Annotated in this window: 50 protein-coding genes and 1 tRNA gene (2 of these 51 running past the window's edge); 23 read left to right on the plus strand and 28 right to left on the minus strand. The window is 74.0% G+C overall.

Annotated elements, in window-relative coordinates:
* Nucleotides 1–266 carry the 5' portion of a GlcG/HbpS family heme-binding protein gene (locus O2W16_RS13870; RefSeq protein ID WP_269159400.1) on the minus strand. Its footprint begins 139 nt before the window's first position, so 266 of the gene's 405 nt are visible here — the first part of the coding sequence; its start codon is at nt 264–266; the stop codon falls past the left edge of the window.
* A gap of 117 nt (nt 267–383) precedes the next feature.
* Between O2W16_RS13870 and O2W16_RS13875 the strand changes: the two genes are divergently transcribed.
* The 5 genes from O2W16_RS13875 to O2W16_RS13895 are packed head-to-tail and all read left to right on the plus strand — an operon-like array spanning nt 384 to nt 5370.
* On the plus strand, nt 384–842 hold the full coding sequence (locus O2W16_RS13875) for a diol dehydratase small subunit (protein ID WP_269159401.1): 459 nt from the start codon (nt 384–386) through the stop codon (nt 840–842).
* Nucleotides 839–2551, plus strand: coding sequence for a propanediol/glycerol family dehydratase large subunit (locus tag O2W16_RS13880; protein WP_269159402.1), 1713 nt, complete (start codon nt 839–841; stop codon nt 2549–2551). The genes O2W16_RS13875 and O2W16_RS13880 overlap by 4 nt, the downstream gene beginning before the upstream one ends.
* A gap of 2 nt (nt 2552–2553) precedes the next feature.
* Entirely contained in the window at nt 2554–3138 is a 585-nt protein-coding gene (locus O2W16_RS13885) for a propanediol/glycerol family dehydratase medium subunit (protein WP_269159403.1), read from the plus strand.
* Between the two features lies 1 nt (nt 3139).
* Nucleotides 3140–5023 (plus strand): diol dehydratase reactivase subunit alpha, encoded by a 1884-nt coding sequence (locus O2W16_RS13890; protein WP_269159404.1) that lies wholly within the window; start codon nt 3140–3142, stop codon nt 5021–5023.
* The gene (locus O2W16_RS13895) at nt 5020–5370 is read left to right on the plus strand and encodes a glycerol dehydratase reactivase beta/small subunit family protein (RefSeq protein WP_269159405.1); all 351 of its coding nucleotides are present in this window, start codon (nt 5020–5022) and stop codon (nt 5368–5370) included. Before O2W16_RS13890 ends, O2W16_RS13895 begins: the two co-directional genes overlap by 4 nt.
* A gap of 6 nt (nt 5371–5376) precedes the next feature.
* On the opposite strand, the gene O2W16_RS13900 is transcribed toward O2W16_RS13895, so the two are convergent.
* Nucleotides 5377–5907, minus strand: a complete 531-nt coding sequence (locus tag O2W16_RS13900) for a bacterial proteasome activator family protein (protein ID WP_269159406.1) — start codon at nt 5905–5907, stop codon at nt 5377–5379.
* An 86-nt stretch (nt 5908–5993) separates the two neighbouring features.
* Between O2W16_RS13900 and O2W16_RS13905 the strand changes: the two genes are divergently transcribed.
* Nucleotides 5994–7211: a cysteine desulfurase-like protein gene (locus O2W16_RS13905; RefSeq protein WP_269159407.1), complete on the plus strand. Its 1218-nt coding sequence runs from the start codon at nt 5994–5996 to the stop codon at nt 7209–7211.
* Between the two features lie 3 nt (nt 7212–7214).
* Here O2W16_RS13905 and O2W16_RS13910 read toward each other — a convergent pair whose 3' ends face one another.
* From O2W16_RS13910 to O2W16_RS13920, 3 genes are all read right to left on the minus strand, one after another.
* Nucleotides 7215–8204 carry an NAD(P)H-quinone oxidoreductase gene (locus tag O2W16_RS13910; protein WP_269159408.1) on the minus strand — a complete coding sequence of 330 codons (990 nt, stop codon included), beginning with the start codon at nt 8202–8204 and terminating at the stop codon, nt 7215–7217.
* A gap of 158 nt (nt 8205–8362) precedes the next feature.
* Nucleotides 8363–9349: an ROK family protein gene (locus O2W16_RS13915; protein ID WP_269159409.1), complete on the minus strand. Its 987-nt coding sequence runs from the start codon at nt 9347–9349 to the stop codon at nt 8363–8365.
* Nucleotides 9346–9567, minus strand: a complete 222-nt coding sequence (locus O2W16_RS13920) for a hypothetical protein (RefSeq protein ID WP_269159410.1) — start codon at nt 9565–9567, stop codon at nt 9346–9348. Before O2W16_RS13920 ends, O2W16_RS13915 begins: the two co-directional genes overlap by 4 nt.
* Nucleotides 9568–9688: 121 nt before the next feature.
* On the opposite strand from O2W16_RS13920, the gene O2W16_RS13925 reads away from it, so the two are divergent.
* The 5 genes from O2W16_RS13925 to O2W16_RS13945 all read left to right on the plus strand — a co-directional run bounded on the left by O2W16_RS13925 (nt 9689) and on the right by O2W16_RS13945 (nt 15004).
* Nucleotides 9689–11011, plus strand: a complete 1323-nt coding sequence (locus O2W16_RS13925; RefSeq protein WP_269159411.1) for an extracellular solute-binding protein — start codon at nt 9689–9691, stop codon at nt 11009–11011.
* A gap of 94 nt (nt 11012–11105) precedes the next feature.
* Nucleotides 11106–12056, plus strand: a complete 951-nt coding sequence (locus tag O2W16_RS13930; protein ID WP_269159412.1) for a carbohydrate ABC transporter permease — start codon at nt 11106–11108, stop codon at nt 12054–12056.
* The gene (locus O2W16_RS13935; RefSeq protein WP_269159413.1) at nt 12053–12925 is read left to right on the plus strand and encodes a carbohydrate ABC transporter permease; all 873 of its coding nucleotides are present in this window, start codon (nt 12053–12055) and stop codon (nt 12923–12925) included. Before O2W16_RS13930 ends, O2W16_RS13935 begins: the two co-directional genes overlap by 4 nt.
* 4 nt (nt 12926–12929) lie before the next feature.
* Nucleotides 12930–13898 (plus strand): hypothetical protein, encoded by a 969-nt coding sequence (locus tag O2W16_RS13940; RefSeq protein ID WP_269159414.1) that lies wholly within the window; start codon nt 12930–12932, stop codon nt 13896–13898.
* A gap of 56 nt (nt 13899–13954) precedes the next feature.
* A complete protein-coding gene (locus O2W16_RS13945; RefSeq protein ID WP_269159415.1) occupies nt 13955–15004 on the plus strand; it encodes a LacI family DNA-binding transcriptional regulator in 1050 nt (349 codons plus the stop codon).
* A 127-nt stretch (nt 15005–15131) separates the two neighbouring features.
* Here the strand turns inward: O2W16_RS13945 and O2W16_RS13950 are convergent, their stop codons facing one another.
* The 4 genes from O2W16_RS13950 to folP all read right to left on the minus strand — a co-directional run bounded on the left by O2W16_RS13950 (nt 15132) and on the right by folP (nt 19149).
* Nucleotides 15132–16082, minus strand: coding sequence for an alpha/beta hydrolase (locus O2W16_RS13950; protein WP_269159416.1), 951 nt, complete (start codon nt 16080–16082; stop codon nt 15132–15134).
* Nucleotides 16083–16119: 37 nt separating this feature from the next.
* The gene (locus O2W16_RS13955) at nt 16120–17715 is read right to left on the minus strand and encodes a 4-coumarate--CoA ligase family protein (protein WP_269159417.1); all 1596 of its coding nucleotides are present in this window, start codon (nt 17713–17715) and stop codon (nt 16120–16122) included.
* Between the two features lie 92 nt (nt 17716–17807).
* On the minus strand, nt 17808–18233 hold the full coding sequence (locus tag O2W16_RS13960; RefSeq protein WP_036339350.1) for a PaaI family thioesterase: 426 nt from the start codon (nt 18231–18233) through the stop codon (nt 17808–17810).
* 34 nt (nt 18234–18267) lie between these two features.
* Nucleotides 18268–19149, minus strand: a complete 882-nt coding sequence (folP, locus tag O2W16_RS13965) for a dihydropteroate synthase (protein ID WP_269159418.1) — start codon at nt 19147–19149, stop codon at nt 18268–18270.
* Nucleotides 19150–19160: 11 nt separating this feature from the next.
* Between folP and O2W16_RS13970 the strand changes: the two genes are divergently transcribed.
* A complete protein-coding gene (locus O2W16_RS13970; RefSeq protein WP_269159419.1) occupies nt 19161–19706 on the plus strand; it encodes a DinB family protein in 546 nt (181 codons plus the stop codon).
* 53 nt (nt 19707–19759) lie between these two features.
* On the opposite strand, the gene O2W16_RS13975 is transcribed toward O2W16_RS13970, so the two are convergent.
* The 3 genes from O2W16_RS13975 to O2W16_RS13985 all read right to left on the minus strand — a co-directional run bounded on the left by O2W16_RS13975 (nt 19760) and on the right by O2W16_RS13985 (nt 22426).
* The gene (locus tag O2W16_RS13975) at nt 19760–20713 is read right to left on the minus strand and encodes an acetamidase/formamidase family protein (RefSeq protein WP_269159420.1); all 954 of its coding nucleotides are present in this window, start codon (nt 20711–20713) and stop codon (nt 19760–19762) included.
* 47 nt (nt 20714–20760) lie between these two features.
* Complete coding sequence (locus tag O2W16_RS13980; RefSeq protein WP_269159421.1) at nt 20761–22008, minus strand: serine hydrolase domain-containing protein; 1248 nt, start codon at nt 22006–22008, stop codon at nt 20761–20763.
* A gap of 130 nt (nt 22009–22138) precedes the next feature.
* Nucleotides 22139–22426 (minus strand): HU family DNA-binding protein, encoded by a 288-nt coding sequence (locus tag O2W16_RS13985; protein WP_269159422.1) that lies wholly within the window; start codon nt 22424–22426, stop codon nt 22139–22141.
* A 349-nt stretch (nt 22427–22775) separates the two neighbouring features.
* Between O2W16_RS13985 and O2W16_RS13990 the strand changes: the two genes are divergently transcribed.
* Nucleotides 22776–23699, plus strand: coding sequence for an aldo/keto reductase (locus O2W16_RS13990; protein WP_269159423.1), 924 nt, complete (start codon nt 22776–22778; stop codon nt 23697–23699).
* 99 nt (nt 23700–23798) lie between these two features.
* Here the strand turns inward: O2W16_RS13990 and O2W16_RS13995 are convergent, their stop codons facing one another.
* Entirely contained in the window at nt 23799–24890 is a 1092-nt protein-coding gene (locus tag O2W16_RS13995; protein ID WP_269159424.1) for an EAL domain-containing protein, read from the minus strand.
* 189 nt (nt 24891–25079) lie between these two features.
* Between O2W16_RS13995 and O2W16_RS14000 the strand changes: the two genes are divergently transcribed.
* A complete protein-coding gene (locus O2W16_RS14000; RefSeq protein WP_269159425.1) occupies nt 25080–27908 on the plus strand; it encodes a SpoIIE family protein phosphatase in 2829 nt (942 codons plus the stop codon).
* Between the two features lie 39 nt (nt 27909–27947).
* Here the strand turns inward: O2W16_RS14000 and O2W16_RS14005 are convergent, their stop codons facing one another.
* Both O2W16_RS14005 and O2W16_RS14010 read right to left on the minus strand, forming a co-directional pair.
* Nucleotides 27948–30005, minus strand: coding sequence for an acyl-CoA dehydrogenase family protein (locus O2W16_RS14005; protein WP_269159426.1), 2058 nt, complete (start codon nt 30003–30005; stop codon nt 27948–27950).
* A complete protein-coding gene (locus O2W16_RS14010; RefSeq protein ID WP_269159553.1) occupies nt 30002–30676 on the minus strand; it encodes a TetR family transcriptional regulator in 675 nt (224 codons plus the stop codon). The genes O2W16_RS14005 and O2W16_RS14010 overlap by 4 nt, the downstream gene beginning before the upstream one ends.
* A 116-nt stretch (nt 30677–30792) precedes the next feature.
* Here O2W16_RS14010 and O2W16_RS14015 point away from each other — a divergent pair, with 116 nt between their 5' ends.
* The 5 genes from O2W16_RS14015 (at nt 30793) to O2W16_RS14035 (ending at nt 35645) form a co-directional block, all read left to right on the plus strand.
* Entirely contained in the window at nt 30793–32076 is a 1284-nt protein-coding gene (locus O2W16_RS14015) for an acetyl-CoA C-acetyltransferase (protein WP_269159427.1), read from the plus strand.
* A 40-nt stretch (nt 32077–32116) separates the two neighbouring features.
* The gene (locus O2W16_RS14020; protein WP_269159428.1) at nt 32117–33472 is read left to right on the plus strand and encodes a 3-oxoacyl-ACP reductase; all 1356 of its coding nucleotides are present in this window, start codon (nt 32117–32119) and stop codon (nt 33470–33472) included.
* 1 nt (nt 33473) lies between these two features.
* Entirely contained in the window at nt 33474–34328 is an 855-nt protein-coding gene (locus O2W16_RS14025; protein WP_269159429.1) for a MaoC family dehydratase, read from the plus strand.
* Between the two features lie 145 nt (nt 34329–34473).
* A complete protein-coding gene (locus O2W16_RS14030) occupies nt 34474–35487 on the plus strand; it encodes a class E sortase (RefSeq protein ID WP_269159430.1) in 1014 nt (337 codons plus the stop codon).
* Entirely contained in the window at nt 35487–35645 is a 159-nt protein-coding gene (locus tag O2W16_RS14035) for a hypothetical protein (protein ID WP_269159431.1), read from the plus strand. The genes O2W16_RS14030 and O2W16_RS14035 overlap by 1 nt, the downstream gene beginning before the upstream one ends.
* A 36-nt stretch (nt 35646–35681) precedes the next feature.
* Here the strand turns inward: O2W16_RS14035 and O2W16_RS14040 are convergent, their stop codons facing one another.
* Both O2W16_RS14040 and O2W16_RS14045 read right to left on the minus strand, forming a co-directional pair.
* On the minus strand, nt 35682–36761 hold the full coding sequence (locus O2W16_RS14040; RefSeq protein WP_269159432.1) for a DUF1611 domain-containing protein: 1080 nt from the start codon (nt 36759–36761) through the stop codon (nt 35682–35684).
* Nucleotides 36758–37792 carry a dipeptide epimerase gene (locus O2W16_RS14045; protein WP_269159433.1) on the minus strand — a complete coding sequence of 345 codons (1035 nt, stop codon included), beginning with the start codon at nt 37790–37792 and terminating at the stop codon, nt 36758–36760. The genes O2W16_RS14040 and O2W16_RS14045 overlap by 4 nt, the downstream gene beginning before the upstream one ends.
* Before the next feature lie 165 nt (nt 37793–37957).
* Here O2W16_RS14045 and O2W16_RS14050 point away from each other — a divergent pair, with 165 nt between their 5' ends.
* Entirely contained in the window at nt 37958–39148 is a 1191-nt protein-coding gene (locus O2W16_RS14050) for a YkvI family membrane protein (protein ID WP_269159434.1), read from the plus strand.
* Nucleotides 39149–39154: 6 nt separating this feature from the next.
* On the opposite strand, the gene O2W16_RS14055 is transcribed toward O2W16_RS14050, so the two are convergent.
* Nucleotides 39155–41806 (minus strand): phosphatase domain-containing protein, encoded by a 2652-nt coding sequence (locus tag O2W16_RS14055; protein WP_269159435.1) that lies wholly within the window; start codon nt 41804–41806, stop codon nt 39155–39157.
* A gap of 249 nt (nt 41807–42055) precedes the next feature.
* Between O2W16_RS14055 and O2W16_RS14060 the strand changes: the two genes are divergently transcribed.
* Nucleotides 42056–43465 carry a hemolysin family protein gene (locus O2W16_RS14060; protein WP_269159436.1) on the plus strand — a complete coding sequence of 470 codons (1410 nt, stop codon included), beginning with the start codon at nt 42056–42058 and terminating at the stop codon, nt 43463–43465.
* Complete coding sequence (locus tag O2W16_RS14065; RefSeq protein ID WP_269159437.1) at nt 43462–44520, plus strand: hemolysin family protein; 1059 nt, start codon at nt 43462–43464, stop codon at nt 44518–44520. Before O2W16_RS14060 ends, O2W16_RS14065 begins: the two co-directional genes overlap by 4 nt.
* A gap of 15 nt (nt 44521–44535) precedes the next feature.
* Here the strand turns inward: O2W16_RS14065 and O2W16_RS14070 are convergent, their stop codons facing one another.
* On the minus strand, nt 44536–46362 hold the full coding sequence (locus O2W16_RS14070; RefSeq protein WP_269159438.1) for a helicase-related protein: 1827 nt from the start codon (nt 46360–46362) through the stop codon (nt 44536–44538).
* A 237-nt stretch (nt 46363–46599) separates the two neighbouring features.
* Between O2W16_RS14070 and O2W16_RS14075 the strand changes: the two genes are divergently transcribed.
* Nucleotides 46600–46687, plus strand: a tRNA-Ser gene (locus O2W16_RS14075).
* A gap of 405 nt (nt 46688–47092) precedes the next feature.
* Here O2W16_RS14075 and O2W16_RS14080 read toward each other — a convergent pair.
* The 9 genes in view from O2W16_RS14080 to O2W16_RS14120 are tightly spaced (at most 29 nt apart) and all read right to left on the minus strand, a layout consistent with a single transcriptional unit that may run on beyond the window.
* Nucleotides 47093–47713 carry a vWA domain-containing protein gene (locus O2W16_RS14080; protein ID WP_269159439.1) on the minus strand — a complete coding sequence of 207 codons (621 nt, stop codon included), beginning with the start codon at nt 47711–47713 and terminating at the stop codon, nt 47093–47095.
* A gap of 5 nt (nt 47714–47718) precedes the next feature.
* Nucleotides 47719–49290 carry an Hsp70 family protein gene (locus O2W16_RS14085; RefSeq protein ID WP_269159440.1) on the minus strand — a complete coding sequence of 524 codons (1572 nt, stop codon included), beginning with the start codon at nt 49288–49290 and terminating at the stop codon, nt 47719–47721.
* Nucleotides 49291–49319: 29 nt separating this feature from the next.
* The gene (locus tag O2W16_RS14090) at nt 49320–52091 is read right to left on the minus strand and encodes an ATP-binding protein (protein WP_269159441.1); all 2772 of its coding nucleotides are present in this window, start codon (nt 52089–52091) and stop codon (nt 49320–49322) included.
* 11 nt (nt 52092–52102) lie between these two features.
* Nucleotides 52103–52342: a hypothetical protein gene (locus tag O2W16_RS14095; RefSeq protein ID WP_269159442.1), complete on the minus strand. Its 240-nt coding sequence runs from the start codon at nt 52340–52342 to the stop codon at nt 52103–52105.
* A complete protein-coding gene (locus O2W16_RS14100) occupies nt 52342–53046 on the minus strand; it encodes a toxin glutamine deamidase domain-containing protein (RefSeq protein ID WP_269159443.1) in 705 nt (234 codons plus the stop codon). Before O2W16_RS14100 ends, O2W16_RS14095 begins: the two co-directional genes overlap by 1 nt.
* A 13-nt stretch (nt 53047–53059) precedes the next feature.
* Nucleotides 53060–53941 (minus strand): hypothetical protein, encoded by an 882-nt coding sequence (locus O2W16_RS14105; protein WP_269159444.1) that lies wholly within the window; start codon nt 53939–53941, stop codon nt 53060–53062.
* Nucleotides 53938–54156, minus strand: coding sequence for a hypothetical protein (locus O2W16_RS14110; protein ID WP_269159445.1), 219 nt, complete (start codon nt 54154–54156; stop codon nt 53938–53940). Before O2W16_RS14110 ends, O2W16_RS14105 begins: the two co-directional genes overlap by 4 nt.
* Nucleotides 54153–55889, minus strand: a complete 1737-nt coding sequence (locus O2W16_RS14115; RefSeq protein WP_269159446.1) for a TRAFAC clade GTPase domain-containing protein — start codon at nt 55887–55889, stop codon at nt 54153–54155. Before O2W16_RS14115 ends, O2W16_RS14110 begins: the two co-directional genes overlap by 4 nt.
* A protein-coding gene (locus O2W16_RS14120) for a GAP1-N2 domain-containing protein (protein WP_269159447.1) crosses the window boundary here: on the minus strand, nt 55889–56822 show its final stretch. 1490 nt of this gene lie beyond the right edge of the window; the window shows 934 of its 2424 coding nt (coding positions 1491–2424); its start codon lies off the right edge, out of view — the gene reads right to left on this strand; it ends in the stop codon at nt 55889–55891. Before O2W16_RS14120 ends, O2W16_RS14115 begins: the two co-directional genes overlap by 1 nt.

The raw sequence follows: 56822 nt of genomic DNA on the forward strand, positions 1-56822 counted from the left end.
GTCTGCTCCAGGCCGTAGAGCTCGGCTCCGGGCTGGACCAGGTCGGTCAGGGCCGCCGTGGGCGCGGCCATCAGCACCGAGGTGACGGCCTTGCGGGTGGAGATGTCGATGCTCGCCTTGATGGCGCCGTCCATCCGCCCGAACGCGAGCAGGTGGCCACCGTCGTCGACGACGGCGACGTTCATCGGCTGGCCGATCTCCTCGGCCCGGGCGAGGCCCGCGTCCAGGACCCGGCGGGCATCGGCGTGGGAGAGCGATGTGGTCATCGTCACAGCCAAGCAGTCCTGCGGCCTCCCGGTACAGCCCCGCCGTGGAGGCAACGAAGAGGCAACGTGTGCTGTGTCACAGTCCCGGTGCACGGACCGACTGGGAGGGATGCCCCGATGAGCGCCTCGTTGGACACCGGACTGACCCGCGGGGACTACCCGCTGTCGGTCAACCGGCCTGAGCTGCTGCGGACCCCGACGGGGAAGCCGATCACCGCGCTGACGATGGACGCGGTGGTGTCGGGTGAGCTGTCGGCCGAGGACCTGCGGATCGCCCCGGAGACCCTGGAGCTGCAGGCCCAGCTGGCCGACGCCAGCAACCGCCCGCAGCTGGCGATGAACTTCCGGCGGGCGGCGGAGATGTGCGCGATCCCCGACGCCGAGGTGCTCGGCATGTACAACGCGCTGCGGCCGCGGGCCTCCACCGCCGCCGGGCTCGCCGCGCTGGCCGACCGGCTGGAGACGACGTGGTCGGCGCCGGTGTGCGCGGGCCTCGTCCGTGAGGCAGCCGAGGTGTACGCGCGCCGCGACCTGCTGGCCCGGGCCGGCGCCGAGGACGGAGAGGACACCCCATGACCACCGCCCAGCCGCGGCCCGCGGGCCAGCCCCGGCACTCGCTGCGCACCGACATCTTGGAGGCCCGCCCGGTCAACCTCGACGGGTTCGTCGAGGAGTGGCCCGAGAAGGGCCTCGTCGCGATGGAGAGCGAGTTCGACCCGGCCCCCAGCGTGCGGGTCGAGGACGGCCGCATCGTCGAGCTGGACGGCCGGCAGCGCGCCGACTTCGACTTCATGGACTCCTTCATCGCCGACCACGCCATCGACGTGGCGTCGGCCGAGGAGTCCAACGCCCTCCCCTCGGCCGAGATCGCCCGGATGCTGATCGACCCCCGGGCCTCCCGGGACGACGTGCTCGCGGTGACCCGCGGCCTCACCCCGGCCAAGGTGCTCGACGTCCTCAAGCTGATGAACGTCGTCGAGATCATGCAGGGGATGCAGAAGATGCGGGCCCGGCGCACGCCGGCCAACCAGGCGCACTCCACCAGCGCCCGCGACAACCCGGTGCAGGTGGCCGCCGACGCCGCCGAGGGCGCGCTGCGCGGCTTCGCCGAGCTGGAGACCACCCTCGGCGTGCTGCGCTACGCGCCCCTGGTGGCCATCGCCCTGCAGGTGGGCGCCCAGGTCGGCCGCGGCGGCGTGCTCACCCAGTGCGCGCTGGAGGAGGCGACCGAGCTGGAGCTCGGGATGCGCGGCATCACCGCCTACGCCGAGACGATCTCGATCTACGGCACGGAGTCGGTGTTCATCGACGGGGACGACACCCCGTGGTCCAAGGCGTTCCTCGCCTCGGCCTACGCCTCCCGCGGGATCAAGATGCGCTTCACCTCCGGCACCGGCTCGGAGGTGCAGATGGGCAACGCCGAGGGCAAGTCGATGCTCTACCTGGAGATCCGCTGCATCCTGATGGCGAAGGGGGCCGGGGTGCAGGGGCTGCAGAACGGCTCGATCAGCTGCATCGGGGTGCCCGGCGCCGTCCCCGGCGGGCTGCGCGCGGTGGCCGCGGAGAACCTGGTGGCCAGCATGATGGACCTGGAGTGCGCCTCCGGGAACGACCAGTCGTTCTCCCACTCGGCGATGCGCCGGACCGCCCGGATGATGCCGCAGCTCCTGCCCGGCACCGACTTCGTCTGCTCGGGCTACTCGGCGGTGCCGAACGCGGACAACATGTTCGCCGGGTCCAACTTCGACACCGAGGACTACGACGACTGGAACACCATCCAGCGCGACTTCCAGGTCGACGGCGGGCTGCGGCACGTGCGGGAGGACGAGATCCTGCTCGCCCGGAGCAAGGCCGCCCGCGCCCTGCAGGCGCTGTTCGCCTACCTCGACCTGCCGGCGGTCACCGACGACGAGGTGGAGGCGGCCACCTACGCCAACTCCTCCGCCGACTACCCCTTCCGGGACGTGCTGGCCGACCTCAAGGGCGCCCAGGCGGTCATGGACCGCGGCATCACCGGCCTGGACATCGTCAAGGGCCTGGAGTCCGCCGGCTTCCACGACGTCGCCGAGAACCTGCTGACCGTGCTGCGCCAGCGGGTCTCCGGTGACCTGCTGCAGACCTCGGCGGTGCTCACCGCCGACTTCACCCCGCTGTCGGCGATCAACGACCCGAACGACTACGCCGGCCCCGGCACCGGCTACCGGCTGGAGGGCGAACGCTGGGCCGAGCTGAAGAAGCTGCGGCACGTCACGTCGGCGACCGACCCCGAGAGCGAGGTGGGCTGACCATGACCACCGCCACGCCCGACCGCACGGTCAGCCTCCGCGAGCTGGGCCCGGCGACCCGCGGCACCCGGCCCGACGAGGTGGTGATCGCCGTGTCCCCGGCCTTCGCCGGCCACTTCAGCAAGACGATCGTCGAGGTCCCGCACGCCGAGGTGCTGCGCCAGTTGATGGCCGGCATCGAGGAGCAGGGCGTGGGCGCCCGGCTCGTCCGGGTCCGGGACACCGCGGACCTGGCGGCCATCGCGCACATCGGGGCCAAGCTGTCCGGCTCCGGCATCTCCGTCGGGATCCTGTCCCGCGGGACGACGATGATCCACCAGAAGGACCTCGCCCGGCTGAGCAACCTCGAGCTGTTCCCGCAGTCCCCACTGCTGGACCCGGCGGTGTTCCGCATGATCGGCTCGAACGCCGCGCAGTACGCGAAGGGCGAGTCGCCCCAGCCGGTGCCCACCCGCAACGACCAGATGGCGCGACCGCGCTGGCAGGCGAAGGCCGCGCTCCTGCACCTCAAGGAGTTCGAGTGCATCGAGGCCGGGCGTGGCCCGGTGGAGGTCGAGGCCGTCTTCGAACTGACCGACGCGGGCTGAGGTGGGGGCGCCCCACCGCGACCCGTCGTCGGCCCGGCTGGTCGTCGGCGTCGACATCGGCAACTCCACGACCGAGGCGTGCCTGGCCGACCTGGCCCCGGACGGGTCGGTGGCGTACCTGGGCGCGGGCTTGACCCGGACCACCGGGGTCAAGGGCACCCCGGACAACACCGCCGGGGCGCTCCGGGTGATCCGGGACGTCCTCGCCCAGGCCGGACGGCGGCCCGACGAGGTGCACACCGTGCTGCTCAACGAGGCCACGCCGGTGATCAGCGGCCTGGCGATGGAGACCATCACCGAGACGATCATCACCGAGTCCACGATGATCGGGCACAACCCGACGACGCCCGGCGGGCAGGGGCTCGCGGTGGGCACCACCGTGTCGATCGCCGACCTGGCGGGGCAGTCCCCGGGCGACCCGGTGGTCTGCGTGGTGCCGGTCGAGTGGGACTTCGACGACGTCGCGCGGGTGGTGAACGCCGCCGTCGCCCGCGGGGTGGCGGTGGTGGCCGCCGTCCTCGCCGGGGACGACGCGGTGCTGGTCACCAACCGGCTGGACCGCCCGGTGCCCGTCGTGGACGAGGTGCGCGCGGTCGAGAAGGTGCCGCTGGGCATGCTGGCCGCGGTGGAGGTGGCCGCACCGGGGCGGACGATCCGCACCCTGTCGGACTCCTACGGGCTGGCCTCGGTGTTCGGCCTGAACCCCGAGCAGACCCGGGCGGTCTCCCCGGTCGCCCGCGCGCTCACCGGGAACCGCTCCGCGGTGGTGGTGCGGACCCCGTCCGGGGACGTCACCGACCGGCGGATCCCGGTCGGTGAGCTGGTGCTGCGCGGGGCGGGGAAGGAGCTGCGGATCGACGTCGACGCCGGGGCCGAGGCGATCATGGCCACCATCGCCCGGCTGCAGCCGCTCGACGACGTGCACGGGGAACCCGGCACCCACGTCGGCGGGATGCTCGCCCAGGTCCGCGACACCATGGCCGACGTGCTGCACGACGCCGACGGGTCGGCGCAACCGCCGGCGGAGATCGCCATCCGCGACGTCCTGGCGGTCGACACCTTCGTGCCGGCCGAGGTGCGCGGTGGGCTGGCCGGCGAGGTGGCGCTGGAGAACGCCGTGGCGCTCGCGGCGATGGTGCGGACCAGCCGCAGCCGGATGCAGCTGGTCGCCGACCAGGTGTCCACCCAGCTCGGGGCCTGGGCGGAGATCGGTGGCGTCGAGGGGGAGATGGCCGTGGGCGGGGCGCTGACCACCCCGGGCGTCGACCGGCCGGTCGCCGTCCTGGACCTGGGCGGGGGCTCGACCGACGCGGCGTTGCTGACCCGGGACGGGGTGTGCACCGCCGTCCACGTGGCCGGGGCCGGGGAGCTGGTGACCAAGCTGATCGACTCCGAGCTGGCCCTGGGCGACCGGGAGGTCGCCGAGGGCGTGAAGTGGCACCCCCTGGCCAAGGTGGAGAGCTTCTTCCACCTGCGGCACGAGGACGGCACCGTCCAGTTCTTCGACCAGCCGTTCCCGCCGCACGTGTTCGCCCGCGTCGTGGTGCTCACCCCCGACGGCCCGGTGCCCGTCGAGACCCGGCACGGGCTGGACCACGTCCGGCGGGTGCGGCGGGCGGCGAAGAGCCGGGTGTTCGTGGTCAACGCCGTCCGGGCGCTGCGGCAGGTCGCGCCCGGGGCGGACCTGCGGGCGCTGGACTTCGTCGTGCTGCTGGGCGGCTCGGCGCTGGACTTCGAGATCCCCGAGCTGATCGCCGACGAGCTCGCGCCCTACGGCATCGTCTGCGGGACGGGCAACGTGCTCGGCACCCAGGGCCCCCGCACCGCCGTCGCGACCGGGCTGGTCCGGGCGCACGCGGCCGCATCGTCGTGCCCGGCCGGGTGACCGACGCCGCGCAGCGGCCGACCGTGCTCGTGCACCGTGCCCCCGCGGCGCCGGCGGCGGTGCTGCGCGAGGTCTGCGCCGGCGCGGAGGAGGAGGGCGTGCCCACCGACGTCGTCGACGTCCCGGGCGGGCCCGCGGACGCCGTCGGGCTGGCGCACGCGGCCGCCCGGGGCTCCCAGCTGGAGGTCGGCGTCGGCGTCGACGCCGCCGGCACGGTGGCGGTGCACCACGGCAAGCTGCCCGCCCACCGTCCGGCGACGACGACCGGCCCGGACGCCGGCCCGCAGGACTGGCGCCGGACCGGCCGGACCGCGGCCCGGATCGTCAAGGGGCTGCCGCTGGGCTGAACCCGGCTAGAGGTACTGGCCCCCGCCGGGGCGGTGCTCCTGGGCCGGTGCGCCGCCGGGGAGGGCCTTGCGGCGCATCTCCTCCAGCTGCGCCCGGGCGGCCATCTGCTGGGCGAACAGCGCGGTCTGGATGCCGTGGAAGACGCCCTCCAGCCAGCCGACCAGCTGCGCCTGGGCGATCCGCAGCTCGGCGTCCGAAGGGGTCTCGCCCTCGGTGAACGGCAACGTGATCCGGTCCAGCTCCTCGCGCAGCTCGGGGGCCAGCCCCTGCTCCAGCTCGCGGATGGAGGAGGCGTGGATGTCGCGCAGCCGGTTGCGGCTGGCGTCGTCCAGGGGCGCCGCCCGGACCTCCTCGAGCAGCTGCTTGATCATCGTGCCGATCCGCATGACCTTGGCCGGCTGCTCGACCAGGTCACCGACCCCGGCCATGCCCCCGTCCTCGCCCTCGGGCAGGTGCATGCCCCCGACCGGCTGCCCGTCCGGCCCCACGACGAGGACCTGCTGGGGGTGTGGTCCACCGGTGCCTGGTGCTGTCATGCCCCCATCTTCCCCCGGCGCCGCGAGGCGCCGCCGGGGTGCCGGTCGCGGGCGGCACCGACCGGGCGACTGACTACGCTCCCCGCATGTCGTCGGGGGAGGGCCAGCTGGACGTGGCCCGCATCCGGGGACTGTTCCCCGGGCTGTCCGACGGCCTGGTGCACGCCGACGGGCCCGGGGGCGCGCTGGTGCCGGAGAGCGTGGTGCGCGCCGTCTCGCAGGCGATGCGGGTGCCGATCGCCGGCCGGGGCGCCGTCTTCGCCTCCTCGGCCCGGGCCGAGCAGCTGGTCGCCGGCGCGCGGTCCGCGGTGGCCGACCTGGTGGGCGGCGTGCCCACCGGGGTGGTCCTCGGGCCGAACATGACCACGCTGACCTACTCGGTGGCCCGGGCGCTGGCCAAGCACTGGCGCCGCGGTGACGAGATCGTGGTGAGCCGGCTGGACCACGACGCCAACATCCGCCCGTGGCTGCAGGTCGCCGACGAGATCGGCCTGGGCGTGCGGTGGGCCGAGGTGGACATCGAGACCGGGGAGCTGCCGGACTGGCAGTACGACGAGCTGCTCACCGACCGCACCCGGCTGGTCGCCGTCACCGCGGCCAGCAGCGCGATCGGCACCCGGCCGCACGTCGCCTCGATCGCGGAGCGGGCGCACCGGGTCGGGGCGCTGGTCTTCGTCGACGCCGTGCACGCCGCACCGCACGCCCCCCTGGACGTCGACGAGCTGGGTGCGGACTTCCTCGCGCTCTCGGCCTACAAGTGGTGCGGTCCGCACGTCGGCGCGGTGGTCGCCCACCCGGGACTGCTCGAGGAGCTGTGGCCGGACAAGCTGCTGCCCGCCTCGGAGCGGGTGCCCGACCGGTTCGAGACGGGCGCCCCGCCGTTCGAGCTCTACGCCGGGGTGGCGGCCTCGGTGGACCACCTGGCGGCGCTCTGTCCCGAGGCCGCCGGCACCCGGCGGGAGCGGCTGCGCACCTCGCTGGCCGCGGTCAGCCGCTACGAGGAGGAGCTCTTCACCCGGCTGGACGCAGCACTGCGGGCGATGCCCCACCTGCAGGTGCTGGGCGACCCGGGGTGGACCACGCCGACGCTGTCGTTCAGCGTCGACCGGATGCGGCCCCGCCAGGCGGCCACCGAGCTGGCCCGGCGGGGCGTCTGCGCCTGGGACGGCGACTTCTACTCCCGGGAGCTGTTCGACGCGATCGGGGTGAACGAGACCGGCGGGGCGGTGCGCCTGGGCCTGATGCACTACAACACCGTCGAGGAGGTCGACCGCCTCGTCGAGGCCGTCGCCGACCTGCGCTGACGCTCAGCCCGGGAGCAGCAGGACCTTGCCGATGTGGCCGCTGGACTCCAGCAGGGCGTGCGCCTCGCCGGCCCGGGACATCGGCAGCCGGCGGTCCACGATCGGCCGGACGACGCCCCGCTCGACGTCGGGCCACACGTCGTGCCGCACCGCCGCCACGATCTCCGCCTTGCCGCCGGGCCCGGTCGCCGGCCGAGAGCGCAGCGTCGTCGCGTGCACCGAGCCGCGCTTGCGCATCAGCTTGCCGAGGTCGATCTCGGCCTTCGTGCCGCCCTGCATGCCGATGCCCACCAGCCGGCCGCCGGTGGCCAGCAGGTCGAGGTTCCGGGCCAGGTACTTGGCCCCGATGATGTCCAGGACGACGTCCGCCCCGTGCCCGTCGGTGGCCTCCCGCACCACCTCGACGAAGTCCTGCTCGCGGTGGTTCACGCCGATCTCGGCGCCCAGCTCGCGGCAGAAGGCCAGCTTCTCGGCGCTGCCGGCCGTCGTCGCCACCCGTGCGCCGGCGCGCTTGGCCAGCTGGATCGCCATCGTGCCGATGCCGCTGGAGCCGCCGTGCACCAGGAAGACGTCGCCGGCCTGCAGCCCGGCGAGCATGAAGACGTTGGACCAGACGGTGCAGACCACCTCGGGCAGGGCCGCGGCGGTTGCCAGCTCGACCCCGGCCGGCCGGGGGAGCAGCTGACCGGCGGGGACGGCGACCCGCTCGGCGTACCCGCCGCCGGAGAGCAGCGCGCACACCTCGTCGCCCACCGACCAGCCGGTCACCTCGGCACCGACCTCGCTGATCACGCCGCTGCACTCCAGGCCCAGCACCTCGCTGGCGCCCGGCGGGGGCGGGTAGTGCCCCTGGCGCTGCAGGGTGTCTGCGCGGTTCACCGCGGTGGCGGCCACGTCGACGAGCACCTCACCGGGCCCGCAGACCGGGTCGGGCACCTCACCCCAGCCGAGCACCTCAGGGCCGCCAGGGGAGGAGATCGTCACCGCACGCATGCCCCGACCCTAGGGTCCCCGCCCGGCGTACGCGTCCCGCCGCCCTGGCCGTGGACGTCCACGAACACCGACACGACCAGCTGATCAGCCGGCTTCCGCTGACCCCGAGTCAGCCAGGGGTCAGGACGGGGCCGGGGTCACCAGCCGCCCAGCGGTGATCAGCAACCGTCGTCCTCCTGGGTGGGCGCCGTGCCCCGGTCACCGGTGGGCGCCTGCCACGAGGTGAGGACCGCGTGCAACCCGGCGGTCTCCAGGAAGTGCAGCGCGGCACCGTAGAGGCTCGCCTCCGCGCCCAGCGCCGAGATGGCCACCCGCGGGGGCTCGCGCCAGGCGAGACCGGCAGCCAGCGCGGTTCGGACGGGCCCCAGCAGGTGTTCGCCGGCCCCGGTGAGGCCTCCGGTCAGGGCGATCACGGCCGGGTCCAGGATCATGGTGGTCGTGACCAGCGCGCGGGCGAGGGCCTGGGCGCCCTCCTGCCAGATCCGGGCCGCCACCGGCTCGTGGAACGCGCTCGCGGCGATGTCCGCCGCGGTTCGGTCGGCAGCTCCTCCCGCGGCACGGTAGCGGCGGACGATCCCGCCGGCCGAGGCGTAGGCCTCCAGGCACCCGCGCTGCCCGCACGGGCAGGGCTCCCCACCGACGTGCACGGGCACGTGACCGAGCTCGCCGGCCGAACCTGCCGCGCCGGTGAGGAGACGTCCGCCGGTGACCACCCCGGCGGCGACCCCGGTGCCCAGGGCGATGACGACGAGGTCGTCGACGCCACGCCCGAGGCCCAGTCGATGCTCGGCCAGGCAGGCCGCGCGCACGTCGTGCTCCATGACCACCGGCGCACCCACGTGCTGCTGTACCGCAGCGGCCAGCGCGACGTCGCGCATCCCGAGGTTGGGGGCGTAGCGCACCAGGCCAGCCGCGGTGTCGAGCACGCCGGGGGCGCAGAGGCCGACGCCGACCGTCCCGGGGACGACGAGGGACCGAGCGACCTCACCGACGGCGCTCACCACGGCCCCGGCTCCGGCGGCCACCGGTGTGGCCACGGTCCGACGCGCCTCCACCCTGCCGTGCAGGTCCAGCCGGGCCGCCTTGATGCCCGTCCCGCCGAGGTCGACCGCGACCACGGTGCGCACCGGACCGGAAGCGGTCACCAGCCCTGCCGGACGAGCCGGTGGGCGGCCAGGTGCCGGTGGCGGTCCGCCCGTTCCAGGTGGCCGGCCGCGCGTCGGGTGAGCTCCTGGTGGGCCGCCGGCGGGGACGAGCCGGTGACCGGGCCCGACGTGCGGGCCCCACCGACGAGCGTCTGCGGGACCACGTCGGCGACCGATCGCCCGACCTCTGCCGGGGACGGCACGATCACGACCTCCACGGAACCTCCTCCCGACGGGGTGGACACGTCGGTCACGGCCGACGCTTGACAGGTTAGGGAGCCGCTGCCACGGTTGGCGAATCGATTCGCCAACGAGGGTGGATCTCGCTTGGAGGTAGCCATGCACGTAGCACGGGCACGGTGGGGCGTCGTCCTCGCCGCAACGTCGGTCGTCGCCGTCTCGGGCTGCAGCGGAGGTGGGACCGACAGTGGTGCGGAGCCCGGCAACGGCACGGGCGAGATCACGGTCTGGGCCCACCAGGGCCAGCCGGCCGAGGTCGACGCGCTGCAGCAGACCATCGACGACTGCAACGCCTCCCAGGAGGACGTCCAGGCGACGCTGCAGCTGATCCCCGAGGCCGACTACATGCGGACCGTGACGACGACGGACCCGGACGAGTTGCCCGACGTCCTCGAGTACGACGGGCCGATGATGGCCTCCCTGGCCTACGCCCAGAAGCTCGCACCCGTGGGCGACCTGGTCTCGGCCGAGACGCTGGAGAACCAGACGGACTCGGTCCTGGCCCAGAACACCTACCCGGCCGACGGCGAGGTCTACGGCATCTCGCAGTACGACTCCTCGCTCGGCATCTACGGGAACAAGGCGCTCCTGGACGCCGCGGGGGTGTCCTACCCGCAGGGACTCGAGGACGCCTGGACGGCGGAGGAGTTCGAGGCCGCGCTGCAGACCCTCGCGGCCGCGGACCCGGACCAGAAGGTGCTCGACATCAAGGAGAACTACGGCGCGGAGTGGCCCACCTTCGGGTTCCTGCCGATCGTCTACTCCGCAGGTGAGCAGGTCGTGGAGGACGGCGTCGCGCAGGGGAACCTGAACAGCGCGCCCGTCGTGGAGGCCGTCGAGCGGTTCGCCGGCTGGCGCGAGTACATCGACCCCAACACCGACGACAAGGCGTTCGTCGACGGGCGGGTCCCGCTGAGCTGGGTGGGTCACTGGGTCTACAACACCTACGACGAGGCGCTCGGGGAGGACCTGGTCGTCCTCCCGCTGCCCGACTTCGGTGCGGGCCCGAAGAGCGGTCAGGGCTCGTGGGCGTGGGGGGTCAACCCCGCGACCGAGAACGGCGCGGCGGCCGGGGCGCTCCTGGACTGCCTCGCCTCGGACGAGGCCGTCTCCGGCATGACCGACGCCAACGCCGCACCCCCGGGAACCACCAGCGTGACCGCTGGGAGCGAGCTGTACCAGGAGGGCGGGCCGCTCGAGCTCTTCGCCCGCCAGCTGGAGCTGACCTGCGGTGACGGTGAGCCCACGCCGGACTGCGTCGCGGTGCCCCGGCCGGTCACCCCGGCGTACCCGGTGATCAGCCAGCAGTTCTCCGAGGCGTTCTTCGGCGCCTACGACGGTGGCGATGCCCAGGAGCTGCTGGACTCGGCGGCCGAGCTGATCGACCTGGACTACCAGGACAACGACAACTACGGGTCCTGACGGCAACGACGGGTCCGGGCAGGGCACGGCGCGGAGCGCACGCGGACACGCGCGCGCTCCGCGCCGGCTCCGGGCAGGGAGGAGACACCGAGCGATGAGCACCTCAGGCCCCGCGCCGCTGCTCAGCCCGCGCAAGGCGGCCCGCGGACTGCGCCGCGACACCCTGCCGGCGGTGACGATGGCCGCACCTGCTGCACTCGGGCTGCTGGCCTTCGTGGTGGTGCCGTTCGGGTTGGCGGTGTGGCTGTCGCTGCACAACGTGCGGCTGGACTCGCCCACGCCGCCGGGCTGGTTCGGCCTGGAGCAGTACCGGCGCATCCTGTTCGACCCGAACTTCCGAGGCGAGTTCTACCGGGGCCTGCTCAACAACCTCGTCTTCGCCGCCGTCGTGGTGCCGGTGCAGACGGCCCTGGCCCTGGCCCTGGCCGTGCTGCTGAACCGGCCGCTGCGGGGGATGGCGTTCTTCCGCACCTTCTTCTTCATGCCCGTCGTCTTCCCCATGGCGCTGGTCGCGGTGGTCTGGAAGCTCATCTACGCCCGCGACGACCTCGGGATGCTCAACGCGTTCCTGGACACGGCGTCCTTCGGGCTGCTGGGCCCCTACGACTGGCTCGGCAACGAGAGCACGGCGCTGCTCTCGATCATCATCATGTCCATCTGGCAGGGCGTGGGGCTGCAGATGGTGATCATCCTGGCCGGGTTGCAGGGGATCCCTGGAGACCTCTACGAGGCCGCGGCGCTGGACCGGGCCGGACGGTGGCGGCAGTTCGTGCACATCACCCTGCCGGGCCTGCGGAACACGCTGATCTTCGTGGTCATGGTGACCACCATCCTGTCCTTCCGCCTGTTCGACCAGGTCTACGTGATGACCCAAGGCGGTCCACAGGAGGCCACCACCACGGTCATGTACCAGGCGGTGACCACGGCGTTCGACGCGAACAACGTCGGTAGGGCGTCGGCGATCACGGTGCTGTTCTTCGTCATCGTGCTGGTGGTCACCCTGGTGCAGCGCCGGTTGCTGCGTGAGGAGCGCGAGGTCGCATGAGCGCCACCGTCCACCGTCGCACCCACCGTCGCCGCGCGCAGGGCCGGGCCGGCCGCGCCGGTGCCTACCTCCTCCTCACCGTCCTCACCGTGGTCTTCGTCGCCCCGATCGCCTACATGGTCATCGGGAGCTTCAAGCCCGCCGGCGAGGTGATCGACGGGTTGTCCGGGTTCCTCCCGCGGGACCTCTCCCTGGGCAACTACACGGGCATGCTCGACCGGTTCGACAGCCCGGCGACCGGCCGCTTCAGCGACTTCTACCTCACGTCGCTCATCGTCGCCGGTGTCGTGGTCCTCGGCGGACTGGTCGTCAACTCGATGGCCGCCTACGCCCTGGCCCGGCTGCGCTGGCGGGGGCGGGACACGGTGCTGATGGTCGTGGTGCTGCTGGTGATCCTGCCCTTCGAGGCGATCGCGGTGCCGTTGTTCTACCTGCTCAACGACCACCGCAACACGTACTACGTGCAGTTCCTGCCGTTCGTGGCCAGTGCCTTCTCGATCTACCTCTTCTACTCGTTCTTCGCCGGCCTGCCGAAGGAGATGGAGGAGGCCGCCCGCGTCGACGGCGCCGGTCCGTGGCGGACCTTCTTCCTGATCATCGTGCCGAACTCCAAGCCGGTCTTCGCGACGGTGACCATCCTGTCGTTCCTCACCGCGTGGGGGTCGTTCCTGTGGCCGGTGATGATGGTGGACCAGCCGCAGCGCAGGCCGCTGCCGCTGGAGATCGCGGTCTTCCAGGGTCAGCCGCCCTACGACTGGGGTCAGATCTTCGCCTTCGGAGTCCTCATGGTGCTGCCGGTCCTCCTCGTCTTCCTCCTCTTCCAGCGATGGTTCGTCCAGAGCGTCGCCTCCTCTGGCCTGAAGGGCTGATCCGATGACCCTCGCCCTTGCCGACCGATGGGTCTGGGACTTCTGGTTCGCCCAGGACGGCGACGACGTCCACGTCTTCTACCTGCAGGCACCCCGCTCGCTCGGGGATCCGGACCTGCGCCACCACCACGCCACGATCGGGCACGCGGTGTCGCAGGACCTGCGTTCCTGGGAGGTGCTGCCCACGGCGCTGGAGCCGGGGCAGGCCGGGGCCTTCGACGACCTGGCCACCTGGACCGGCAGCGTGCTGCGCGCCGGGGGCGAGTGGCACATGTTCTACACGGGGGTGTCCCGGGCCGAGTCCGGGCGCGTGCAGCGCATCGGACGCGCCAGCTCCCCGGACCTGACGTCCTGGACGAAGCACGGTCAGGTGCTGGAGGCGGACCCGCGCTGGTACGAGAAGCTCGACGACCGGACGCGCGAGGAGGCCTGGCGTGACCCGTGGGTGTGGTGGGACGAGGGAACGCAGGAGTTCCACATGTTCGTCACCGCGCGGGCGAACCACGGGCCGCACGACGGCCGGGGCGTCGTCGGCCACGCCTCCGCGCCGGACCTCACGTCCTGGGTGGTGGGGCCGCCGGTGTCCGAGCCGGGGGAGTTCTACCACCTGGAGGTGCCCCAGTTGGTCCGCATCGGCGGTGCGTGGCGGGTCCTGTTCTGCACCACCTCGGGGGAGCACAGCGCACGGCGGCTGGCGCGCGCCGGCGTGGTGGCCGAAGGGGGCACCCACTACCTGACCTCGGCCGACCGGTTCGGCCCCTACGTCCTCGAGCGCGACGACTTCCTCGTCGGTGACCAGCGGGCGCGTCACTACGCCGGGCGGCTGCTGGAGCACCGCGGGGAGTGGAGCTTCTTCGCCTGGGAGAACGAGGACGACGACGGACGGTTCGTCGGTCACCTCACCGATCCCATGCCCGTGCACGTCGGTCCGGGTGGGGAGCTGCGGGTGCACGCTTCCCCCGCGCGCCTCTGAGACCGGATACTGCCTGCACCGGGATCGCCGGCAGGACCTGGCTGGGTGGGGATCGAGTGGCTGCACGACCACGGATCAAGGACGTCGCCGCCCTGGCGGGCGTGGCGCCCTCCACCGTGTCCGCGGTCCTCAACGACGAGGGCAGCCCACGCGCCAGCGTCGCCACGCGCGAGCGCGTCCACGAGGCCGCGCGGAGCCTGGGGTACGTGCCGAACGGGATCGCCCGCGGTCTGCGCACCCGGCGGTCCATGACCCTCGCGCTCATCAGCGACGTGATCGCCACGACACCCTACGCCGGGCAGCTGATCCAGGGGGCTCAGGACGCGGCCTGGCGGGCCGGGTACCTGCTGGTGCTGGTGAACACCGGCGGCAACACCGAACTGGAGGAGCACGCGATCCGCGCCCTGCGCCAGCAGCAGGTCGACGGCGCTCTGTACGCCACGATGTACCACCGGGTCGTCTCCGTCCCGCAGGGTCTCGACGGTCTGCCCGTCGTCGTCCTGGACGCCCGGCCCGAGACGGACGGCTTCCCGTGTGTGGTCCCGGATGAGGAAGCCGGCGCACGCACCGCGGTGCAGGAGCTCGCTCGGCACGGGCATCGCCGCATCGCGTTCGTGCTCGACGAACGGGACGGCCCGGCCGCCCTCGGGCGGCTGCGGGGGTACCGTGCGGAACTCGCTCGGCAGGGGCTCCCGGACGACCCCGGTCGCGTGGTGCGGGCGGCGTCGGACTCCGCGGGTGGGCGGCGGGCAGCCCTCGAACTGCTCGACCAGGCGCAGCCGCCGACCGCGATCTTCGCCTTCAACGACCAGATGGCGGTCGGGGTCTACCACGCTGCGAGCGACCGGGGCCTGCGGATCCCCGAGGACCTGTCGGTCGTCGGGTTCGACGACCTCTACGTCATCGGTCGCGAGCTGTCCCCGGGCCTGACGACGGTCGCCCTGCCGCACTACGCCATGGGGGAGGCTGCCACGCAGCTCCTGCTGGCCCAGGTGGAGGGCGCAGAGCGACCACCGGCTGTCGCCCGCCTGGTGGACTGCCCGTTGATCCGGCGCGGCTCGGTCGGCCCGGCCCGATCGCCCGACGCACCGGCGGACCGCGGCTGACTGGCCGCCGGCCAGCCCCTGCCGGAGCGATCGCGCCGGCAGGGATGGTCGAGGGGCTGACCTGGTTCCGGTCCACCCCACCCTGCGCAGGTGCAGGTGGAGCCCCGGCGACCGGCCGTGGATCTCCTCAGCGGTCGAGAGCGGCGCGCATCTCGGCGACCAGCTCGGCCAGCGCCTGCGGCGCGCTGCGGCACAGGCCGGGGAAGCTCAGGTACCCGTGCGGCATGCCCACGTACTCCGTCGTACGCACCGGGACCCCGGCCGCGCGCAGCTGCTCGGCGTACCGGAGCCCGTCGTCCCGGATCGGGTCGTGCTCGGCGACCTGGACCAGTGCCGGCGGCAGGCTGCGGTGGTCGGCGGCGTGCAGCGGCGAGGCGTAGGGATCGGTCGGGTCCTGCCCGCCCAGGTAGTGGTCGCGGAAGGCGTGCACGTCGTCCCGGGTGAGGATCGGGGCGGAGGCGTTCCGCGCGATCGACGGGCTGCCCAGCGTCAGGTCGGTGGCCGGGTAGAGCAGGCCCTGGAAGCCGATCGCCGGCCCGGAGCGGTCCCGGCTCATCAGGCTGACCACCGCGGCCAGGTTGCCGCCGGCACTGTCGCCCATCACCGCCACCCGACCCGGGGCGGCGCCCAGCTCGGCCGCCCGCTCGGCCAGGTCGACGAGGGCGGCGTAGCCGTCTTCGGCCGCCGCCGGCCAGCGGTGCTGCGGGGCCAACCGGTAGTCGACCGAGATCACCACCGCGGGCAGTGCGACGGCCACGTTGCTGCACAACCAGTCAGCCGAGTCCAGCGAGCCGATCGTCCACCCACCCCCGTGGAAGTTCACCACCAGCGGCAGTGCCCCACGGGTGTGCCCACCGGGCCGGTACACCCGTACCGGGACGTCGCCGTCCGCCCCGGCCGCAGTGCCGTCCGTCAGCTCGACCCCCGCCGCGACCGGGCCGAACAGCAGGTCGGTCAGCCGGTTGTGGCCGATCCGCTGCTGCTGGGCCCGGCGCAGCCGGGCGTCGTCCATCCGGGCCACGGAGACGGCGCCGAAGGCCCGCCCCGCCAGCCGCACCCGCAGGTCCAACCGCGCCATCTGCACTCCTGGGAGGTCCGGTGGGGGGCGGGGCCCGTCAGCGGTTCTTGAGGTCCTTGCGGAGGATCTTGCCCGCCATCGACTTGGGCACCTGCTCGATGAACTCGACCAAGCGGATCTTCTTGTGCGGGGCGACGTGCTCGGCCATGTAGGCCTTGACGTCGTCCTCGGTGATCTCCGAACCGGGGGCGCGGACGATGAAGGCCTTGGGCAGCTCCTCGCCGCTCTCCTTGTCCAGGACCCCGATGACCGCGGCGTCGGCGATCTGCGGGTTGTTCAGCAGCACGGCCTCCAGCTCGGCCGGCGCCACCTGGTAGCCCTTGTACTTGATCAGCTCCTTCACCCGGTCGACCACGGTGTAGCGGCCCTCGTCGTCGACGATCGCCACGTCACCGGTGTGCAGCCAGCCCTCGCCGTCCAGCGTCTCGGCGGTGGCCTGCGGGTTGTTCAGGTAGCCCTTCATCACCTGCGGCCCGCGCACCCACAGCTCGCCGCGCTCGCCCGGGCCGGCGTCCTCACCGGTGGCCGGGTCGATGAGCCGGCACTCGGTGTTGGGCAGCGCGTAGCCCACCGTGCCCTTGGGGGTCTCCCCGGCGCCGGCCGGCTCGAGCCCGGCCTCGGGGGTGGTGTGCGAGACGGGGGAGAGCTCGGTCATGCCGTAGCCCTGGCCCACCGCGGTGCCCTCGGCGGCGCCCTTGCGGAGCCGGTCCTGGGCGGCCTGGGCCAGCGACTCGTCCAGCGGGGCCGCGCCGGAGGTGATGCTGCGCAGCGAGGAGAGGTCGAACTGGTCGACCATCGGGTGCTTGGCCAGCGCGAGCACGATCGGCGGGGCGACGAAGGCCCGGGTGATCTTCTGGTCCTGGATGACCCGGAGGAACTGCTCCAAGTCGAACCGCGGCAGGGTGACGACGGCGCCGCCCCACTGCAGGCCCTGGTTCATCAGCACGGTCAGGCCGTAGATGTGGAAGAACGGCAGGACGGCGATGATCCGCTCGGCCCCCTCCTCCACGCCGGCCAGCGGACGGGACTGGCTGACGTTGGCCACCAGGTTGCGGTGGGTGAGCATGACGCCCTTGGGCAGCCCGGTGGTACCGCTGGAGTACGGCAGCGTCACCAGGTCCTCGGCCGGGTCGATGTCCACCTGCACGGCGGGGGCATCGCTGGTGAGCAGGTCGCGCAGCGAGGTGTGGCCCTCGGCGCCGTCCATCACGATGACCTCGTCGACCGGCGAGCGCTCGGCGGCGGCCAGCGCCCGGTCCAGGAACGGCGAGACGGTGACCAGCACCTTCGCCCCGGAGTCCTTCAGCTGGAAGGCGATCTCCTCGGGCGTGTAGAGCGCGTTGACCGGGCTGATGACGCAGCCGGCGGCGGCGATCCCGTGGAAGACCACCGGGTACCAGATGGTGTTGGGGCTGAAGACGGCGACGACGTCGCCCTTGCGCAGCCCGCGGGCGTGCAGCGCCGCGGCGAGCCGCTCGACGTAGAAGGCGAGCTCACCGTGGGTGATCGTCTCGCCGGAGAGGCCGTCGATCAGCGCGGGGCGGTCGGCCCGCTCGGCGGCTCCGGCCAGCACGAACTGCGGTACCGACAGCTCGGGGATCTCGACATCGGGATAGCGACTGGCGAACGCCACGGGGTCCTCCTCGACTCAGGTGCGGTGACGCCAGTCTCACATTCGGCGTGTCGCGCGCCACAGCCGGGGCTACCCGCCGGTAGCTCCGCGGGTCAGCGGGGCCAGAGGACGGACTGCGTGCACCGGAAGAGCGCGAGCGTCTTGCCGGTGGCCTCGGCGGTCACCACGGCGTCCCAGACCTGCGTCGTCCGGCCGGCGTGCACGTTGGTGGCGACCGCGGAGATGCGGCCCTCCCGGGCGGTGCTCAGGTGGTTGCTCTTCAGCTCGATGGTGGTGAAGCCGCTGGACCCCTCCGGCAGCAGTGCCCGGGTGGGCAGGCCGCAGCTGGTGTCGGCGAGGGTCACCACGGTGCCGGCGTGCAGGTAGCCGTTGGGCGCCAGCAGCTCGGGCCGGACGTCCAGGTGCGAGGTGAGCCGGCCCGGCTCGTGGGTGTCGACGACGATGCCGAGCAGCCCCGGGAAGGTCCCGGGCAGCAGGTCGTTGAGCTCGTCGGCGGTGTGGAACCCGGTGGCGGCCATGCCCGGCAACCTATCGCCGCGGCTGGGCCGTCCTTCAGGCCAGGCCGCGGGTGGTGCGGGTCGGCGGCCGGTCGCCGCGGACGGAGGCCACCATGTCCAGCGTCTGGCGGGTGGCCGCGACGTCGTGCACCCGGAACACCCGGGCCCCCAGCCAGGCGCTGATCGCGGTGGCGGCCAGGGTGCCGGTCAGCCGCTGGTCCACCGGCAGGTCGAGGGTCTCCCCGACGAAGTCCTTGTTCGACAGCGCCACCAGCACCGACCAGCCCGTCGCGACGAGCTCGTCCAGCCGCCGGGTGGCCTCCAGCGAGTGCCGGGTGTTCTTGCCGAAGTCGTGCCCGGGGTCGATGAGCACCCGTTCGGGGTCCACGCCCGCGGCCACGGCGGCCTCGGCGAGCGCCGTCGTCCGCCGGACGATGTCGGCCACGACGTCGTCGTAGGTGACCCGGTGCGGTCGGGTGCGGGGCGGGAGGCCGCCGGCGTGGGTGCAGACGATCCCGGCACCGGCCTCGGCGGCGACGTGTGCCAGCTCCGGGTCGACCCCGCCCCAGGCGTCGTTGACCACGTCGGCACCGGCGGCCAGCGCCTCCCGGCCGACCTCGGCCCGCCAGGTGTCGATGGAGATGGGCAGCTGCGGGTGCGCCGCCCGGATCGCCGCGACCAGGTCCACCGTCCGGCGGATCTCCTCGGCCGGGTCCACCTCCGCGCCCGGGGCCGCCTTCACCCCGCCGACGTCCACCATGTCCGCGCCCTCGGCGACCACCTGGTCGACCCGGGCCAGCGCGGCGTCCAGCGCGAAGGTGGCGCCGCCGTCGTAGAACGAGTCCGGGGTGCGGTTGACGATCGCCATGACGACCAGCCCGCCATCCGGGACGTCGAGGGCACCGATGCGCAGCACCGAGACAGCCAACCACGCCATGATCTGCGGTCATGACCGACTTCGTGCACGCCCCCGAGCGCGTCGAGCCGCCGTACCGGGACGCCGAACGCCCCGCGGTGCAGGCCTGGCTGGAGTACCAGCGGGGCACGTTGCTGACCAAGTGCGCCGGGCTCACCCCCGAACAGCTGGGCGAGCGGTCGGTGCCGCCGTCCCCGCTGAGCCTGCGCGGGCTGGTGCGGCACATGACCGAGGTCGAACAGGGCTGGTTCCGCCACGTGCTGGACGGGCAGGACGTGCCCGACCTCTACAGCTCGCCCGGCGACTGGGACGGGGACTTCCACGGCGTGGGCCGGGACGCCGACGAACCGGACACGGTGGCTCGGGAGTTCGCCCGGCTCGCCGAGGAGTGCCAGGTCAGCCGGGAGATCGCTGACGGGTTCGGCTCGCTGGACGACCTGAGCCGGGGTCGCACCAGCCGCAGCCGAGAGCAGGTCTCGCTCCGCTGGGTGTACCTGCACATGATCGAGGAGTACGCCCGGCACAACGGCCACGCCGACCTGCTCCGCGAACGCATCGACGGCGCCACCGGCGACTGAGGAAGGACCCCGTCGCCCCCGGGGGGCCAAAGTCGCGATTTTGGCCCCTCGGGCTAGCGGATGGCGCCCCAGGGGAGGACGGCGTGCACGCCGACGACCTGGTTGACCACCTGGGTGACCCGCAGGTCGACCACCACGCTGGCCAGGGCGAGCGCGTCGGAGCGGCCGATGCCGTGCAGCGCGGCCACGACGTCGAGCATCGCGTCCAGCGCGATCGCCATCGCCTCGTCCAGGTCGTCGGCCACGCCCATCGTCACCCAGCCGGCGGGGGTCTTCGCGACCGGCGTCGTCACCGGGGCGCCGAAGAGGTCCGGCAGCACGTCCAGGGTCAGGTCGACGGCGTCCATCGGGCACTCGATCGCCGTCCCGGCCACCTCGCCGTCGCCCTGCGCGGCGTGCCCGTCGCCGACCGACAGCAGCCCGCCGGGCACGGTCACCGGCAGGTAGAGCGTCGCCCCGGCGACCAGCTCGCGGCAGTCGATGTTCCCGCCGTGCCAGTACGGCGGGATCGTCGAGTGCTGGCCGGGCTCGGCCGGCGGCACGCCCATCACGCCGAGGAACGGCCGCAGCGCGACCGAGTGCCCGGCCTGGTTGCGGCCGATCCCGGCGGTGCCGTCCAGCGTCCAGCGGTGGACGACGGGCGCCGCCGTCACCCCGAGCCGCTCGTTCAGCGCAGTCGACCGGAGCCCGCAGTACGTCGTCCCGAACGCGCCCGGGACGACGTCGTCGATGCGGACGGCGAGCACCTGCCCCGGCTCGGCCCCGGTGACCGCGACCGGGCCGGTGAGCGCGTGCCCGGCGGCCGGGTCGAACGCCGGGTGCCGGGGCCGCACGGCCAGGTCGGCTGCGGTGTCCCCGCCGGTGTACGGCCCGGTCGACCAGCCGGAGTCCAGCGTGCCGATGCGCACCGTCGTCCCGGGCTCGACGGTCAGCGCAGGCGGGAGCGCGGGGTCCCAGTGCCCGTGCAGCGTGCGCTCGTCGGGCAACAGGACGTGACCAGGCTCCATGCCCCCATCCTGCGCGACAGAAATGGCCATTTCTGTCGCGGGGTGGGTCAGGTGAGGGCCTGCTGGACCAGGGGGCGGAGGTGGTTGCGCACCGGCAGGGTGCTCGAGGGCAGCAGCTGCGTGTAGAAGGTGACCGTCAGGTCCTCCACCGGGTCGACGTAGAACTCCGTGGAGGCCGCCCCGCCCCAGCTGTAGGTGCCCACGCTGGACACCCCGCCGTAGCGCACCGGGTCCAGCACCATGGAGAACCCCAGCCCGAAGCCGACGCCGCGCAACGGGGTCTCCGCGTAGAGCGGCCGGCCGGCGGACTCCAGGTCCAGCCCGCCGGGGAGGTGGTTGCGCACCATGTGCGCCACGGTGCGCGGACCCAGCACCCGGCCGGCGTCCGGGTCCTCCCCGACCGACCCCCCGCGGCGCAGCATCTCCACGAACCGCAGGTAGTCACCGGCGGTGGAGACCAGCCCGGCCCCGCCGGCGAGGAAGGTGGGCTTGCGCAGCGCGGCCTGGGCGAACGGCGCCGGCAGCAGCGTCACCCCGGGGCCGTAGAGCTGGGCCAGGGAGTCGACGTCGTCCTCCGGGCGGAGCCCGAAGGAGGTCTGGGTCATGCCCAGCGGCCCGAACACCCGCTCGGCGAACACCTCGTCCAGCGGCTTGCCGGCGATCACCTCGACCAGCCGGCCCAGCACGTCGGTGGAGACGCCGTAGTTCCACTCGGTGCCCGGCTGGAACAGCAGCGGCATCTCCGCGAACTGGCGCACGACCTCGGCGGAGTCCGCCCCGGGCGGAGAGCCCCACTCGTGGCCGCGCAGCCGGTACAGCCCGTCGACCGGGTGGGCGTGGTGGAAGCCGTAGGTCAGCCCGGAGGTGTGCGTCAGCAGGTGCCAGACCCGGATCGGCTCCATCAGCGGCACGGTCACCGGCTTCTGCGCCGGGCCGGCGGTCCAGACCCGCGTCTCGGCGAACTCGGGCAGCCAGCGGCTGATCGGGTCGGTGAGCTCGAAGGCCCCCTCCTCGTACAGCGACATCGCCGCGACCGAGGTGACCGGCTTGGTCATCGAGTAGATCCGCCACCGGGTGTCCTCGGTGACCGGGCGGCCGGCCTCGACGTCGCGCTGCCCGTGCCGGCCGACGTGCACCAGCCGGCCGTGCCGGGCGACGGTGACCAGGAAGCCGGGCAGCTGGCCTTCGTCGACGTAGCGGGCCAGCCGGCGGTCCAGCCGCTGCAGCCGGCCGGCGTCCAGCCCGACCTCGGCCGGGTCGGTGGTCACGGACAGGTCGGTCTGCACAGCCGTCACGCGGGCACTCCGCTCGTCGCGGGCCCGCTCCCCGATGAGCGGCGCCCCCGCCCGCATCCTGACACGGCGGTCAGGAGCGAGTGGGGGCGCCGGGGTGGTGCTCGGTGCGGCCCTCGGGGAGGGCCCGCCGTCAGGAGACCGGGACGGCGGCGGCGGCCTTCTTCAGGTTGGAGCCGGCGGTCACCTTCGCGGTGTGCGCGGCGGCGATCTCGATCGACTCACCGGTCTGCGGGTTGCGGCCGGTGCGGGCCGAACGCTGCGAGCGCTCGACGGTCAGCAGACCGGGCACGGCGACCTTGTCGCCCCGGGTGATGGCCTCGACGAGCTCCTCCTGGAGCCCGTTGATCACCGAGTCGACGGTGGACGCGGGGACGTCGACGCGCTTGGAGATGGCGGAGACGAGTTCGGCCTTGTTCATGGTGTTCCTCTCGCGGTGGTGGAGCAGCCCATCCCGGTGCGGGATGGGCGCAGTCGTGGTGTCGTGCCTGGTCGGGCCGGGGGCTTGCCCCCGTCGTCCAGGTGGACCTCCGAGTCTCCAGCGTGCCAACTCGCTGGACACCAGGTGTGCAGCGGGGGTCCGGTGGGCGGAGCTGGCCGACCCCGTCGTCGACCAGGAACGGCGGGCACGTTGCCATGTCGACCAGGGTGTTGGCGAGCGGGGACCCCGGATTTCCGGGGTTTTCCTGCTCGCTGGTCACAACCGTCACGTTCCCGGGCCCGTCCGGTCCGGCGCGCGTGGTCCCCGGGGTCGTCCTAGCGTTGGGCTCATGCCTCAGCTCCCCGGGACCGATCTGACCGTCAGCGACCTCTGCCTGGGTGGCAACGTGTTCGGCTGGACGGCCGACGAGCCGACCTCCTTCGCGCTGCTCGACCGCTTCCTGGACGCCGTCCCCAGCACCCAGTCGCCGTTCGTCGACACCGCCGAGATGTACGGCGACGGCGTCTCCGAGACGATCCTCGGCAACTGGATGGCCGAGCGCGGGATGCGCGACCGGATGGTCGTGGCCACCAAGGCGTCGCCGGGGGACAAGGAGCACCCGCTCTCCGCCCCGGAGATCCGGGCGGCGGCCGAGCGCTCGCTGCGCAACCTGCAGGTCGACACCATCGACCTGTACTACGCCCACTACGACGACGAGACGACGCCGCTGGAGGAGACGCTCACCGCCTTCGACGAGCTGGTGCAGGCCGGCAAGGTCCGGTACGCGGCGGCGTCGAACTACTCGGCGAAGCGGCTGACCGAAGCGCTGGACACCGCCCGCCGGCTGGGCGTCACCGGCTACGTCGCCCTGCAGCCGCACTACAACCTGATGGAGCGCGAGGTCTACGAGGCCGAGCTGGCCGGCGTGGTGGCCGACCGCGGCCTGGGGGCGATGCCCTACTTCGGGCTGGCGCGCGGCTTCCTGACCGGCAAGTACCGGGCCGGGGAGACCATCGACTCGCCGCGGGCCAAGGGCGCCGCGCAGTACGTGGGGGAGAAGGGCGACCGGGTGCTGGCCGCACTGGCCGAGGTGGCCGAGGCCCACACCGTCACCAGTGCCGCGGTCGCGCTGCGCTGGCTGGCCGACCAGCCCTCGGTCACCGCGCCGATCGCCAGCGGCCGCTCGGTGGAGCAGCTGGCCGACCTGCTGCCGATGCTCGACCTGGTGCTCAGCGACGAGGAGCGGCAGCGCCTCACCGACGCCAGCCGGTGAGCCGCTCCCCGGCCCCGGGCAGGGGCCGGGGGAGCGTCCCGTCCGCCGAACGGCGGTCCAGGGTGGTGCACCGGGGGCGGGGTCAGGGCCCCCGGGGGCTCAGGTGGTGGCGGCTGCGGACGCCAGGTCCTCGATCCGCAGCAGGCCGAGGACGGCGCCGCTGCGGTCGGTGCACAGCACCGGGTCGAACCGGTGCACGGGCGGACGGGTGAGCGCGCGCTGCAGGGTCTCGGTGACCCCGGCCGACGGGTGCACGCGCAGTGACACCGGCGCCCGGTACGGCGCACCGGTCCGAGGGTCGGCGAGCACCAGCTCGGTGGGCACCTCGGCGCGGTCCAGCACGACGTAGGGCGGCGGTCCGTCGTCGCCGTCGAAGGCCTCCCGCTGGCGGAGGGGGCGCAGCAGGCTGGCCACGCTCCCGGTCAGCTGGGCGCGGGCCACGTGGGTGCGCACCAGCTGCGTCACCTCGGGGGACAGCGGGGCGAAGTGGGGCGTGGGGCGGCCGAACAGCCAGCCCTGGGCCAGCGGGACGCCGAGCCGGGCGAAGACGGCGAGCTCGCCCACGGTCTCCACGCCCTCGGCGAGCAGCCAGGCGTCGATCCGGCTGGCGAAGGTGCCCACCATCTCCGCCAGCGCGGCCTTCACCGGGTCGGTGTCGGCACCGGCGACCAGGGCCCGGTCCAGCTTGACCAGCTGCGGGCGCACCTCGGCGAGCTGCTGCAGGCCGGCGTGACCGGAGCCGGCGTCGTCGATGGCGATCAGCGCACCGCGGCCGCGCAGCGCGGCGGTCTGCTCCCGCAGTGCCGCGAGGTCCGGGGTGGGCATGGGCTCGGTCAGCTCGACGACCACCCGGCGCAGCGTGGCCGGCTGGGCGAGGGCGGCGGCGACCGGCGCGGTGCCCAGCAGGTGCGGGCTGACGTTGACGGTCAGGAAGGTGGTGGGCGGCAGGTCCGGCAGGGCAGCCAGGGCCTTCCGCAGGGCGAGCGCCTCCAGCTCGGCGCCCAGGCCGGCTTCGGCGGCAGCGGCGAACCACACGTCCGGGGAGGCGGTGCCCGGGAACCGCGCGAGCGCCTCGTACCCGGCGACCGTGGCCGAGGCCAGGTCGACGATCGGCTGGAAGACGACGGTCAGGTCCTCCTCGCCCGCGAGCAGCGGGCGGCAGTCCCAGCGGTCCGGGAGGGTCGACGTCACCTCTCCTGGATCGGCTGCACCGCCGACCTGCTTGAGGCCGCCCGCGGGGGACACCGCTCCGGCCGCCGGTGCCGGGCCTGAGCTGCCGGACGTGCCAGCATGGTGCAGCCCGCCACGAGCAGGGCGTGCCGGCGGCCGCCGGCACCCGTGTCCGGCCTGGCCGGCGCCAGCAGGGGGAGGTTGCCAGTCGTGCCCGCACCGAGCACGCCTGCCGAACCGGACCCGCTGGCCGACCCGGCCCGGGTCGCGGTGGCCCGACGGCTGGTCGCCGAGCTGCCCGGGAGTGCGCCGTTCGACCGGCTGGCCCACCTGGCCAGCCGGCTGCTGGCCGTCCCGACGGTGCAGGTCGTGCTGCTCACCGACGTCGCGGTGCGGGTCGGTGGCTGCGGCCGGCCGACGGCGCTGGGCTCGGCCACCCCGCTGGACCAGGTGCCCGGCAGCGTCGCCGCACGCCTGCGGGCACCGCTGGTGGTGCCCGATGCCGCCACCGACCCGCGGGTCGCCGGACAGCCGGCGGTGGCCTCCGGCGAGGTCCGCAGCTGCCTGTCCGTGCCGCTGGTGCTCGCCGCCGGCGACGTGGTGGGTGCGCTGACCCTGCTCTGCCCGGAGCCCCGGTCCTGGAGCGAGGACGACGTCGTCCTCGCCGGGGAGGTGGCCGCCACCGTCGTCACCGAGCTGGAGCTGGTCGCCGCCTCGATCGCGGTGCGCTCCTCGCTGGGCCGGCTGGAGCTGACGCTGGAGGCCAGCGAGGTCGGCAGCTGGGAGCGCGACCTGCGCACCGGGGTCACCACCTGGGACGAGCGCAACGCCGCGATCTTCGGGCTCCCGGGCCCGTTCGTGCTCTACGGCGACGAGGAGATGGCGCAGCGGGTCCACCCCGGCGACCACGGCGCCCTGCAGCAGGCGATGGACGTGGCCCTCACCGGCACGGGTGAGTTCGTCGTCGAGATGCGGGTGCTGCGGACCGATGGCGAGGTGCGCTGGACGGTCTCCCGGGGCCGGGTGGGCCGGGACCAGTCGGGTGCGCCGGTGCGCCTGATCGGCACCACCGTCGACGTCACCGAGACGCGGCAGCAGGCGCAGCTGCGGCTGGCCGCGGTCCAGCGCGCCGCGGTGATCGCCGAGGTCGCTGCCGAGCTGGCCAACGCCGACCGGATGTCGGAGCTGGCCGAGGCGGCCCTGCGTGGCGCGGCCGTGCTCGGCGCCGACGCCAGTGCGCTGGCCGTCTTCGCCGCCGGCCGCGGCCCGCTGCGGCTGCACATGACCCGCCGCCTCGTCGACGCCGTCGAGTCGCGCACCGACGCCGTCCTGTCCGACGAGGGCGTGGAGCTCCCGCTGGACGACGAGCTCCCCACCCAGTACGTGGCCCGGCACGGGGAGCTGGTGCTGCTGGGCGACCGGGCGGCGGCGGTGGCCCGTTTCCCGCGGATGGCCCACGTCGGTGACCTGGTCGGGGTCCGGGCCCTCGCCGCGCTGCCGGTGCGGCTGGAGGGCCGGCTGCTGGGGAGCTTCACCGCGGTGTGGGCCGAGGACCACGCCTTCACCCCCGAGGACCTCGAGCTGCTCCATGCGCTCACCGCCCAGATCGGGCTGAGCGTCTCCCGGCTGCACGCGGACGCCCAGCGGGACGCCGCACTGGCCGAGATGGCCGCGGCCAACGTCCGGCTGGAGCTGCTGGCCGAGGTCGGCCGGGTGCTCTCCGGGACCCTGGAGATCACCGAGCAGCTGGGCCGGCTGGCCGAGCTGGTGGTGCCTGCGCTCGGCGACTGGTGCTGGGTCGTCGTCACCGACGAGCACGGCCGGATGCGCCAGCTGGCCTCGGCGCACCGCGACCGCTCCAGGTCGGCAGAGCTGGCCGACTACGTGCGCGGGATGGTCGGCGGGATGACCGAGCACGCCGCCGCCCGGGTGGTCACCCGCACCGGACGGCCGCTGCGGGTGCCCGGCCTGGACGCCGCCTACGTCGCGCGGGCGCTGCCGGACCCCGTGGCCCGCGAGCAGCTGGCCCGGCTGCACCCCGACTCCGGCATCGTCGTGCCGCTGGTCAGCCGCGGGCGCACCCTCGGGGCGCTGGGCCTGTACGTGAGCGCCGAGCGGGGCCGGCACACCGACGTCGAGCTGGACACCGCCCTGGAGCTCGGGCGGCGGGCCGGGGTGGCGCTGCAGCAGGCCCGGCTGTTCGGTCAGCAGCGGCAGCTGGCCGAGACCCTGCAGCGCAGCATGCTGACCGCGCCGCCCGCACCGGACCACTGCCAGATCGCCGTCCGGTACGTGCCGGCCGCGGCCGGGGCCGAGGTCGGCGGCGACTGGTACGACGCCTTCGTCCAGCCCGACGGGGCGACCATGCTGGTGATCGGGGACGTCGTCGGGCACGACAGCCGGGCGGCGGCGGCGATGGGCCAGCTGCGCGGGCTGCTGCGCGGCATCGGGCACCACACCGGCGGCACCCCGGCGGAGGTGCTCGCCGGCCTCGACCGGGCGAGCTCCGGGCTGGACCTCGACGTGATGGCCACCGCGCTGATCGCCCGGCTGGAGGAGGACTCCCCGGAGCTGTCGGCTGCCCAGACCCGCGTCCGCTGGGCGACCGCCGGGCACCCGCCGCCGGTGCTGCTGAGCGCGGACGGGGAGGTGACCGTCCTGGACGGCGGCGACCCGGACCTGCTGCTCGGGGTCGACCCGGACACCGTGCGCAGCGACCGGGTCGCGGTCATCGGCCGCGGTGGCACCCTGCTGCTCTACACCGACGGCCTGGTGGAGCGGCGCGACCGGGACCTGGACGCCGGGGTCGCGGAGCTCTGCCGGGTGCTGGCCGGGCTCACCGAGCTGCCGCTGCAGCAGCTGTGCGACCGGCTGCTGCAGCGGATGTACCTGCCCGACACCGAGGACGACGTCGCGCTGCTGGCGGTCCGGCTGCACCCGCAGGACGCGCCGCGGCCGGCCGAGGCCGGCCCGCAGCGCGTCCCACCGGGGATCGAGCCGGCCCCGGACGCCGACCCGGCGGCGGCCGGCCCCGCCTGACGGCCGCAGGGACCACCGAGATGGCCATCGAGGGTCCTCTTACTGGGCGGGGGCCATCTCCAGGTCGGTCGCGGTGGCGTCCTGCTGGGGCTGGGCCCCACCGGCGCGCAGCGCGGCGTCGTGCGCGGCCATCGTCTCCTGCCGGCCGGGCTCCTCGGCCACGATCGCGCAGTTGAGCCAGGCCTCGGGGACGGCGAAGGCGTCGACCAGGGTGCGCATGTGCGGCCGCAGCTCCTTGAGCAGGTCGTTGACCACCCCGGTGAGGGCCTTGGCCCGGGTAGGGGTGAGCCGGCCGTGCTCGAGGAACCAGCCCTTGTCGGCCTCGATGGTGCTCAGCGCGTAGAGGTCGCAGACCCGGGCCAGCAGCGCCTTCGCGGCCGGGTCGGGAGTGCGCTCGATGCCGGCGACGAAGGCCTCCAGCACCACCCGGTCGATGTGCGCCTCGGCCGCGGCGAGCACGTGGTCCTGCACGTCGTTGAAGATCTCGAACGGCCGGTCCTTCTTGGCCGCGGCGCCGCCGCGCAGCCGCCGGATCGCGCTCTCCAGGACGTGCTTCTCGCGGTCCTCGAACGCGGCCAGCTGCCAACCTCGGTCCAGCATCGAGACGTCCTCGTCCCGGCCGGGCACGGCGTCGACCAGTCGCTGGATCAGCCCGCGGGCCGCCGTCCGCTCCAGCACCGTCTCGCGCACCTGCTCGGCGACGAACGCGGCCCGGCCCCAGCCGTCCAGTGAGCCGAACGCGTCCCGGTAGCCGGTGAGCAGGCCCTTGGCGACCAGCTGCATCAGCACGGTGTTGTCGCCCTCGAAGGTGGTGAAGACGTCGGTGTCGGCCTTGAGCGTGGGCAGCCGGTTCTCCGCCAGGTAGCCAGCCCCGCCGCAGGCCTCGCGGCACAGCTGGATGGTCCGGGTGGCGTGCCAGGTGGTCACGGCCTTCAGCCCGGCCGCCCGGGACTCCAGCTCGCGCTGCGCGGCCTCGTCGACGTCCTCGCTCCCCAGCACGTCGTGCATGGTGGCGGTCAGCTCCTCCTGCGCGAAGCTCAGGGCGTAGGTCTTCGCCAGCGCCGGCAGCAGCTTGCGCTGGTGCACCAGGTAGTCGTTGATCACGACCTCCCGGTCCTCGCCGGGGGCGGAGAACTGGCGCCGGGTGTCGCCGTAGCGGACGGCGATCTCCAGGGCCACCTTCGTCGCTGACCCGGCCGAGCCGCCGACGCTGACCCGCCCGCGCACCAGGGTGCCGAGCATGGTGAAGAAGCGCCGGGTCTCGTTCTCGATCGAGCTGGTGTAGGTCCCGTCGGCGGCCACCTGGCCGTAGCGGTCGAGCAGCATGTCGCGCGGCACGGTGACGTGGTCGAAGGTCAGCCGCCCGTTGTCCACCCCGAGCAGCCCGGCCTTGGGGCCGTCGTCGCCGATCGTCACGCCGGGCACCGGGGCACCGTCGGCGTCCCGGATCGGGACGAGGAACGCGTGCACGCCCTTCCCCTCAGGTGCCTGTCCCTCGCCCTGGGTGACCAGCTGGGCGAAGACGACGGCCATCCGGCCGTCCTTCGCGGCGTTGCCGATGTAGTCCTTGCGGGCGGCCTCGTGCGGGGTGTGCAGGTCGAAGGTCTGCGTGGCCGGGTCGTAGGTGCAGGTGGTGCGCAGCTGCTGGACGTCGGAGCCGTGGCCGGTCTCGGTCATCGCGAAGCAGCCGGGCAGTGCGAAGCTCATGATGTCGGGCAGGTACCGGTCGTGCTGGCGCTTGGTGCCCAGCGCCTGCACCGCACCGCCGAACAGCCCCCACTGCACGCCGGCCTTGACCATCAGCGACAGGTCGGCCTGGGCGAGCATCTCGATGGCGGTGACCGAGCCGCCGGCGTCGTCCGCGCCGCCGTACTCGACGGGGAAGCCGAGGGAGACCCGGCCGGTGGTGGCCAGCTCCGCCGCCAGCGCGGTGATCCGTTCCCGCGCCTCGGTCATCGACTCGCCGTACACGGGGGCGTACCGGGCATCGCCGAGCTGCTCGCGGCTGTCCCGGCGGACCTGGGCCCAGCGGCCGTCGAGGACCTCGGTGAGCCGTGCGGCGTCGACCGGCGTCAGGGGGGTGGGGGTGCTGGTCATGATTCCTCCATCGGACTCGCGGGGGTCTGGGTTGAGGGCTCCGGGGTGACGACGCCACGCAGGCCCAGCCAGGCCAGGTCGGTGAGGTGGGTCGCCAGCTCGGCGCGGGGCATGGGGCGGTCCGCGCGCAACCACCAGTCGGCGGCGGCCCGGACCAGGCCGATCACGCCGTGCCCCCAGGGGGCGGCCGCGGCGGTGTCCCGTCCCGCGCTGGTCAGCGCTGCGCCGACCAGCGCACCCACCTCGTCGCCGACCAGGTCGGACAGGCTGCTGATCGGGTCGGCGTCGACCGGGTGGTCGACGAGCGCCTGCCCGACCACGAACCGGTAGACCTCCGGGTCGGCCTCGATGAAGGCCAGGTAGGTCTCCACGGCGGCGGTCACCATCTGCCGCGGGTGGTCGCTGCTGCCCATCGCCTCGCGCAGCTTGCGGGTGAGCTGGGCCGCCACCCGTGCACAGACGGCGACGTAGAGCTCGCTGCGGTCGGCGAAGTGCCGGTAGACGACGGTCTTGCTGGTGCCGGCCTCGGCCGCGATCTCCTCCATGCCCACGCCGGCGCCGTGCTTGCCGACCGCGGCGAGCGTGGCGTCGACCAGCTGCTCGCGGCGCGCGCGGCGGTGCTCGTCCCAGCGGGAGTCCCGCCGATCCCGCCGGCCGGCCGCCGTCTCCATGTTCACGACACCGACGGTACCTGATACTCTCGGTACCGTTCAGTCTGTCCCGCATCGACTGCCCCCGAGGGGCCAAAGTCGCGACTTTGGCCCCTCGGGTGTTCCTGGAGGTCCCCATGGCACCGCAGACTCGGAAGGCCGCGATCGTCGGCGGCAACCGCATCCCGTTCGCCCGCTCCAACGGCGCCTACGCCCGGGCGAGCAACCAGGACATGCTCACCGCCACCCTCGACGGGCTCGTCGCCCGTTTCGGGCTGCAGGGTCAGCAGGTGGGTGAGGTGGCCGCCGGCGCCGTCCTGAAGCACGCCCGCGACTTCAACCTCACCCGGGAGAGCGTGCTGGGCTCCCGGCTGTCGGCCGCGACGCCGGCCTACGACGTCCAGCAGGCCTGCGGCACCGGCCTGGAGGCGGCCGTCCTGGTCGCCAACAAGATCGCCCTGGGGCAGCTCGAGTCCGGCATCGCCGGGGGCGTCGACACCACCTCCGACGCGCCGATGGCGCTGAACGAGGACATGCGGCGGGTGCTGCTGGCGGTCAACAACGCGAAGACGCTGCAGCAGCGGCTCTCGGCGCTGGCGGGGATCCGGCCCGGGCAGCTGGTCCCCGAGGTCCCCCGCAACGCCGAGCCGCGCACCGGCCTGGCGATGGGCGACCACGCAGCCATCACCGCCGCGGAGTGGGAGATCGGCCGGGAGGAGCAGGACGAGCTCACCGTCCGCTCGCACCACAACCTCGCCGCGGCCTACGACCGTGGTTTCTTCGACGACCTGGTGACGCCGTTCCTCGGCCTCACCCGCGACCAGAACCTGCGCCCGGACACCTCGGTGGAGAAGCTGGCGAAGCTGAAGCCGGTGTTCGGGCAGGGCGAGGGCGCCACGATGACGGCGGGCAACTCCACCCCGCTGACCGACGGTGCCTCCGCCGTCCTGCTCGCCTCCGACGAGTGGGCCGCCGAGCACGACCTGCCGGTGCTGGCCCACCTGGTCGACGCGCAGACCGCCGCCGTCGACTACGTGCACGGCGGCGAGGGGCTGCTGATGGCCCCGGCCTACGCGGTGCCGGTGCTGCTGGCCCGCAACGGGCTGACCCTGCAGGACTTCGACTTCTACGAGGTCCACGAGGCGTTCGCCTCCACGGTGCTCGCGACGCTGAAGGCCTGGGAGAGCCCCGAGTACTGCAAGGAGAAGCTCGGGCTGGACGCGCCGCTGGGCTCGATCGACCGGGCCAAGCTCAACGTGCACGGCTCGTCGCTGGCCGCCGGGCACCCCTTCGCCGCAACCGGTGGCCGGATCGTCGCGACGCTGGCCAAGACGCTGCACGAGGCAGGACCCGGCAAGCGCGGCCTGATCTCCATCTGCGCCGCCGGTGGCCAGGGCGTCGTCGCCATCCTCGAGTCCTGATCCCCGCCCCCTGCGAGTGCACGTCCCTGAGGAGAAACCCATGAGCGACTGGTACCGCGACTTCGCCAACTCCGGCCTCGGCACGACCATCACCAAGCAGCTGGGCCTGCCCCGCCCGGCGGAGCTGCGCCGGTACGAGCCCGGGCAGCCGCTGCTCCCGGGCCCGGCGGTGGTCGGGTCGGCCGGCGAGGGCCGGCTGCGGGAGGAGGTCACCGGACTGCTGCGCGACGCCGGGGTGACCGTCGTGTCCCCGGTCGCCGCCGACGGCTCGACCGACGGGGAGCGGCTGGCAGCGGTCCTGCTCGACGCCACCGGGCTGACCGGTCCGGCCGACCTGGCCGCGGCCCACGACTTCCTCGCCCCCGCGCTCAAGCGGTTGCGGCCGTCGGGCCGGGTGCTGGTGCTGGCCGACCCGCCGGCGGAGACGTCGTCCCCGGCCCAGGCGGCCGCCCGGCAGGCGCTGGAGGGGCTGGTCCGCTCGCTGGCCAAGGAGCTGCGCAGCGGCTCGACGGCGAACCTGGTGCACGTGCCCCTGGGCGCGGAGGCCTCGCTGGCCAGTCCGCTGCGGTTCTTCCTCTCCGGCCGGTCGGCCTACGTCGACGGCCAGGTGCTCGCCGTCACGACCGCCGACCTGCCCACCGGCGAGGACGTCGACCGGCCGCTGGCGGGCAAGGTCGCCGTGGTGACCGGGGCCGCGCGCGGGATCGGTGCGGCCATCGCCCGGGTGCTGGCCCGGGACGGCGCCCACGTCGTCGCCGTCGACGTGCCGGCGGCCGGGGAGCAGCTGGCCGAGGTCGCCAACGAGGTCGGCGGGACGGCGGTGGCGCTGGACATCACCGGCGCCGACGCCGGCCCGCGGCTGGCCGCCCAGCTGGTGGCCCGGCACGGCGGGGTGGACGTCGTCGTCCACAACGCCGGCATCACCCGGGACAAGCTGCTGGTCAACATGGACGCCGCCCGGTGGAACTCGGTGATGGCGGTGAACCTGCAGGCGCAGCTGGACATCACCCAGGCGCTGCTGGACACCGAGGGGGCGCTGAAGCCGGGGGCCCGGGTGGTCAGCGTGAGCTCGCAGTCCGGCATCGCCGGCAACCGCGGGCAGACCAACTACGCGGCCTCCAAGGCCGGGGTCATCGGCATGGTGCGCAGCTGGGCGCCGGAGTTCGCCGAGCGCGGGGCCACGATCAACGCCGTCGCGCCGGGGTTCATCGTCACCGAGATGACCGCGACGATGCCGCTGGGCACCCGCGAGGTCGGCTCCCGGCTCAACTCGCTGCAGCAGGGGGGCCTGCCGGTCGACGTCGCCGAGACGATCGCCTGGCTGGCCCAGCCGGGCAGCGCCGGGGTCAACGGCCAGGTCGTCCGGGTCTGCGGCCAGTCGCTGCTGGGGGCCTGACGTGACGCGCACCGTGCTCGACGCCCCGCCGGCGATGCCGGCCCTGTTCGCCCGGGCCGCGCTCACCGCGCGTGGCCGGGGCGGCGACCTGCCCGACACCCGGCTGGCCCGGGTCGGCGTCGAGGTCGATCCGGCGCACCTGGCGGACTACGCCCGGGTCTGCCGGTTCCCGCTCGCCGACAGCCTGCCGGTGACCTACCCGCACCTGCTCGCCTTCCCGCTGCAGGTGGCGCTGATGACCGACCGGGCGTTCCCGCTCGCACTGCCCGGTCTGGTGCACGTGCGCAACCGGATCGAGCAGCTCGCGCCGATCGGCACCGGCTCTGCGCTGGACGTCGAGGTGTGGGCCGAGCGGTTCGCCACGCACCGCAGCGGGGCGACCGTCGACCTGGTGGCGTCGGTGCGCAGCGGCGGCGACGAGGTGTGGCGTGGCCGGTCGACCTACCTGGCCCGCGGGGCGAGTGCGCCGGAGGGTGCGCCGGAGGCCGACGTCGAGGTCCCGGTGGGCGAGGTCGAGCGGGTCAGCGCCCGCTGGCGGGTGCCCGACGACGCCGGACGGCGGTACGCGAAGGTCTCCGGCGACGTGAACCCGATCCACCTCTCCGGGCTGACCGCCAAGGCGTTCGGCTTCAAGCGGGCGATCGCGCACGGGATGTGGGTGAAGGCCCGGGGCCTGGCAGCGCTGTCCGGGCGGTTGCCGGACGCGGTGAGCGTGGACGTCGGCTTCCGCAAGCCGCTGTTCCTGCCCTCGACCGTCGCCCTCGCCACCTCGCCCGTGGACGGCGGCTGGGACTGGGCCGTCCGCGGCGAGAAGAGCGGCGTCGAGCACGTGGTGGGCGTCGTCCGCCCGGTGTGACCGAGGACCCGGACGACGATCCGAGTCGATCCGTGCGGCCGCGCCGTCCAGGAGCGGCGGCGCGCCTCACCAGTGCCCATCCGTCACACCGACCGCGTCGTGCGCGGAGAACCCCCGCCGGGCACCTAGCCTCCCGGAGAGCAAGGTGCAGCCGAGCGAACCGGGGGAGTTCATGGCCGACCCGGAGTGGCGCCGCGAGAACGACATCGAGGACACCCAGCGCTGGCAGCGGATCCCGGACCTGGTCCCGGTGCCGCCGGCCGGGGGCACGGTCGCCGCTGGGGCGCGGATCGCCGTGGCCGAGCCCCGGAGGACGCCGGAGTGGCTGTTCGACTCGGAGCCCTCCACCGGGGACGAGCCCGAGGACGAGGCCCTGGAGGAGCACGAGCACGGGTCGACTCCGCAGAAGGTGCGGGAGCCGGTCTGGCTGGTGCTGACCCGCGGGGCCGGCGAGCTGATGGTGACCGTGGGGCTGGTCCTGCTGCTGTTCGTCGTCTACGAGGTCTACGTCACCGATCTGCTCAACGACCGCCGGCAGGACCAGCTGACCGAGGAGATCCGCGACGTCTGGGCAGACGCCCCGGAGCCCACGGCCGTGCTCCCGGTGCTCGTCGAGCCGGCGGCCGGCGAGCCGCTGGCGGTGCTGCGCATCCCGCGGCTGGGCGAGGACTACCAGCAGGTCGTCCTGCAGGGGACCGACGAGGCCCAGCTGTCGCAGGGACCGGGGCACTACGCCGGGACGGCGATGCCCGGGCAGCCCGGCAACCTGGCCGTGGCCGGGCACCGGGTGGGCAAGGGATCCCCGTTCATGGACCTGGACCAGCTCCGGCCGGGGGACCCGATCGTGATGGAGACCGCGGACGCGTGGTTCGTGTACCGGGTGCTCGGCGACCCGGCCACCGGCGACTTCACCACCGACCCCAGCGGGATCCCCGGCCAGCAGATCGTCCGGCCGTCCGACGTCGACGTCATCGCCCCGACGCCGGGCGCTGCCGGTGTGGCGCCGTCGGGGACGTACCTGACCCTGACCACCTGCCACCCGAAGTACTCCGCGCGGCAGCGCCTGATCGTGCACGCCGGCCTGGACGGCGCCCCGGTCGCCAAGGTCGATGCGCCCGACGGCCCGCCGGCGCTGCTCGAGGGCGGAGAGGACTCCTGATGTACGGCTGGATCTGGCGCAGCCTCCCGGGTGGGCGGACGAGCAAGGCGCTGCTCTCCCTGTTCCTGGTGCTCGCCGTCTGCGCGTTGCTGCTGCTCGTCGTCTTCCCGTGGGCGGAGCCGATGCTCCCGTGGAACGACGTGACCATCGACCAGTGAGCCGCCCGGCGAGGTGACGCGCCCACGCCGTGGGCGTCAGCCGAGCGCGGCCAGCACCGCGTCCAGCACCCGGTCCGGGCCGAAGCGGACCACGTCGTCGGCGACCAGGCCGGTCTCCGCCTCCGCGGCGGCCACCGCGGCCCGTGCGTCGTCGTCGGAGAGCCCGGCGGTGTTCAGCGCGATCGCGGCGACCGGTGCCGGCCGCACCCAGCCGGCCGCCTGCTCGTAGCCGCTGACGATCCCGGCCAGCGGCGGCAGGGCCGTCTGCGGGTAGTCGGCGATCGCGGTGCGCCCGGCCCGGTGGCAGAGCACCAGCGCGTCGGCCGACGCACCGTGCAGCAGGCCGAGGGTGACCCCTGAGTAGGCGGGGTGGTAGATCGAGCCCTGCCCCTCCAGCCAGAGCAGGTCCCCGCGGGTGGCGCCCTCGCGGACCAGCCGGTCGGCGGCGCCGGCCACGTAGTCCGACACCACCGAGTCCACCGCGATGCCCCAGCCGGAGATGGCCACCCCGGTCTGGCCGGTGGCCACGAAGACCGAGGCCAGCGACCGGTCCCGGGCGGCGCGGTCCAGCTCCAGGACGACGCTCATCTTGCCGATCGCGCAGTCCGAGCCCACGGTGTGCACCACCCGGGCGGCCACCGGCTCGCTGCCGGGCACGTCCAGGTCGTCGGGGGCCGCCCGCAGGTCGCGGATCTGCGCCCCGTGCTCGGCGGCGAGGGCGGCGAGCGTGGGGTCGGTGCGCAGGTCGGTGTGCAGCCCGGCCTCGACGTGCATCCCCAGCCGCAGGGCGTCGGCGAGCACCGCACGCCAGGCCGGGGTCAGCCGGCCGCCCAGCGGGGCGACCCCCAGCAGCACGGTGGTGGCGCCGAGCGCGGCCGCCGCCGCCACGTCGGGGACGACGGGGGCCGGGTGGTCGCAGAACGGGACGACGTCGACCGCACGGCGCCCGGCGTGCACCTCGTCCACGACGCAGACCACCTCGCGCGGGCCGTAGCGGAGCACCCCGTGGGCGGTCTTGGCGTAGGACTCGGCGAGCTGGCCGGCGGTGAGCACCGCCAGCCGTTCGGTGCTGACCTGATCACCGTCGCTGCTCATCGGGCCTCCGTCGGTGCTCATCGGGTCTCCGCCGGGGTGAGGCCCAGCCCGGGTGCGTCGGGCAGCACGACCCGGCCGGCCGAGAACCCCAGCCCGGTGAACGGCTCGTCGGCGACCAGCAGGTGCCCGTCCAGGTCCACGAGGTCGGCCAGCGGGCCCAGCTGGGCGGCCTGGGCGATGCCGAGCTGGGACTCGATCATGCAGCCGAGCATGACCCGCAGCCCCAGCGCCGCCGCGGCGTGCACCATCCGGTGGGCCTCCCGGATCCCGCCGCACTTGGCCAGCTTCACGACGATGCCGTCCGCGAGGCCCGCCGCCGGGGCGACCGAGCCGAGATCGGTGCAGCTCTCGTCGAGGAAGACCGGCAGCCGGTCGGGGAGCTCGCGATAGCGGGCGTAGGCGTCCAGGTCGGCGCGCGAGAAGGGCTGCTCGATCATCTCCACGCCCAGCTGCCGCAGCTGCGGCAGCAGTTCACGGACGCCGTCCAGCGTCCAGCCCTCGTTGCCGTCGACCCGCAGCCGCGCCGGGGAGACCTCCCGGATCGCGGCCAGCCGCGCCAGGTCGTCCGGGCCGCCGACCTTGACCTTGTAGACCTCGAACCCGGGCGCCCGGCGCACCCGGTCGACGGTCTCCTCGACGGTGGAGATGCCGATCGTGAAGCTGGTCGGGGGCTGGACGCCGTCCAGGCCGAGCATCCGCCACACCGGCAGCCCGGCGTGCCGGCCGGCCCAGTCGTGCGCCGCGCCGTCCAGCGCCATCTTCGCGCCCTGCGGGCCGTCCCAGGCGCGGAGCCGGCGGGCGATCCCCTCCAGGTCCCGCAGGTCGTGCCCGAGCAGGTCCGCGCCGTGGTCCTGCACCGCCGCCGCCATGCCGGCCACCGACTCGCCCGCGTAGGCGACCGGGGCGCCCTCGCCGTGGCCGGTCACGCCGCCGGCCTCGACCCGGACGACGAGGACCTCCTCCGTGTCGGTCGAGGAGCGGGCGATGGTGAAGGTGTCCCGCAGGCGCAGCTCCTGCGGCCAGCAGGTCACGGCCACGGTGTCGCGGGCCATCGGCATCGCTCCTCGTCGGCAGATCGCTCCGGGCGGCGGACCCCCACCCTGGCCGGGCGATCGGAGCTTGGCAAACCTGGTCTCCGCCGGGCCGGCGTGGCAGGGTCGTCCCCCCACCGGAACGAGACAGGTCCCGCACCGCGTCGAGTCGAGCAGGTGAGCCGCATGGCCGGTACGCCCCACCAGACGTCCTCCACCCCTGGGCTGATGGGCGGGAGGTACGGCCGCTACGTCCTGCCCGCCGTGGTCTTCCAGTCGGTGCTCATCGGCGGCGGCTACGCCACCGGCCGGGAGGTCGTGCAGTACGGCGCGCGGTTCGGTGCGCTCGGGCTGTGGAGCATCGCCGCCGTCCTGCTGGGCTTCGCGCTGATGTCCGGGCTCGCCTACGAGTTCGCCCGGACCTTCCACGTCTACAACTACCGGTCGTTCATGAAGGCGCTGATCGGGCCGTTCTGGCTGGCCTTCGACGTCCTCTTCCTGATCATGGTCGTCATCGTGATCGCGGTGATGGCCGCGGCCGCCGGCACGATCGGCGAGCAGACCATCGGACTGCCCGGATGGGTCGGCGTCGTCCTGGTCATCGGCGCCGTGGCGTTGTTCAACTTCTACGGCGGTGCCTTCATCGAGAAGGCCAAGTCGGTCGGCACCGTCGTCCTCTACGTCGCCTACCTCGCCTTCGCCGTCACCGTGCTGACCCAGCGCTGGGGCGACACCACCGACACCCTGATGAGCGGGACCTCCTCCTACAGCGAGGGGGCCACGGCGCTGGCCGCGATCGGGGTCGGGCTGCTGTACGTGGGCTACAACCTGACGGTCATGCCCGCCGTGCTCTTCACGCTGCACCGCCAGCAGCGCCGCCGGGACGCCGTCCTCGGGGGCCTGGTCACCGGGGTGCTGTCGACCATCCCGTTCGTGCTCACCTACCTGTGCCTGCTGGCCTTCTACCCGGACGACGACGTGCTCGGCGCCGAGGTGCCCTGGCTGGTCATGCTGCAGTCGGTCGGCGGGCCGGTGCTGGTCGCGGTGTTCGCCGCGGTGGTCATCTTCACCCTGATCGAGACGGCGACCGGCTCGACCCACGCCATCGTGGACCGGGTCGACGACACCCTCGCCGAGCTGGGCCGGCGCCGGCTCACCCGGCTGCAGTCGGCGCTGTTCACCGGAGGGGTCGTGCTGGCCGGTGCACTGCTGTCCCAGGTCGGCATCATCGCCCTGGTCGCCCGGGGGTACACGCTGATGGCCTACGGCTTCATCGCCGTCTTCGCGCTGCCGCTGCTGACCATCGGCGTCTGGCGCATCGCGCGGGCCCACCGGTCGGGCTCGTCTCCGCGCCAGGACGCCCCGGCGCCGTCCTGAGGTCTCTCACATGCTGCGGCGCGCCTTGAGCAGCGGCGGACGGCCGTCGGGGTCGATGACGTAGCGGTAGAGGGGCGCGGCCAGCAGGCGTTCCCGCAGGGGCGGGCGCTCGACGTGGTGGGCCCGCAGCCGGCCGGGGGGCCGGGGTCCGTGACGCCCGCCGGCGTGCCAGGCGTCCAGGGCGGCGGCGCACTCCCGGAACACCGCCACCGCCCGCTCCGGGTCCAGCAGCTCACCGTCGGCGTCGGCCCGGCCGAGGTGTTCGCGCATCAGCTCCAGCCGCAGTTCCCGGGCGAAGCGGCGGGCTCCGTCCCCGTGCCCGCCCGGGTCGGTCGGTTCCCGAGGGTCCCGCTCGCTGTCGAGCACGGCCGCGGTCAGCTCCGAGTCGTGGGTCCAGGACCGGCGGTTGAAGTTGTCGCTGCCGACCGTGGCCCACACGTCGTCGACCACGCAGACCTTGGCGTGCACGTAGACCGGGTTGCCCCGCGCGTTCTCCACGTCGAAGACCTGCACCCGGTCCCCACCGGCGGCTCGGACCATGTCCAGGGCCCGGTCCTGCCCGACGGCCGCCGGCAGGATGCTGACCGGGCTGCTCTTGTCCGGGTGCCGGGGCACGACGACCACCAGGTGCAGCCGGGGCCGGGCGCGCAGCGCCTCGGCGAACACCCGGGCGACGTCGGTGGACCACATGTACTGGTCCTCCACGTAGACCAGGCGCTCGGCCCGGGCCAGCGCCTTGGCGTACCCGCGGGCCACGCTCCGCTCGCCCTCCGGGGCGAACGGGTACCCGGGCCAGCGGTTGGGGTAGGTGCGCAGCAGCTGGACCGCGCACGACCCCTCACCCGGCGGCGCCGGCAGCGCCTCGGGCAGGGACGACGGCGTCCGGTCCTGCCCGCGGAGCAGGTCCGGCAGCACGTGCCACGGCATCCGGGACAGCGCCGCCGGGTCCTCCCACCGCTCCCGGAACACCGTCTCGACCTCGCGCACGACCGGCCCGCGCAGCTCGGCCTGCACGTCGTGCCACGCCGGGGTGTCGCCGTAGGCCTCGGCGAAGGGCCGGGGCTGTGGATCGCCCCCGTGGGCCGCGTCGTCCCGGCGGCTGTGCGCCACGTCGATCCCACCGACGAACGCGACGTCGTCGGCCGGACGGTCGCGGTGCCGGACGACGACGAACTTCTGGTGGTGGCTGCCCATCGGCCGGACCCGCTGGTCGAGCAGCACCTCCCCGCCGGTCTCGTTGACGTCCCGGGACAGGCCCCGGTTCTCCTCCGCGGAGTAGCTCAGCGCCTCCACGTGCGACCGCCAGATCAGCCCCTTGACCAGGGCGCCGCGGCGGACGGCGTCGGACAGCGCCTTCCCCACCGTGAGCCCGTCGTCAGTGAGGAGCTCGTCGGTGTCGCCGCGCCAGCCGGCGAGGAAGACCACGTCGCCGCGCCCGGCGCCGGCGAGCGCGTCGGCCAGGGCGGGGAAGTAGGCGCGGCCGTGCACGATCGGCCGCACCCGGTTGCCCTCCGTCCACGGCCGCAGCCGGGTGGCGGCGTTGCCGCGCTCGGCGGCGGTGAGGAACCACGCCTCCGGACCGGCCGGCGCCGCAGGCGGCAGGTCGAGCGTGGTGTCCAGGCGGGCGGCCAGCTCGGCGCCGTCCGGAGCCCGGACGACCGGGACCGCGCCGACGGCACCGCTCGGCCCACCGCCGTCCTGCTCACCCCCGACCGGCAGGACCTGCCGCAGCGCGATCGCCTCCACCCGGTCCGGGTGCTGGCGGGCGAAGTCCTGGTAGATCTCCGGGTCGTGCTCGCCGTCGTCCCCCACGAGCACCCAACGGATCCCGGGCAGGTCGGTGGACAGCCGCTCCAGCGAGCTCCGCTTGTGAACCCGGCCGTCCCGGAACCAGGCGCGGGGCGTGATGCCCCAGTCGGTCATCAGCAGGGCCCCCGCCGGGAACCGGTTCCGGTCCAGGAAGCGGGCCACCGGCCCGGCCAGGTTCCACGGGCCGTTGCTGAGGTAGACCACGGGGGCGTGCGGGTGCTCCTGCACCAGCCGGGTGAGCAACAGGGCCATGCCCGGCACCACGGTGCGCCCGCTGCTGGACCGGGCGAAGGTCCGCCAGGCGGCCCGGAGCGGGTGCCGCAGCCCGGTCACCCAGATGGTGTCGTCGACGTCGCAGACCACCCCGCGGCGGGCGTCCGGCGCGGCGACGTGCACGGTCGCCCGAGCGGGCTCGCGCCCGGGCACGCGCAGCTCCACCTGCGCCGGTCCGGGCGGGAGGACCACGTCCAGGGTGACGTCGACGAGCCCGGCCGCGTCGGACCGGGCGGTCTGCCGCACGTCGCCCAGTGCGACCTCCACCTCACCACCGGGCTCCTCGAGGGTGAGGAACCGCCGCCAGCCCGGGATGTCCCGCCGGGCCCCCGGGTCGGTGCCGACCGGCGCCAGCAGCACCCGGCCCAGCACCCGGGCGCGGCCGCTGGCGCCGTAGCCGGGGAAGGTCAGCGCCGCCGGGTGCCAGCCCCGGCGTCGGGCCACCCGGGCCAGTTGGTCCCGCAGGCCGTTCTCCAGCCGGTAGGCGATCCCGATCAGCCGGCTGGGGGCATCGGCGGCCGGGTCGGCCGGGTCTGCTGCCGGACCGCTCCGCTCGCGGTGGGTCTGTGCGGTCATCCTGGCGGCTCCGTAGGTGGTGGCGTCCGTAGCTGGTGGTGCGGCCCACGGCACCGTGCAGCGCAGCACCGCGCGGGCCGGGGTGGGCGAGTCCTCAGTCCTATCGTGGAACCACCCGGTCCGCTCGGGCGTTGCGGCTGGCAGCGGTGCAGCCGGGTGCGGACGCCGGATCGACGACGACGAACAGGGGACCACGGTGAGCACGCGCTGCCCAGGGCCGCGCCATGACCGGAACCGGCGGGGACGCCGGTGATCGAGTGGCTGCTGCTCCTGGCAGCCGTCCTCCTCGTCGCCGCCAACGCGGTCTTCGTCGCGGCCGAGTTCTCCCTCATCGCCGCCGACCGGGTCGCCCTGGAACGGGAGGCGGCGGCCGGCGACCGACGGGCGGCCGGTGTGGTCGCGGCGATGCGCTCGCTGTCCACCCAGCTCTCCGGCGCCCAGCTGGGCATCACCGTGACCAGTCTGGTCGTCGGGTTCATCGCCGAGCCGTCGCTGGCCACGCTGCTGCGTGGACCGCTGGGGCTGACCGGGCTGGGCGACGGGGCGGTGACCGCGATCTCCGTCGGGGTGGCGCTCACCGTCGCCACCGGGGTGCAGATGGTCTTCGGCGAACTCGTGCCCAAGAACTGGGCGATCGCCGAGCCGACCCGGGTGGGGAAGTTCGTGGCCGGGCCACAGCGGGCCTTCACGACCGCGACCAGGCCGTTGATCACCTTCCTCAACGGGTCGGCGAACCGGTTGCTGCGCCTGATGGGCATCACCCCGACCGAGGAGCTCGCCTCGGCGCGGGCTCCGCAGGAGCTGGCGTCGCTGGTCAACCGGTCGGGGCAGGCCGGGACGCTGGACGTGGGCACGGCCGACCTCGTCGCCCGGTCCATCCAGTTCGGTGACCGGACGGCGGCCGACGTGATGACCCCCCGTCCGCGGGTGCGGTTCCTCCGCGCGGACCAGCCGGTCGCCGACCTGCTGGCGCTGGCCGCGTCCAGCGGGCACGCGCGCTTCCCGGTCGAGGGGGAGAGCGTCGACGACGTCGTCGGGGTGGTCCACTTCAAGCACGCGATGGCGGTGCCTGCGGCACAGCGGGCGACCCGCACGGTGGGCGAGGTGATGGTGCCGGTGCGCGCGGTGCCGGAGACCGTCGAGCTCGACCCGTTGCTGGAGACCCTCCGCGAGCCGGGGCTGCAGGTGGCCGTGGTGGTCGACGAGTACGGCGGCACCGCCGGCATCGTGACCCTGGAGGACCTCATCGAGGAGATCGTCGGCGAGATCGACGACGAGCAGGACGCTCCGGTCCACCGGCAGCGCCAGGCACCGGACGGGTCCTGGGTGCTCTCCGGCCTGCTGCGGCCCGACGAGGCCGGCGAGGCCGTCGGGCTGGAGCTGCCCGAGGGCGAGGGGACGGACACCCTCGGCGGGCTGCTGACCGAGCGGCTGGGCCGGCTGCCGCGGGTCGGCGACCGCGTCGTCCTGCCGGCCCGTGACGTCGCCCGTCCGGATCCCGACGGCGTCCCCGTGGCGACCGAGGTGGCGGTGACGGTGACCCGGCTGGACGGCCACCGGGTCGACCGGGTGCGGATGCGGCGCACCGGGGGCGCGACCGCGGCCGCAGCACGACCGACCGAGACGGCACGACAGACGGAGACGGAGACCGCCCGATGAGCGACACCGTGGCCATCCTGCTCGCGGTCTTCCTGCTGGCGGGGAACGCGTTCTTCGTGGGCGCCGAGTTCGCCCTGGTCTCCGCCCGGCGGACCCAGATCGAGCCGCGCGCGGCCGAGGGCGTGCGCGGTGCCCGGACGACGTTGAGGGCCATCGAGAACGTCTCGCTGATGATGGCCGGCGCCCAGCTGGGCATCACGGTCTGCTCGCTGGGGCTGGGCGCCGTGGGCGAGCCGGCCGTGGCGCACCTGCTCGAGGGGCCCTTCGCCGCGGCGGGCCTGCCCGAGGCCCTGGTGCACCCGATCGCGTTCGCCATCGCGCTCGCCGTCGTGGTCTTCCTGCACATGGTGCTGGGGGAGATGGTGCCGAAGAACATCTCGCTCGCCGGCCCGGAGCGGGCGGCGTTGCTCCTCGGGCCGCTGCTGTACTGGGTCGTCCGGGCCCTGCACCCGCTGATCTGGCTGCTCAACCAGGTGGCCAACCTGGTGCTGCGGGCGCTGCGGGTGACGCCGCAGGACGAGGTCAGCTCGACGTACACCCGGGACCAGGTGACCGGCCTGATCGGGGAGTCGCACCGCGAGGGCCTGATCGACGAGCGGGAGCACCAGCTGCTCACCGGTGCGCTGCAGTTCGACGAACAACGCACTGCCGACGTGGCGATCCCGACGGCGGACCTGGTCACCGTGCCGTCCGGGATCACCGTCGGCGAGCTCGAGGAGGTGTGCGCGGCCACCGGCTACTCCCGCTTCCCGGTGGTGGACGGCGACGGCGACCTCGAGGGCTACGTGCACCTCAAGGACTTCCTCGCCGTCCCGGTGGCGGAGCGGGACTCCCCGGTCGACCCGGCGCTCATCCGGCCCCTGGCCGGCGCGACGACCGACCAGGGGCTGCGGGACGTGCTGGCCACCATGCAGCGGGAGGGCGCCCACCTGGCGGTCGTCCGCGACGGCGACAGCGGACGCGCCGTGGGCGTGGTCGCCCTGGAGGACGTGCTGGAGGAGCTGGTCGGCGAGGTGCGGGACGCCGCGCAGACGGTGGCGGCCGGCCGCCGGTAGCGACGCCCGGGCCGGTCAGCTCCGGCGTGACCCCCGGGCGGACCGGTTGCGCCGGCCGGCGCCGCCACCGGTGTTCGCGGTCGGCGCGGGACGATCGCCCGTCCGGGCGCCACCCCGGCCGCGGCCGCCCCCGGCCGGACGGGAGCGCTCGGCGGCGCCCCGCCCGGCCCGCGGGCCGCTGCACGGGCGGCAGGTGGTGAACCACGGGGCGATCGACGTGCCGCACTCGGTGCAGGTGCCCGAGCGGCCGATGGCGATCGCGTCGGGCAGCAGCTCGGTGATCGTCTCGGCGCACGCCTCCTCGAGCTCGGCGGCGTCGTCGCTGTCCAGCCCGGCCACGCCGGGGAACTGGCGGAGCAGGGTCTGGGCGTCCCGCGCGGCGGCAGCGGCCTGCTCGTACTCCTCGACCGAGCCCTTGACGGGGTATTCCGGGAGCACGGTCTCGACCGGCACCGGCAGGCCGACCGCGTGCTGCAGGGCGGCCCGGGCCAGCACCAGCCAGCGGGTGCGCCGCGGCGGGTTGTAGTCGATGGCGAGGTTGATCAGCCGCCACACCGTCTGCAGGTCGCCGGCCTCGCCCAGCGGCCCGCGCAGCATCGGCAGCAGGGCGTGCACCCGCAGCACCAGGCCGGAGACGTCGTCGGCGGTCATGCCCTCGTCCTGGGTCGCGACCCGCGCCCAGGCCATCCAGCGGGTCAGCGCCTCGGGCAGGTCGACCGCCTCGAACGCGCCGAGGTCCTCCAGCTCCGGGCGGAGGCGCGGCCGGCGCTTGGGCAGGTCGCTCATCTCGTCGCCACGGGCCACCGCGGCGCCGGCACCGACCAGCGCGCCGACCGGCTTGAGCCCGGCGACCCCGATCAGGATGCCGGTCTGGCCGTGCCCCGTGAGCCCGTACCGGCCGGCGCGCCCGGCGATCTGGGCGACCTCCCAGGTGCGCAGCGGGCGCAGCTCCTGGCCGTCGAACTTGGTGGTCTCGGCGAACAGCACCGTGGTGGCCGGCACGTTGATGCCGTGGCCGATGACGTCGGTGGTCACCAGCACGTCGAACTCGCCGCGGGTGAACCGGTCGATGACCTGGCGGCGGGTGGCCGGCGGCAGCGCGCCGTAGAGCACGCCGACCTTGCCGGGCCGGTGCTGGTCCAGCTCGGCGGCGACGGCGTAGACGGCCTTGCGGGAGAAGGCCACGACGAGGGTCTGCGGGCGGACGGCGTCGGTGCGCACCGGTGCCTTGAGCACGTCCAGGCGGGAGAGCCGCTTGTGGTTGACGACCTGGACCTGCTGGGCGTCGGTGACCAGCGGCTTGAGCACCAGGTACGCCTCGGCGGCGGAGATGAGGTGCATCTCGCGGTACTCGCCGGTCAGCAGCAGCCGCGCCCAGTGGTGGCCGCGGTCGGGGTCGGTGACCCAGTGCGACTCGTCCAGGACCAGCAGCTCGCCGCGGTCGGGGGCCTTCTCCACGGTGCAGCAGACGATCGCCGCGTTCGGGTCGATCTCCTCCTCGCCGGTGGACAGGCCCACGGTGCCGGGCGGGAGCTGGGCGGAGAGCTTGGCGTAGGCCTCATGGGCCAGCTGCCGCAGCGGGGCTGCGTAGACGCCCGAGCCGGTGGCGGCCAGCGCCTGCAGCGACTCGTAGGTCTTGCCGGAGTTGGTCGGGCCGAGGTGGAAGACCACCTTCTGGGGGCGGGTCGCCCGGGAGGGGAGCTCGGGAGCAGCGCCGTCCACCCAGATCTGCTGGGCGCGCTTCTCGTCGCGCGCGGCGATCCGGTCGGCGTCACGGGCGGCGCTCTCGCGAGAGGCGCTCCGTTCGCGGCGACGGGTGGGGGACTGCGGGGGGACGGTCACAGACAGGGAGTGTCCTTCGCTGAGGGGTCAGGCGGTGGGAGGTCGACGCGCGCGTGCGCGGACCATCACTAGGTGGAACACCGCCAGCGGCCCCATCATGCCCGACGGCGCTGTCCTGGTGAACCGTGCCGTGGCGACGCGGCGCCGGGCGGAGGCCGACCTCGACTCCGGGTCGGGCGGTCCGTGCGTCCGCCGGCGGACCTGTCTCGGGGGCGGGACGCTAGCCTCGGACCGCCAGGAGGGCTCGCCTAGTGGCCGATGGCGGCGGTCTTGAAAACCGCTAAGAGTTCACAGCTCTTCGTGGGTTCGAATCCCACGCCCTCCGCCGACCTGTGCGTTAGCACGGGGTTTGGACAGTGCAGACGTCGCTCGGACGTTCGCGCAGCCAATCCGCAGCCATGGCAGCGGGTTTCCAGCCCCATGTCTGCACGCGGCTCCGCCGTCAATCACGGAGAGCCACGTGCACCTGGGTGTGCTGTGCGGCCGGACTGGGACGTCCGGCCGTCGCTCCTCGCTTCTGTGTGCCCCCCATTGCCAGTCGCCCGTCCCGGTCCGGTAACCGGTTCGGCGCCGATCCTGTCGGCTGAGGGCCGGCGCGTCGATAAAGCGGTGTTGTTGGTGGACCTGCTCCAGATCGCCGCCGCCGTCGCCGCTGTGCTGCTCCTCGTGTACGGGCTGGTCGCCTAGCGGTCCCCCGGTCGGCACGGCGTGGCGCGGACCTGCCGGGGTGTCACCGCGAACGTCCGTTCCGCCGCAAGCCGCCGGCCATCCCGGCGATCGAGTCGGCGATGTCATCCTGGGCGGCCACCCGCGGCCCCGCACCGGTGGCCTCGGTGGAGATGACGTCCAGGCTTTCCGCGCTCGCCAGCCCCAGGCCGCAGGTGATGATCCGGATGTCCTCCGCCCGCATGACGTCGGACTTCGCACGCGCACCTGCCACGTCCCCGAGGTCGCCGTCGCCGAAGATGGCGACCACCCGGTCCCCGCCGCGGTTGGCCAGCAGCTGATGCGCCTGGTACAGAGCCGGCACTACGTTGGTGCCGCCGCGGATCCCCGCGCCGCCGAGGAAGCGGTCCAGGGTCCTCCCGTCGCGGGTGAGCTCGGTGTGACCGACGACGCCGTCGTCCCAGAGCAGGACCGCCACCTCGTAGTAGGCCTGCAGTGCCTCGTCGACGAACCGCCGGCAGCCGACCTTGGCCTGCGTCAGCGGCGAGCCGCTCATCGAGCCGCTGACGTCGAGGCAGAGGACGACGGAGCCGCCGATTCGCGCCTGCACGGCCGCCAGGTGCCGCCCCGTCGGGTACTGGGTGAGCCCCGGAGCTTCGAATGAACGCCGGGTCCAGGTGGGCACGCCGCTCACCGGGCCAGCCGCAGCGCGGACACGACGGCCTGCTGGTCCTGCACGTCGGCGCTGTCGGAGACGCCCTCGACGAAGGACTCCAGCAATAGCGTCCGCCCGCTCCGAGGCTCGGTCGCCGTGCAGCGCAACCGCCCGTCCAGCCCGACGGCCAGAGTGATGTCGATCGGCGAGCCCGCGGCCAGGCCGGCCGGGATGTCGACGATCTCGCCGTCCAGCACCCGCCGGTTGTAGGCCGCCTCCGGGGAGGCCACGGCGCCGGCCTGCTCCATCAGCTCGACGCGCACTCGGTCTTGGTCGCTCATGATCGTCGCGAAGGTGGCCTGCACGCCTGGGACCGGCAGTGCCGTGTTCACCGCGATCAGGTGCTGCACGATGATCCGCTCCCCGCTCGGGTCCGTACTGTCGCAAATCTTGATGCCGAGGGCCCGAGGGACGACGGAGTGCACTGGCCGGGTGGTCTGCAGCCGGCGAGCGCTGTCCGGCACCGGCCCGGCCACCAGCTGCAGCGGCCGGCCGCTGAGCGACCGGGCGTGTACCGCGGCTCCCTTGCCGACCGCCAGGTCGGGGTCGCTGAGCTGCACCGGCAGGCCGAACCGGCGGGTCAGCCGCTCCGCGACCATCGGCATCCGGGTAGAGCCGCCGACCAGCACCGCCCGCGAGGGCCGCGGCGCGCCCGCGCGCACCGCGGCGTCCATGACCCGGGCGACCACGGTGAGCGTCTCCCCCAGCAGGTCGTCGCACGCCTCCTCGAACTCCCGCCGGGTGACCGTGATCGTCGACCGGCCGCCGTTCCAGTTCATCACCGTGCCGACGCTGGTCCGACGGGTCAGCGCCTTTTTGGTGTCCTCCGCCTGCAGGGCCAGCCGGCCGACGAAGTCCTCGTGGTCCCGGGCGTCCTCGTCGGAGGTGGCCAGCACGTACCGGTCCAGGAGCAGCTCGGTCAGCCGCTCGTCGAAGTTCAGCCCGCCCAGCTCCTCGCTGCCGTCGACGGCGACCACCCGCGGCCCGATGCCGGTCAGCTCGACGACCGTCGCGTCGAAGGTGCCCCCGCCCAGGTCGAAGACGAGCAGGCTGCCCGTCTCCCCGGAGCTGATGCCATAGGCCAGGGCGGCGGCGACCGGCTCGGCAACCAGGTCCAGGCACTGAAGGCCGGCGATCTGCGCCGCGGCTGCGGTGGCCTCGCGCTCGGCGACCCCGAAGTAGGCCGGCACGCTGATGACCGCGGCGAGCTCAGCCGGCGGGACACCGAGGTGCTCGCTCGCCGCCGCCACCAGGGAGCGGAGGATGACCGCGGAGATGCCCTCGGGCCGGTACTGGTGACCGCCGAAGGTGAGCTGGTGGTCACGGCCCATCTGGCGCTTGATGGCCACGGCGGTGCGGTCGGGGTGGACCGCCGCCGCGTTCTTGGCCTCCTTGCCGACGACGACGCTGCCGTCGACGTCGAAGTGCACCGCCGACGGGGTCAGGTCGTCACCCTCGGCGTTCGGGATGACCTCGACGGTCCCGTCGTCGCGGACGTGCCCGATCACCGAGTACGTCGTGCCAAGGTCGATGCCTATGGGGATCACGGGCCTACCTCTCTCCCTCTCGCCGATCGTCAGCTGATCCCGGCCCGGGTCAGCAGCTTGGTCGTGACCTCGCGCGGCAGCCGGCTGCGGGCCACCGCCTGGTTCACCTGACAGCGGACGACGATGCGCGCCCCGTCTTCGCCGAGCAGATCGGTGAGCATGCCGAGGTCGTCCTTGAAGTGCTCCGCGACGTCGGACAGGTCCTGCCGCCAGCCCGGCCCGTTCAGGCTGGCCGGTCCGGTCCGCGGCGCGTCCCGGAGCAGGGCCCAGGCTGGCAGCCGGATGCCACACCGGGCGCCACAGTCCGGGCACGTCCGGCGCACCGGCGTCGGCACCGAGTAGTCCAGCGCTGCCTGCGCGGTCACCGGCACCCCGGCCAGCCACAGCTCGTACATCGCCGCGAGCGCGCCATCTACCGCCGCGGCGCTAGGAAATACCGCGTCGCCGCGCTCCCGCGTGAGCAGCCGGCGCATCGCCGCCCAGGCCAGGCAGGAGGTGCGCAGGTTGCCCGTCGAGGCGGCCCGGGTGAGCGCTCCGTGGGCTTGCTTGCGGACCGCCCGGCCGTCGCCGTCCCCGACCCGGGTGGCGACGATAAAGAGTGCCATCGCCGGCTCGGCGAGCGCCGCGGTCTGCCAGGCCCGGAAGTGCTCGGTCGGGGCGTCCTCACAGCACGGCCACGTCGTCCGGCCGGGCGGCGCGGGCCGGGCCGCGCCCGCCGGGGTCAGCGGGTCGGCCGGGGCCACCGCCACGGTCTGCGGGCTGGGCTCCCGCCGGGTCGACACGATCGCCTGCCCGCGGGCCAGCCCGCCGAGCAGGTCGGCGTCCTCCGGCGGCAGGCCCAGGGCGCCGGCTAGTGAGGCCTGGTCCTCGGGGTGCACCACCCGGTGCGCGATCTTCACGTTGGTGTTGCGCAGTACGTCGCTGGACACCTTCGCCGGGCTCTGGTCGACGACCACGACCTGCTCGCCGAAGCTGCGCACCTCCGCCAGCAGCGAGGACAGCAGCTCCGCGGAGATCCGGCGCGCGCTGCCCGAGGCGCCGTCCTCCTGAGCCGCGGGCACCTCCGGGATGACCCGGTGCGCCTCCTCGAGCACCAGCACGTGCTCCACCGGCCGGGGCTGCCGCCGGGCCCGCGCCCGCGCCTGGGTCGCCATGGCCAGCAGCAGCACGACGAAGGCCCGCTCCTCGTCATCGACCAGGTCGGCTAGCGTGACAACGCTTGGCCGGTCCAGCAGCCGGTCGACCATCCCGGAGTCCGGCCAGACGAACCGGTGCGCCCGCACCGGGGCCAGCAGCACCGCCAGCCGGGTCGACAGCGAGGCCAGGATGTTGCTGTGCGCCTCCGGCGCGTAGCCGAGGCCGGCCACCAGCCCCTCCAGCCGGTCCCGGACGTCGTAGAGCACCGTTCCCTCCGGCCCGCCCGGCTGCATGGAGACGGCGTCGAAGAGTTGCGTGACGACGTAGGGGGTCGGCGGCGGCATGGTGAACGCACCCCGGAACGCCTGGGAGACCCGGGTGACGTGCGCGACCGCGTCCTCGCCCGGCCACGGCTGCATCAGGTCCATTCGCAGCTCGGAGCCGGTGACCACGGTCAGCCCGCCGCGGAACAGCGACGCGGCGGCGGAGTACTCGTCCTTGACCGGGTCGATGACCAGGAAGGGCACACCCTGCGAGTTCCACAGCTCGGCGAGCAGCCGGTGCAGCGTCGTCGTCTTGCCCGAACCGGTCGTCCCGGTGACGAACGCGTGCCCCTCCAGGTCGGTAAGGCTGATCGACGCCTCGAGGTCGGTGGACCAGTACGTGCCCAGCGAAAGCGCGTCACTGGACCGGTTCGGCCGGCGGTGCGCCGGCGGTGCCTTCCGGACGCCGAGACCCGGCGACGCCGCCGCGGGCGTGGCCAGCAGCCCCGCTACGTCGGCGGAGGCGAGCACCGAGACCGGAGGCGCCGCCGCGCCGCTGAGGTCGAGGTCGAGGTCCAGCGCCCGGAAGCGGCGCCCCTGTTCCTCGGCCACCGCACCGTGCAGGCAGGCCAACACCCGGCCGGCGCATCGGTCGTCCTCGGCCATCGCCCAGCAGGTGACCAGCCACATCCCGAACGCGCTGCCCTGCGCCAGGTAGCCCTGCAGCACGCCCGACCACTCCTGCACCCGCGACCAGTGGGCTGACACCGTCGCCACGGTCTGCGTTGCCGAGCGCTGGCGGGTGGTGGAGAGGTTCTCCGCCGCCACGTGCGCCAGCTCCACCAGATGCGATTCGGCCCGGCCGACGTCGCCGTGGCCGGCGGCCGTCAGGCTCAGCAGCACCGACCAGGTGCCCGGTTGCAGCGACAGCTTGTCCAGTAGGACCGGGCCTGGGTTGGCCTCGCCGTCGCGCCGGAGGTCGGGCAGCAACCGGTACGCCACCCCGACCGCCACGCCCCCCTCCAGCATGGCCGTGGCCGAGGACGGCAAGACGTCACAGGCCGGTGCCAGCGAGGCGCGCACCAGCGCCAGCGTGTCCGGGTCGGCCGAGCCCAGGTACAGGCGCATCCCGTCGACGTCATCGTGGGCCACCAGCACGTGCAGCCGCGCGCCGCTCCCCCCGCCGAGCGTGGTCAGCAGCCGTTCGAAGGGCTGCACGGCCTCCTCGGTGCGGGTCGGGACGGCGGTGACGTGCACCCAACGCACGCCCGAGGGCAGCACCGGCGCCGCGCAGCGCCCGGCCCGGTGCGGGCCGGTGCCGAGCGCGGCGAGCACCTCCGCGGGAGCGTGCGGCAGCGCTGCCCCGGCGGTGGGTACGCCGAGGACGGAGAGGAGGTCCACCGGGCCCGCGGTCAGCGGGCGTCGCTGAGCGCGGCCAGCGCCGACTGCGCGGTGTCCCGGAAGCCGAGCGGCCGGACGCCGCCGTTGTCGGCGACCACCCAGGTCGTCGTGCCCAGGGGGACGTCGCCGTCGGCGGACCAGGCGAAGAGCCAGCCGCCCTCCAGCCGCTCCCCGGCGAAGTGCTCGGCGTCGGCTGCCTCGCTCTTCGCCGCGGCCAGCGCCGCCCGTGCCTGCTCGATGGAGATCGCCATCAGAAGATCCGCTTCCCCTCGTCGTTCCACATCATGACCTGATGGCCCCACGCCTGGTCGAAGTACGGGTGGATGGTGGCGTCGTCGAACGACAGCACCTCGTGGTGCTGGGAGTCGACCACCTGGATGCGCCCCCGATGGTTCACGACGTTGTAGGCGTGCCCACCGCGGCCGCCGCCGTCGTTGGCCCACTGCGACCCGATGATCGCGCTGGTGCCGTGGCCGCCTTCCTCCAGCCGGCGCCGGATCGCGGCCACGTCGTCCGTGCGGGTGAACTGCTCGCCCGCCCACTCCTCCGTGCGCTCGGACAGCTCACCACGGGCCGCCATCTGGCCGGCGGCGTCGTGGGTCTCCGCGCGCCCGGCAGCCTCTTCTTGGTCGCCGCGCCAGGTCCGCTCGAAGCAGCGCGCGCAGTCGGCGCAGTTATTCTCGTAGCTGCCGTCCCGGTTCGGGTCGAACTCGGGGTTGACCCGGTCCACCGTCTCGTGCGGATCGGCGAACGGCTCGATCGGCCGGGGCCGGCTCATCGGCTCGAGGTACTCGCCCTCGTACTGCTGCCGGAACTCTCGGCATGGATCGTCCTTATACCCGAGGTGGTTGGTCGGGGTCTCCCGGACCTCGTGGCCCTCGGTGGTCCCGAGCCGGATCTCCTGCCCCGGGGCCCAGTCCGTCCCCTCGGTCCTCGACTGTTCCAGACGCGTCACCTGCACCACCCCATCAGAGGGCCCTGCACATCGAGAGGAGGGCCAGCACGAGGACGATCACGACGATGAGCTGCACCACGGTGCGCACCCCGGTCATCCGTGCGGACGGGTCGACGTAGCCCCGGGTGGTCGCCCCGGTCCGGGCGTTGACCAGCTCGCCCACCTCCAGCACCTGGCTGCGGGGGTCGATCCGGCCGCGCACCTCCACCCGGTCGCCCAGCCGGACCGCGCCACCCCGCAGCTCGCCGCGCAGGTAGCAGTCGAAGGTTGTGCAGTCGTCGCCGTCCAGGACGAACGGGGTGCCGGGCACCCGCAGCGAGTCGGGCCGGTCCTGCCCGTAGCGGCGCCCGCCCAGACCGCTCAGGCCGCGTGTCGCCCCGCCCAGCCGCGGCGACACGATGCTCAGCAGGACGCCGAAGGCGATGCCGACGGCCCGCGGGAAAATCGTGAGCAAACTGACTGTCGTCCCGCTGAGCGCGTTGTTGACCCCCAGCCGGACGGTGTCGTAGCGCTCGGGACTGACGTCGGAGATCGTCCCGGTTACCACCACCCTGCCCCGGGTGGGCCGGGATGCCGCCGGCGCTGGCCCGGAGGGCCCGGGGCCGGGGGCCGCGCCGACCGGCGGGGTGGTGGTGACCGGTGGCGGGGTCACCGGGCTGATCGGAGGCACCCGCGGGCCCGCGCCGGCCCGCCCCGAGGGGGGCGGGCCGGCGGCCGGAGGAGCGCCGCCGGGAACCCCGGCGCCGGTCCCCGCGCGCCCCCGCCAGCCGCTGCCGGTGCTCGGGCCGGCGCCGGGCAGCGGCCGCTTCGTCGACATGGTGGCGTCCGGCGCCGCGTAGTGGCAGACCAGGCAGACGCCGTTGCGGAGCTTCTTGCCGTCGATCGGGCAGGTCATCGGGTCAACGCCACCCACGGGAAGGGAATGAGGTGGAACAGCGTCTGCTGCACATTGCTCGCCCACGCCCACCACCCGGCCACCAGGTCGCTGCCGTTAGAGTCGGTGAACCACCAGCTGCCGAGCAGCATGGCACCGACCGCCAAAAGGGCGACGTGCAGCAAGCTCCAGAGCCCCCGGTAGGCCTGGTACGAGGGGGGCAGCTCGTCGCTCATGCGGCAGTCCCCTCCGGGGTCCCCGTCGCCACCGGTTCAGGCGCCGGCGCGATGGCCGACCCGAGCGGGCTCCGGCAGGTCCTAAGCACCCACTCGAGCACCCGGACGGGGCTCGTTCGGGCGGTCAGGTCGGTCGAGTTCATCGAGTCGACCAGGAAGTAGGTCACCTTCTGGAAGTCCTTCTCGCACCGCTGCACGATCAAATCGAACTCGTTGGCGACCAGCCAGTCGCGCACCGAGTCGCTGTCGTGCCCACCCAGCCGCTCACCGGCCGGCAGCCGGAGCAAGATGTCGGCCTTGGTCACCACCAGGGCAAGCTGCCGGTCCTTCACCCGCACGTTCTCCGCGCGCATCCGGTCGACGGCGGCCGCGTAGGCCTCCTCCTGCTCGCCGGAGGCGGTGAGCACCGCCTGGCTCAGCCCGCGCGAGCGCAGCTCCCGGGCGATCGTCGGGAAGGGCAGCGGGTCTAGCACGAACACCAGCGCCCGGGCCTGGTCCAGGTACCGCAGCACGGCGGTCTGCTCCCAGTCCGAGAAGTTCTCCCCCGCGGCGTCGAGCAGCTGGACCTCGACCGTCTTGCCCTGGGCCGTGACCAGCAGCGGGACGCCAGTGGGCCGGACGGCGGCGGTCTTGGTGGTGTTTGCGTGCTGCCGGATCAGGCTCCGGGTGACGTCAAGGTAGGTCGCGGCGTCCGGGGTCAGCCCGCTGACCGAGCCGGAGACCTCGCCCAGCCGCTGCTCCAGCTGCACCGTTGCCGCCGCCAAGAGACGAGTCTTGCCCGCGCCCACCGAGCCGATGACCGGCACCGGGATCGTCTGGCGGTTCCCGCTGCCCTTCGGCATCTCGGCGTTGCAGACCGGGCAGACCGGCTGCAGCTTCGCACCGGCCCGCCGGATGGTGTTGGGCAGCGTGGTCCCGCACGCGCACCGGCGGCTGCGCAGGCCCAGCGGCCCGGGCAGCAGGTCGCGGTGGACGACGGTGCAGGCCGGGTTGCTGCACCGGAAGCTGGGCAGCGTGCTCAGGGTGTAACAGCTGGTGCACAGCAGCTCCGCGCGGTCACGCCGACGCAGCAGCACGTCGGACCAGCGGTAGGCGAACAGCGCCAACTGTTGGCCGGTGACGACCACCGCACCGACCACGAACATCAGCAGCAGCCAGGCCAGCACCGATACCCAGGTGCCGAGGGCGAACCCGACGTAGGGCGGCACCAGGAGCACCGCCAGGGCGATGCCCGGCAGAGAGCGCGCGGTCTGGTTGGCCGCCGCGCTGACCTTGTCGCCCATGGTCGAACTACGCGTGCCCGCCGCGGTGCCCTTCCGCAGAGAGCAGACGTCCGCCACCCAGGCCCAAGCGCGGGACAGCAGCTCCTGGCACTCGGCGCGGACACCGAGCGCGTCCTCGCGTGCCTGGTAGGGGAAGTAGGTCGACCAGGCCTGGTCCCAGCCGTAGTGCCGGGCGTCGCCCCGCGCCTTGGCCCGGAATGCTGTACCGGCCGCGACGTCGGCCGGGGTGAGCTGCCGGAAGGCCGCTCTGCCCTTACCGCGGAGCACCCGCAGGGGCACGACCACCCCAAACAGCAGCCCGCCGACCACCGCGACGGTGAACGACACCATCCAGTAGAGGACCAGGAAGGAGATCAGCCGGGTCAGCAGCGCGCCGATCGTCCAGGCGATCATGGCGGCCGCCCAGATCGCCAGGGCGGCCAGGAACAGGTACATCAGGAACTCTGCCATCAGTGCCGCTCCTTGCTGTCCAGGATGCGGCGGGCGTTCCGCACCGCGGCACGGGTGCGCCGGCCCTTGCCCAGCGACCCCTCGAAGTCCTGCAGGAGCGGCGCCCAGTCCTGTGGCAGCGACGCGGCGAGCCGGTCTCGCACCTCGCTCTGCGCCGGGTCCTCCCAGACCCTGGCCAGCCCCCGCCGGGCGGGCCGCCCCAGTCCGCCTGGGTCCACCTGAATCAGCCGCAGCCCGCCGAGTAGGGCCCGGACGTCGACTTGCCGCGCGAGCCGGACGATGGCTAGCTCTAGAGCGCCGTCGAGGGTCCCGCGCGCCGCCTCGGACAGGGAGACGATGCCTGACTCGTCGGCCACCGACAGGAGCAGTTCGGCGAGGTCCCCGGCGTACAGCCGCAACCACAGCTCCGGGAGCGTGGCCAGGCCTCGGAGGCTGTCGTTGCGGCGGTCCGCCGCCTGCCCGGTGGCGTTTCGCAGCGTCGTCGACACCTGGGCGACGTCGTGTAGGAAGGTCTTCAGCATCGGCGTGTGACCGGTGACGCCGTCGGCCCGCAGCGCCTGCGCCAGGCGCTCCAAGGGGCCCGGTCGCCCGGTGCGGAGACCGGCCCGTACCACCTGCTCGACCAAGTGCGCGAGGCCCGGCGAGAGCATCGGGTGACTGCCCAGCCAGGCCACCACCTCGTCGGCGGTGACCTGCTCGCCCCGTCGCTCCAGGAACACCGCGGACGCCCATCTCGGCACCCGGGGGGCGACCTGACGGACGATCCGGAGCCGCTCCTCCGGCGTGCTGGTGCGCAGGGTACGGCTGGCCAGCCAGGTAGACAGCGGCCGCCGCTCCGGGTCGACGGCGGAGCCCGGGCCGGCCAGCCAGTCCCACGAACCGGCCTCGAGCGCGGCGATCGCGGCCGGTTCCCCTGCCTCGAACCGGACCTGC

It is taken from the genome of Modestobacter sp. VKM Ac-2984 (genome assembly GCF_026967985.1).
Lineage (GTDB): Bacteria > Actinomycetota > Actinomycetes > Mycobacteriales > Geodermatophilaceae > Modestobacter.

What these genes read in the sequence shown, in the direction of transcription:
- O2W16_RS13990 (WP_269159423.1), top strand. Translation starts at nt 22,776, where the DNA reads ATGCCTCAGCTCCCCGGGACCGATCTGACCGTCAGCGACCTCTGCCTG.
- O2W16_RS14035 (WP_269159431.1), top strand. Translation starts at nt 35,487, where the DNA reads ATGTACGGCTGGATCTGGCGCAGCCTCCCGGGTGGGCGGACGAGCAAG.
- O2W16_RS13975 (WP_269159420.1), bottom strand. Translation starts at nt 20,713, where the DNA reads ATGGAGCCTGGTCACGTCCTGTTGCCCGACGAGCGCACGCTGCACGGG.
- O2W16_RS13925 (WP_269159411.1), top strand. Translation starts at nt 9,689, where the DNA reads ATGCACGTAGCACGGGCACGGTGGGGCGTCGTCCTCGCCGCAACGTCG.
- O2W16_RS13935 (WP_269159413.1), top strand. Translation starts at nt 12,053, where the DNA reads ATGAGCGCCACCGTCCACCGTCGCACCCACCGTCGCCGCGCGCAGGGC.
- O2W16_RS14095 (WP_269159442.1), bottom strand. Translation starts at nt 52,342, where the DNA reads ATGGCGATCTCCATCGAGCAGGCACGGGCGGCGCTGGCCGCGGCGAAG.
- O2W16_RS13905 (WP_269159407.1), top strand. Translation starts at nt 5,994, where the DNA reads ATGTCGTCGGGGGAGGGCCAGCTGGACGTGGCCCGCATCCGGGGACTG.
- O2W16_RS14065 (WP_269159437.1), top strand. Translation starts at nt 43,462, where the DNA reads ATGAGCGACACCGTGGCCATCCTGCTCGCGGTCTTCCTGCTGGCGGGG.
- O2W16_RS13960 (WP_036339350.1), bottom strand. Translation starts at nt 18,233, where the DNA reads ATGGCCGCCACCGGGTTCCACACCGCCGACGAGCTCAACGACCTGCTG.
- O2W16_RS13970 (WP_269159419.1), top strand. Translation starts at nt 19,161, where the DNA reads ATGACCGACTTCGTGCACGCCCCCGAGCGCGTCGAGCCGCCGTACCGG.
- O2W16_RS14110 (WP_269159445.1), bottom strand. Translation starts at nt 54,156, where the DNA reads ATGAGCGACGAGCTGCCCCCCTCGTACCAGGCCTACCGGGGGCTCTGG.
- O2W16_RS13985 (WP_269159422.1), bottom strand. Translation starts at nt 22,426, where the DNA reads ATGAACAAGGCCGAACTCGTCTCCGCCATCTCCAAGCGCGTCGACGTC.
- O2W16_RS13940 (WP_269159414.1), top strand. Translation starts at nt 12,930, where the DNA reads ATGACCCTCGCCCTTGCCGACCGATGGGTCTGGGACTTCTGGTTCGCC.
- O2W16_RS14055 (WP_269159435.1), bottom strand. Translation starts at nt 41,806, where the DNA reads ATGACCGCACAGACCCACCGCGAGCGGAGCGGTCCGGCAGCAGACCCG.
- O2W16_RS14105 (WP_269159444.1), bottom strand. Translation starts at nt 53,941, where the DNA reads ATGACCTGCCCGATCGACGGCAAGAAGCTCCGCAACGGCGTCTGCCTG.
- O2W16_RS13900 (WP_269159406.1), bottom strand. Translation starts at nt 5,907, where the DNA reads ATGACAGCACCAGGCACCGGTGGACCACACCCCCAGCAGGTCCTCGTC.
- O2W16_RS14020 (WP_269159428.1), top strand. Translation starts at nt 32,117, where the DNA reads ATGAGCGACTGGTACCGCGACTTCGCCAACTCCGGCCTCGGCACGACC.
- folP (WP_269159418.1), bottom strand. Translation starts at nt 19,149, where the DNA reads ATGGCGTGGTTGGCTGTCTCGGTGCTGCGCATCGGTGCCCTCGACGTC.
- O2W16_RS13885 (WP_269159403.1), top strand. Translation starts at nt 2,554, where the DNA reads ATGACCACCGCCACGCCCGACCGCACGGTCAGCCTCCGCGAGCTGGGC.
- O2W16_RS14050 (WP_269159434.1), top strand. Translation starts at nt 37,958, where the DNA reads ATGGCCGGTACGCCCCACCAGACGTCCTCCACCCCTGGGCTGATGGGC.
- O2W16_RS13910 (WP_269159408.1), bottom strand. Translation starts at nt 8,204, where the DNA reads ATGCGTGCGGTGACGATCTCCTCCCCTGGCGGCCCTGAGGTGCTCGGC.
- O2W16_RS13880 (WP_269159402.1), top strand. Translation starts at nt 839, where the DNA reads ATGACCACCGCCCAGCCGCGGCCCGCGGGCCAGCCCCGGCACTCGCTG.
- O2W16_RS13930 (WP_269159412.1), top strand. Translation starts at nt 11,106, where the DNA reads ATGAGCACCTCAGGCCCCGCGCCGCTGCTCAGCCCGCGCAAGGCGGCC.
- O2W16_RS14010 (WP_269159553.1), bottom strand. Translation starts at nt 30,676, where the DNA reads ATGGAGACGGCGGCCGGCCGGCGGGATCGGCGGGACTCCCGCTGGGAC.
- O2W16_RS14015 (WP_269159427.1), top strand. Translation starts at nt 30,793, where the DNA reads ATGGCACCGCAGACTCGGAAGGCCGCGATCGTCGGCGGCAACCGCATC.
- O2W16_RS13875 (WP_269159401.1), top strand. Translation starts at nt 384, where the DNA reads ATGAGCGCCTCGTTGGACACCGGACTGACCCGCGGGGACTACCCGCTG.
- O2W16_RS14005 (WP_269159426.1), bottom strand. Translation starts at nt 30,005, where the DNA reads ATGACCAGCACCCCCACCCCCCTGACGCCGGTCGACGCCGCACGGCTC.
- O2W16_RS14040 (WP_269159432.1), bottom strand. Translation starts at nt 36,761, where the DNA reads ATGAGCACCGACGGAGGCCCGATGAGCAGCGACGGTGATCAGGTCAGC.
- O2W16_RS14115 (WP_269159446.1), bottom strand. Translation starts at nt 55,889, where the DNA reads ATGGCAGAGTTCCTGATGTACCTGTTCCTGGCCGCCCTGGCGATCTGG.
- O2W16_RS14045 (WP_269159433.1), bottom strand. Translation starts at nt 37,792, where the DNA reads ATGGCCCGCGACACCGTGGCCGTGACCTGCTGGCCGCAGGAGCTGCGC.
- O2W16_RS13950 (WP_269159416.1), bottom strand. Translation starts at nt 16,082, where the DNA reads ATGGCGCGGTTGGACCTGCGGGTGCGGCTGGCGGGGCGGGCCTTCGGC.